General features: G+C 56.2%; 43 protein-coding genes, 2 tRNA genes and 3 rRNA genes (2 of these 48 only partly in view). 21 read left to right on the forward strand and 27 right to left on the reverse strand.

Annotation, left to right across the window (positions count from 1 at the left end):
* The 3 genes in view from LOC22_RS09420 to acpT are tightly spaced (at most 2 nt apart) and all read left to right on the forward strand, a layout consistent with a single transcriptional unit that may run on beyond the window.
* Positions 1–555 carry the 3' portion of a 3-ketoacyl-ACP reductase FabG2 gene (locus LOC22_RS09420; RefSeq protein WP_026094333.1) on the forward strand. Its footprint begins 177 nt before the window's first position, so 555 of the gene's 732 nt are visible here — the last part of the coding sequence; its start codon lies beyond the left edge, outside the window; the stop codon is at positions 553–555.
* The gene (locus tag LOC22_RS09425) at positions 552–1,781 is read left to right on the forward strand and encodes a beta-ketoacyl-ACP synthase (RefSeq protein WP_015571495.1); all 1,230 of its coding nucleotides are present in this window, start codon (positions 552–554) and stop codon (positions 1,779–1,781) included. The genes LOC22_RS09420 and LOC22_RS09425 overlap by 4 nt, the downstream gene beginning before the upstream one ends.
* A 2-nt stretch (positions 1,782–1,783) precedes the next feature.
* Positions 1,784–2,377, forward strand: a complete 594-nt coding sequence (gene acpT, locus LOC22_RS09430; protein ID WP_015571496.1) for a 4'-phosphopantetheinyl transferase AcpT — start codon at positions 1,784–1,786, stop codon at positions 2,375–2,377.
* Between the two features lie 59 nt (positions 2,378–2,436).
* Here acpT and LOC22_RS09435 read toward each other — a convergent pair whose 3' ends face one another.
* Positions 2,437–2,943, reverse strand: a complete 507-nt coding sequence (locus LOC22_RS09435) for a phenolic acid decarboxylase (RefSeq protein WP_032649776.1) — start codon at positions 2,941–2,943, stop codon at positions 2,437–2,439.
* Positions 2,944–3,042: 99 nt separating this feature from the next.
* On the opposite strand from LOC22_RS09435, the gene LOC22_RS09440 reads away from it, so the two are divergent.
* The 3 genes from LOC22_RS09440 (at position 3,043) to LOC22_RS09450 (ending at position 5,520) form a co-directional block, all read left to right on the forward strand.
* Entirely contained in the window at positions 3,043–3,924 is an 882-nt protein-coding gene (locus LOC22_RS09440; protein ID WP_032649778.1) for a LysR family transcriptional regulator, read from the forward strand.
* A 32-nt stretch (positions 3,925–3,956) separates the two neighbouring features.
* On the forward strand, positions 3,957–4,751 hold the full coding sequence (locus LOC22_RS09445; protein ID WP_230239548.1) for an SDR family NAD(P)-dependent oxidoreductase: 795 nt from the start codon (positions 3,957–3,959) through the stop codon (positions 4,749–4,751).
* A gap of 106 nt (positions 4,752–4,857) precedes the next feature.
* Positions 4,858–5,520: an HAD family hydrolase gene (locus LOC22_RS09450; RefSeq protein ID WP_003861228.1), complete on the forward strand. Its 663-nt coding sequence runs from the start codon at positions 4,858–4,860 to the stop codon at positions 5,518–5,520.
* Positions 5,521–5,580: 60 nt separating this feature from the next.
* Here LOC22_RS09450 and LOC22_RS09455 read toward each other — a convergent pair whose 3' ends face one another.
* Together LOC22_RS09455 and LOC22_RS09460 are read right to left on the reverse strand one after the other, a co-directional pair.
* On the reverse strand, positions 5,581–6,606 hold the full coding sequence (locus LOC22_RS09455; protein ID WP_015571505.1) for a TerC/Alx family metal homeostasis membrane protein: 1,026 nt from the start codon (positions 6,604–6,606) through the stop codon (positions 5,581–5,583).
* Between the two features lie 87 nt (positions 6,607–6,693).
* Positions 6,694–7,893 (reverse strand): NAD(P)/FAD-dependent oxidoreductase, encoded by a 1,200-nt coding sequence (locus tag LOC22_RS09460; RefSeq protein WP_003861226.1) that lies wholly within the window; start codon positions 7,891–7,893, stop codon positions 6,694–6,696.
* A gap of 228 nt (positions 7,894–8,121) precedes the next feature.
* Between LOC22_RS09460 and pitA the strand changes: the two genes are divergently transcribed.
* Positions 8,122–9,621, forward strand: a complete 1,500-nt coding sequence (gene pitA, locus LOC22_RS09465) for an inorganic phosphate transporter PitA (protein ID WP_048246725.1) — start codon at positions 8,122–8,124, stop codon at positions 9,619–9,621.
* A 54-nt stretch (positions 9,622–9,675) separates the two neighbouring features.
* On the opposite strand, the gene uspB is transcribed toward pitA, so the two are convergent.
* Positions 9,676–10,011, reverse strand: coding sequence for a universal stress protein UspB (gene uspB, locus LOC22_RS09470; RefSeq protein ID WP_003861224.1), 336 nt, complete (start codon positions 10,009–10,011; stop codon positions 9,676–9,678).
* A 283-nt stretch (positions 10,012–10,294) separates the two neighbouring features.
* On the opposite strand from uspB, the gene uspA reads away from it, so the two are divergent.
* On the forward strand, positions 10,295–10,732 hold the full coding sequence (uspA, locus tag LOC22_RS09475; protein WP_003861223.1) for a universal stress protein UspA: 438 nt from the start codon (positions 10,295–10,297) through the stop codon (positions 10,730–10,732).
* A 91-nt stretch (positions 10,733–10,823) separates the two neighbouring features.
* On the opposite strand, the gene rsmJ is transcribed toward uspA, so the two are convergent.
* Positions 10,824–11,576 carry a 16S rRNA (guanine(1516)-N(2))-methyltransferase RsmJ gene (gene rsmJ / locus LOC22_RS09480; protein ID WP_017693818.1) on the reverse strand — a complete coding sequence of 251 codons (753 nt, stop codon included), beginning with the start codon at positions 11,574–11,576 and terminating at the stop codon, positions 10,824–10,826.
* A 7-nt stretch (positions 11,577–11,583) separates the two neighbouring features.
* The gene (prlC, locus tag LOC22_RS09485) at positions 11,584–13,626 is read right to left on the reverse strand and encodes an oligopeptidase A (RefSeq protein ID WP_023295568.1); all 2,043 of its coding nucleotides are present in this window, start codon (positions 13,624–13,626) and stop codon (positions 11,584–11,586) included.
* A 177-nt stretch (positions 13,627–13,803) separates the two neighbouring features.
* Between prlC and LOC22_RS09490 the strand changes: the two genes are divergently transcribed.
* The 4 genes from LOC22_RS09490 to LOC22_RS09505 all read left to right on the forward strand — a co-directional run bounded on the left by LOC22_RS09490 (position 13,804) and on the right by LOC22_RS09505 (position 18,419).
* Positions 13,804–14,646 carry a 23S rRNA (adenine(2030)-N(6))-methyltransferase RlmJ gene (locus tag LOC22_RS09490; protein ID WP_006808562.1) on the forward strand — a complete coding sequence of 281 codons (843 nt, stop codon included), beginning with the start codon at positions 13,804–13,806 and terminating at the stop codon, positions 14,644–14,646.
* A gap of 70 nt (positions 14,647–14,716) precedes the next feature.
* The gene (gene gorA, locus LOC22_RS09495; RefSeq protein ID WP_045357937.1) at positions 14,717–16,069 is read left to right on the forward strand and encodes a glutathione-disulfide reductase; all 1,353 of its coding nucleotides are present in this window, start codon (positions 14,717–14,719) and stop codon (positions 16,067–16,069) included.
* Between the two features lie 171 nt (positions 16,070–16,240).
* Positions 16,241–16,528 (forward strand): hypothetical protein, encoded by a 288-nt coding sequence (locus tag LOC22_RS09500; RefSeq protein WP_015571509.1) that lies wholly within the window; start codon positions 16,241–16,243, stop codon positions 16,526–16,528.
* A gap of 241 nt (positions 16,529–16,769) precedes the next feature.
* The gene (locus LOC22_RS09505) at positions 16,770–18,419 is read left to right on the forward strand and encodes an alpha,alpha-trehalase (protein WP_015571511.1); all 1,650 of its coding nucleotides are present in this window, start codon (positions 16,770–16,772) and stop codon (positions 18,417–18,419) included.
* 57 nt (positions 18,420–18,476) lie between these two features.
* Here the strand turns inward: LOC22_RS09505 and LOC22_RS09510 are convergent, their stop codons facing one another.
* Positions 18,477–20,063 (reverse strand): STY4199 family HEPN domain-containing protein, encoded by a 1,587-nt coding sequence (locus tag LOC22_RS09510; RefSeq protein ID WP_017693815.1) that lies wholly within the window; start codon positions 20,061–20,063, stop codon positions 18,477–18,479.
* Between the two features lie 146 nt (positions 20,064–20,209).
* On the opposite strand from LOC22_RS09510, the gene LOC22_RS09515 reads away from it, so the two are divergent.
* Both LOC22_RS09515 and LOC22_RS09520 read left to right on the forward strand, forming a co-directional pair.
* Positions 20,210–20,743 carry a GNAT family N-acetyltransferase gene (locus LOC22_RS09515; RefSeq protein WP_017693814.1) on the forward strand — a complete coding sequence of 178 codons (534 nt, stop codon included), beginning with the start codon at positions 20,210–20,212 and terminating at the stop codon, positions 20,741–20,743.
* A gap of 77 nt (positions 20,744–20,820) precedes the next feature.
* Positions 20,821–21,159, forward strand: a complete 339-nt coding sequence (locus LOC22_RS09520) for a lysozyme (protein WP_047052708.1) — start codon at positions 20,821–20,823, stop codon at positions 21,157–21,159.
* Here LOC22_RS09520 and LOC22_RS09525 read toward each other — a convergent pair.
* Together LOC22_RS09525 and LOC22_RS09530 are read right to left on the reverse strand one after the other, a co-directional pair.
* Positions 21,138–21,740, reverse strand: a complete 603-nt coding sequence (locus LOC22_RS09525; RefSeq protein WP_017384182.1) for a response regulator transcription factor — start codon at positions 21,738–21,740, stop codon at positions 21,138–21,140. The two genes, LOC22_RS09520 and LOC22_RS09525, sit on opposite strands and share 22 nt — an antisense overlap.
* 174 nt (positions 21,741–21,914) lie before the next feature.
* Positions 21,915–22,673: an SDR family NAD(P)-dependent oxidoreductase gene (locus LOC22_RS09530; RefSeq protein ID WP_032104619.1), complete on the reverse strand. Its 759-nt coding sequence runs from the start codon at positions 22,671–22,673 to the stop codon at positions 21,915–21,917.
* A 119-nt stretch (positions 22,674–22,792) separates the two neighbouring features.
* Here LOC22_RS09530 and LOC22_RS09535 point away from each other — a divergent pair, with 119 nt between their 5' ends.
* The 3 genes from LOC22_RS09535 to LOC22_RS09545 all read left to right on the forward strand — a co-directional run bounded on the left by LOC22_RS09535 (position 22,793) and on the right by LOC22_RS09545 (position 26,351).
* Positions 22,793–23,692: a LysR family transcriptional regulator gene (locus tag LOC22_RS09535; protein WP_017384184.1), complete on the forward strand. Its 900-nt coding sequence runs from the start codon at positions 22,793–22,795 to the stop codon at positions 23,690–23,692.
* A 50-nt stretch (positions 23,693–23,742) separates the two neighbouring features.
* Positions 23,743–24,768 (forward strand): inner membrane protein YhjD, encoded by a 1,026-nt coding sequence (gene yhjD, locus LOC22_RS09540; protein ID WP_023295574.1) that lies wholly within the window; start codon positions 23,743–23,745, stop codon positions 24,766–24,768.
* 260 nt (positions 24,769–25,028) lie between these two features.
* Entirely contained in the window at positions 25,029–26,351 is a 1,323-nt protein-coding gene (locus tag LOC22_RS09545) for an MFS transporter (protein WP_230239505.1), read from the forward strand.
* A gap of 510 nt (positions 26,352–26,861) precedes the next feature.
* Here LOC22_RS09545 and LOC22_RS09550 read toward each other — a convergent pair.
* Both LOC22_RS09550 and pdeH read right to left on the reverse strand, forming a co-directional pair.
* Positions 26,862–28,904: an AsmA family protein gene (locus LOC22_RS09550; protein WP_023295575.1), complete on the reverse strand. Its 2,043-nt coding sequence runs from the start codon at positions 28,902–28,904 to the stop codon at positions 26,862–26,864.
* Positions 28,905–28,969: 65 nt separating this feature from the next.
* Entirely contained in the window at positions 28,970–29,743 is a 774-nt protein-coding gene (pdeH, locus tag LOC22_RS09555) for a cyclic-guanylate-specific phosphodiesterase (RefSeq protein WP_015571521.1), read from the reverse strand.
* A gap of 230 nt (positions 29,744–29,973) precedes the next feature.
* Here pdeH and LOC22_RS09560 point away from each other — a divergent pair, with 230 nt between their 5' ends.
* Positions 29,974–30,903 carry a sugar kinase gene (locus LOC22_RS09560; RefSeq protein WP_017384186.1) on the forward strand — a complete coding sequence of 310 codons (930 nt, stop codon included), beginning with the start codon at positions 29,974–29,976 and terminating at the stop codon, positions 30,901–30,903.
* A 62-nt stretch (positions 30,904–30,965) separates the two neighbouring features.
* Here LOC22_RS09560 and LOC22_RS09565 read toward each other — a convergent pair whose 3' ends face one another.
* The 9 genes from LOC22_RS09565 to bcsR form a co-directional block, all read right to left on the reverse strand.
* Positions 30,966–32,456, reverse strand: coding sequence for a M16 family metallopeptidase (locus tag LOC22_RS09565; protein ID WP_023295577.1), 1,491 nt, complete (start codon positions 32,454–32,456; stop codon positions 30,966–30,968).
* A 222-nt stretch (positions 32,457–32,678) separates the two neighbouring features.
* Positions 32,679–33,965 carry a C4-dicarboxylate transporter DctC gene (gene dctA / locus LOC22_RS09570; protein ID WP_015571524.1) on the reverse strand — a complete coding sequence of 429 codons (1,287 nt, stop codon included), beginning with the start codon at positions 33,963–33,965 and terminating at the stop codon, positions 32,679–32,681.
* Between the two features lie 159 nt (positions 33,966–34,124).
* The gene (gene hmsP / locus LOC22_RS09575; RefSeq protein ID WP_045142222.1) at positions 34,125–36,131 is read right to left on the reverse strand and encodes a biofilm formation regulator HmsP; all 2,007 of its coding nucleotides are present in this window, start codon (positions 36,129–36,131) and stop codon (positions 34,125–34,127) included.
* A gap of 120 nt (positions 36,132–36,251) precedes the next feature.
* A complete protein-coding gene (gene bcsC / locus LOC22_RS09580; protein ID WP_203453096.1) occupies positions 36,252–39,734 on the reverse strand; it encodes a cellulose synthase complex outer membrane protein BcsC in 3,483 nt (1,160 codons plus the stop codon).
* Positions 39,716–40,822, reverse strand: coding sequence for a cellulose synthase complex periplasmic endoglucanase BcsZ (gene bcsZ / locus LOC22_RS09585; RefSeq protein ID WP_230239506.1), 1,107 nt, complete (start codon positions 40,820–40,822; stop codon positions 39,716–39,718). Before bcsZ ends, bcsC begins: the two co-directional genes overlap by 19 nt.
* A gap of 6 nt (positions 40,823–40,828) precedes the next feature.
* Positions 40,829–43,252 carry a cellulose biosynthesis cyclic di-GMP-binding regulatory protein BcsB gene (gene bcsB, locus LOC22_RS09590; RefSeq protein WP_071591748.1) on the reverse strand — a complete coding sequence of 808 codons (2,424 nt, stop codon included), beginning with the start codon at positions 43,250–43,252 and terminating at the stop codon, positions 40,829–40,831.
* A 10-nt stretch (positions 43,253–43,262) separates the two neighbouring features.
* On the reverse strand, positions 43,263–45,878 hold the full coding sequence (bcsA, locus tag LOC22_RS09595) for a UDP-forming cellulose synthase catalytic subunit (protein WP_023295581.1): 2,616 nt from the start codon (positions 45,876–45,878) through the stop codon (positions 43,263–43,265).
* Positions 45,875–46,627 carry a cellulose biosynthesis protein BcsQ gene (gene bcsQ, locus LOC22_RS09600; protein ID WP_003861177.1) on the reverse strand — a complete coding sequence of 251 codons (753 nt, stop codon included), beginning with the start codon at positions 46,625–46,627 and terminating at the stop codon, positions 45,875–45,877. Before bcsQ ends, bcsA begins: the two co-directional genes overlap by 4 nt.
* A gap of 11 nt (positions 46,628–46,638) precedes the next feature.
* Positions 46,639–46,827 carry a cellulose biosynthesis protein BcsR gene (bcsR, locus tag LOC22_RS09605; protein ID WP_003861175.1) on the reverse strand — a complete coding sequence of 63 codons (189 nt, stop codon included), beginning with the start codon at positions 46,825–46,827 and terminating at the stop codon, positions 46,639–46,641.
* A 173-nt stretch (positions 46,828–47,000) separates the two neighbouring features.
* Here bcsR and bcsE point away from each other — a divergent pair, with 173 nt between their 5' ends.
* Genes bcsE through bcsG form a run of 3 tightly spaced genes read left to right on the forward strand, consistent with a single transcriptional unit; the run spans position 47,001 to position 50,426 of the window.
* Positions 47,001–48,563 (forward strand): cellulose biosynthesis c-di-GMP-binding protein BcsE, encoded by a 1,563-nt coding sequence (bcsE, locus tag LOC22_RS09610; protein ID WP_017693805.1) that lies wholly within the window; start codon positions 47,001–47,003, stop codon positions 48,561–48,563.
* Positions 48,560–48,754: a cellulose biosynthesis protein BcsF gene (gene bcsF / locus LOC22_RS09615; protein ID WP_017384193.1), complete on the forward strand. Its 195-nt coding sequence runs from the start codon at positions 48,560–48,562 to the stop codon at positions 48,752–48,754. The genes bcsE and bcsF overlap by 4 nt, the downstream gene beginning before the upstream one ends.
* Positions 48,747–50,426, forward strand: coding sequence for a cellulose biosynthesis protein BcsG (gene bcsG / locus LOC22_RS09620; protein WP_032672219.1), 1,680 nt, complete (start codon positions 48,747–48,749; stop codon positions 50,424–50,426). Before bcsF ends, bcsG begins: the two co-directional genes overlap by 8 nt.
* Before the next feature lie 35 nt (positions 50,427–50,461).
* Here bcsG and birA read toward each other — a convergent pair whose 3' ends face one another.
* From birA to LOC22_RS09655, 7 genes are all read right to left on the reverse strand, one after another.
* The gene (gene birA, locus LOC22_RS09625; protein ID WP_017384195.1) at positions 50,462–51,424 is read right to left on the reverse strand and encodes a bifunctional biotin--[acetyl-CoA-carboxylase] ligase/biotin operon repressor BirA; all 963 of its coding nucleotides are present in this window, start codon (positions 51,422–51,424) and stop codon (positions 50,462–50,464) included.
* Entirely contained in the window at positions 51,421–52,449 is a 1,029-nt protein-coding gene (murB, locus tag LOC22_RS09630; RefSeq protein WP_230239507.1) for a UDP-N-acetylmuramate dehydrogenase, read from the reverse strand. Before murB ends, birA begins: the two co-directional genes overlap by 4 nt.
* Before the next feature lie 134 nt (positions 52,450–52,583).
* Positions 52,584–52,699, reverse strand: a 5S ribosomal RNA gene (rrf, locus tag LOC22_RS09635).
* Positions 52,700–52,771: 72 nt separating this feature from the next.
* Positions 52,772–55,678 (reverse strand): 23S ribosomal RNA (locus tag LOC22_RS09640).
* Positions 55,679–55,848: 170 nt separating this feature from the next.
* Positions 55,849–55,924: transfer RNA gene (locus LOC22_RS09645), tRNA-Ala, on the reverse strand.
* 105 nt (positions 55,925–56,029) lie between these two features.
* Positions 56,030–56,106: transfer RNA gene (locus LOC22_RS09650), tRNA-Ile, on the reverse strand.
* A 70-nt stretch (positions 56,107–56,176) separates the two neighbouring features.
* Positions 56,177–57,671, reverse strand: a 16S ribosomal RNA gene (locus LOC22_RS09655); it runs 47 nt beyond the window's last position.
* The 16S, 23S and 5S rRNA genes sit together here with 2 tRNA genes alongside, the layout of an rRNA operon.

Here is a 57,671-nt window from a genome sequence, read left to right on the forward strand (position 1 = left end):
GACGTGGGCAACCGCGAGCAGTGCCGCACGGTGCTGGAACAGGAGATCGCTGACCACGGCGCGTGGTATGGCGTGGTCAGTAACGCCGGTATTACCCGCGACGGTGCTTTTCCGGCGCTCAGCGACGATGACTGGGACAGCGTGATCCACACCAATCTCGACAGTTTTTATAACGTCATTCATCCCTGCATTATGCCGATGATCGGCACCCGCAAGGGCGGGCGGATCATCACCCTGTCGTCGGTGTCAGGCATTATGGGCAACCGTGGGCAGGTGAACTACAGCGCGGCGAAAGCCGGGATCATCGGCGCCACCAAAGCGCTCGCCACCGAGCTGGCAAAACGCAAAATCACCGTCAACTGCATCGCGCCGGGGCTGATCGATACCGGCATGATCGAGATGGACGAAGCCGCGCTGCACGCGGCGATGTCGATGATTCCGATGCAGCGTATGGGCCAGGCCGAGGAGGTCGCCGGGCTGGCGAGTTACCTGATGTCGGATAAAGCAGGCTATGTGACGCGTCAGGTGATTTCGATTAACGGAGGCATGCTATGACCCGCCGGGTAGTGATTACGGGCATGGGCGGCGTCACCGCGTTCGGCGAGGACTGGCCGACCATCTCGCGCCGTCTGCGCGAGTATGAAAATGCGGTGCGTACCATGACGGAGTGGCAGGCGTATGACGGCCTGCAAACCCTGCTCGCCGCGCCGATTGAAGATTTCACTCTCCCCGCTCACTATACCCGTAAGCGCATTCGCGCCATGGGCCGGGTGTCGCTGCTCTCTACCCGCGCCACCGAGCTGGCGCTGGAGCAGGCGGGACTGATCGACGACGCGGTGCTGACCAACGGTCAGACCGGCATCGCCTACGGCTCGTCGACCGGCAGCACCGGGCCGGTCAGCGAGTTTGCCTCTATGCTCACCGAAAAGCACACCCACAACATCACCGGCACCACCTACGTGCAGATGATGCCGCACACCACGGCGGTGAATACCGGGCTGTTCTTTGGCCTGCGCGGACGGGTGATCCCCACCTCGAGCGCCTGTACCTCTGGCAGCCAGGCGATTGGCTACGCCTGGGAAGCGATTCGTCACGGCTACCAGACGGTGATGGTGGCAGGCGGCGCGGAAGAGCTGTGCCCGTCGGAAGCGGCGGTTTTCGATACCCTGTTTGCCACAAGCCAGCGTAACGACGCGCCAAAAACCACGCCGTCGCCGTTTGACGTTCAGCGCGATGGCCTGGTGATTGGCGAAGGGGCGGGCACGCTGGTGCTGGAAGAGCTGGATCACGCCAGAGCGCGCGGGGCGACAATCTATGGCGAGATCGTGGGCTTTGCCACCAACTGCGATGCGGCGCACATCACCCAGCCCCAGCGTGAAACCATGCAGGTGTGTATGGCGCAGTCGCTGGCGATGGCGGGCCTTGGCCCTCAGGAGATTGGCTACATTTCTGCCCACGGCACGGCAACCGATCGCGGGGATATCGCCGAAAGTCAGGCGACCGCCGCCATTTTCGGCGACAGCGTGCCCATCTCTTCCTTAAAGAGTTATTTCGGCCATACCCTGGGTGCCTGCGGCGCGCTGGAAGCCTTGCTGAGTCTGCACATGATGCGGGAGGGTTGGTTCACGCCAACGCTCAATTTAAGACAACCGGATGAGCAATGCGGCGCTTTAGATTATATTATGGGGGAAACCCGCCCGATTGATTGCGAATTTATTCAGAGCAATAACTTTGCCTTTGGCGGCATCAATACCTCGATAATCATTAAACGCTGGGCGTAACTATGTACCAGTTTGTACTGGGAAAGATCTCCACCCTTAGCGCGGACCCGCTGGCGTCAACGCTCGCAGACATGGCACCTCAGGGTGCACGACACGCTTCCTGGCTTGCAGGCCGGACGCTGCTCGCCAGAACCTTATCCCCCTCACCGCTTCCCGAGATAATTTACGGCGAGCAGGGAAAACCGGCCTTCGCTAACGGCCATCCTCTGTGGTTTAACCTGAGCCACAGCGGGGACGACATTGCCCTGCTGATGAGCGATGAAGGTGAAGTGGGCTGCGATATCGAAGTGATCCGCCCGCGGGAAAACTGGCAGGCGCTGGCGAATGCCGTTTTCAGCCTCACCGAACATGACGAGCTGGAACGTGAAGCGCCGGAAGAGCAGCTTTCCGCATTCTGGCGCATCTGGACGCGCAAAGAGGCGATCGTCAAACAGCGTGGCGGCAGCGCGTGGCAGATTGTCAGTATTGACAGCACCGCCCAGACCCTCCCGGTCAGTCAGCTACGCTTCGGCTCGCTGAGCCTGGCGGTCTGTACCCCTACGCCTTTCACCTTAACGGCGGAAGCGGTTACTTATTCCGGTATTTCTGCGGCATAAAAAACGGCCATGCCGGTTAAAACCAACATGGCCGATGTCTCGTTCATGTGTTCCCGATCTTATTTTAAATTTTCCGGAAAGTTTTTTGGCAACTCGCTGGCCGCGCACGCAATAACGCTATCGTCATTCGCACCGCAGTCGCGCACGAAGGTGATGGTGGCAAATTCATCAATCACTTCGGTTGGATACGCTGGCCCGGCATCACGGTAGCTATTCATCAGCGGAATGTGATCGTTCTGGAAGCAGACGGTTTTTTCCGGATTATTCATGACCCAGCGCGGGAAGAAGATGGTGCCGTGGAACAGGCGGTCGCCCAGGTTCACGATCAGGCTCACGTCGGTACCGGTTGGCTCCGTCCAGGAAATTTTATAGATGCTCTCCCCAACACGGACAATGTAGGCCTGCTGATCTTTCACCCAACGGTTGCCCACCAGACCGCTGTGAATACGGTAGTCCAGGGTGTTTTCGTTTTTAACGTAAATTTCATAGTTCCAGCCATTATCGTAGGTATATACCAGATGTTTACCGACGAAGCCGCTTAAATCATGTTTGTCGAAGGTGCTCATACGATGTCTCCTTTGTTTTGATGAGACGATCGTACCCCTTCAAAAAATGAATGAATAACGCTATGTTTGAATCAAATTCATCCAAAATTTAGATTAATTATGCACAAGACGACGCTCGAACAGTGGGCCTTGCTGGAGAGAGTCATCGAGGCTGGCAGCTTCGCTAAGGCGGCGGAAGAGACCCACCGCAGCCAGTCCTCGGTCAGCTATAACCTGTCGCTGTTGCAGGAGCGGCTGGGCGTGGCGCTCCTGATGACAGAGGGACGGCGTGCCGTGCTGACACCGGCGGGTGAGCTGTTGCTGAATCAGGTTAAACCGCTGCTGAAAGCCTTCGCCTATGTTGAAACGCGCGCTGCGACCCTGCGCAGCGGGATGCGAACCCGTATCGACCTGATGGTAGACAGTATTTTTCCGCGCAGCCGGCTGTTCGCGATTTTGCGCCAGTTTCAGCAGCTGTACCCGCAAACGCAGGTGCGGCTTACCGAGGTGCTGGAAAACAGCCGCGCGGATGCGCTCAATGATGAAGCCGACGTGATGGTCTTAACCCGCCGCCAGGACATTACCGGCCTGGGCGAATGGCTGATGAATATCGATTTTGTTGCCGTCGCGCATCACGCGCACCCGCTGTTTGCGCTGGATACACCCCTTAACGACGAGATGCTACGCCCGTGGCCGCGCATTCAGATCGCAGACAGCCAGCCCACCGCTCACCCCACCGGGGAGTCGTGGACATTCTCCACCATCGATGCCGCGATCGAAGCGGTGATGTATCAGGTTGGATACGGCTGGTTACCGGAAGAACGCATTCAGACCCCGCTCCAGCAGGGCATCCTTAAAACGCTGCCGCTCAGCCACGGCGTACGTCGCGCCACGCCGCTGCACCTCATCGTCAAACGCTCCCTCAGCCCGCTGGACGAGCAGGTTGAGACGCTGTTGCGCCTTTTTAAACAGGAGCCGTCATCGTCAACTGCTACGCTTTAAGTTTTGAACCATAAGATGACAAGGAGCGAATGATGAAAATTGATTTAACGGGGAAAGTAGCGCTGGTGACCGCGTCCACCGGCGGTATTGGGTTTGCCATCGCCCGCGGGCTGGCGGAGAACGGTGCGGAAGTGATCGTGAACGGGCGCAGCGTCGACTCGGTGAACAAAGGCATTCAGGCGCTACAGCAGGTGGTGCCTGGCGTACAGGTCCGTGCCGCCATCGCCGATCTGAGCTCACAGGAGGGCGTTGACGAACTGCTCAGGGTTGCCACGCACGTCGATATTCTGGTGAATAACGCCGGGATCTATGGCCAGCAGGATTTTTATTCCACCGACGACGAGACCTGGGAACGCTACTGGCAGACCAACGTGATGTCCGGCGTGCGCCTCTCCCGTGCCCTGCTGCCCGGCATGGTACAAAAGGGCTGGGGTCGGGTAGTGTTTATCTCGTCAGAATCGGCCTGCAATATTCCTGCGGATATGATCCACTATGGCGTGACAAAAACCGCCCAGCTCTCGCTGGCGCGCGGTCTGGCGAAGTTCGTGGCAGGCAGCGGCGTGACGGTGAACAGCGTGCTGCCGGGCCCGACAATGTCGGACGGTTTTGCCGCGATGATGAAAGACGAGATCGAAAGAACCGGTAAATCGCTGGAACAGCTGGCGAAAGAGTTCGTGATGGCGAATCGCCCCAGCTCGGTGATCCAGCGCGCCGCCACGGTGGAAGAAGTGGCAAATATGGTGGTATATGTCTGTTCCATGCAGGCCTCCGCGACTTCCGGCGCGGCGCTGCGCGTTGACGGCGGCGTGGTGGATGACATTGTTTGACCCGTCAGGCCACAGGTTCAGGAAAAAATGCGACCTGATATAAGGACTGTGAAGGTAAAGCAGGTAAACTAGTGAACAGAATGTGTATTTCAGCTAAGACGTATTTATGACCAATATGATTGCCGACGAAGCCGTGGCGAAGTCCAGCGTGCTCTCTGTCTTTGACTTTGATGGTACGTTGACGCACCACGACAGTTTTATCCCGTTCCTGCGCTTTGCCTTTGGCAAGCGCTACTTTGCTGGCCGACTGGTGCGCATGGCCCTGCCTACGCTGCACTGTGTGCGCCGCAAGCTGACGCGAGATGAGCTGAAAGAGGTGTTGATCAAAACCTTCCTGACGGGGGTGGATGAGCACTGGTTACGTCAGCAGGCGGAAGCCTTCTGTGAAAAATACTGGAACAAGCTGATGCGCCCGGAAGGTGTGCTGGCCGTCGCCAACGAGGTCAATTCCGGTGCGGAAGTGACGATTTGCTCTGCTTCCCCGGCGCTGGTATTGCAGCCGTGGGCCGATAAGCTCGGCATTAAGCTGATTGGCACGCAGCTGGAAGTGAAAGACGGCAAGCTGACCGGGCGGATCACCGGCCACAACTGCCGTTGTGCCCAGAAGGTGGCGAGGCTGGAGAAGGTGTATGGGGATTTGAACGCGTATCACCTGCGCGCCTGGGGCGACACGCGTGGCGACCACGAGTTGCTGGCGGCGGCGCAGGATCCGCACTGGCGGCATTTTCATCATCCGAGCAAGCGCCGAAATTCACCAATTAAGGGTTAGGTGCGGCCCGGTGCCCTCACCCCGGCCCTCTCCCACAGGGAGAGGGAGAAAAGCGGTACATCAGGCCTCACGTTTTCCCGGGAACATCACGCTCGCAATAATCCCCAGCGCCAGTACCCCCAGCACCACAAACAGGCTTGCCGTGGCGCCGATGTTATAACCGTGATGCCAGAAGTGGTCGGTCGCATTCAGCCCCAGCTTGAACGCCACGAAGAACAGCAGTAACACTACCGCTTTCTCCAGATGCACCAGATACTGCTTCAGCGCTTCCAGCACGAAGTAGAGGGTACGCAGGCCGAGGATCGCGAACATCATTGCGCTGTAGATGATCAGCGGCTCACGGCTGACGGCGATGATTGCGGGTACGGAATCGAAGGCGAACATCACGTCGGACAGCTCCACCACCGCGACGCAGAGCAGCAGCGGCGTCGCGTAGCGCTTCGCCTTCTTCACGCGGCCTACCATCACATCCTTGTTTTCAGGTTTCTCCAGTTCGGCATCCACCTCTTTCTGGGTCAGGATAAACGCATGGCTGCTGATTTTTGGCCACACCGGGTAGAAGCGTTTCACCAGGCGGTACGCCAGATGGTTGGAGTAATCTTCTACTTCATCGCTCTCTTCATTGCGTTTCAGCATCATCACCGCCGTCCAGCCGACGACCAGCGCAAAAATGACCTCAACATACGGTCCCAGGCTCAGCAGGCTGGTGCCAATGGCAACAAAAATACCACGGAACACAATCGCCCCGAGCACGCCCCAGTAGAGCACGCGGTGACGATATCTATCCGGCACGCCAAACCAGGCGAAGATCGCCATCATCACAAACAGGTTGTCGACGGAGAGCACCTCTTCCAGCGCATAGCCGGTCAGGAACAGACTGGCCATCTCCGCGCCGTGGTGCACGTATAAGAATCCGGCGAAGGCCATCGCCATCATGACCCAGAAGATGGACCACATGACCGCGCTTTTCAGCGAGATCGGTTTATCGTGACGGTGCATGAAGAGGTCGATAAACATCGCCCCAACGGCCATCACCACGAAGACAACAACGGTTTCCGTCGGGAAACCGAGATGAGCAGCAGACATAGACAACCCTTTTAAGAAGACAAAACACCATGCACACAATAAAAAGCGTGGACCCGATAAGGACGCAGCACGCTAAAAAAATAAATATTAACCGTTCTTTTCAGCGAGTGCCTGCGCGCATGCCCAGGCACTGGCCCACGCCCACTGGAAGTTATACCCGCCGAGCCAGCCGGTCACGTCCATCACTTCACCAATGAAATAAAGACCCGGCACGTTGCGGGCTTCCATCGTGCGGGATGAGAGTTCGTTTGTATCCACGCCGCCCAGCGTCACTTCCGCCGTGCGGTAGCCTTCGGTGCCGTTTGGCTGTACGCGCCAGTTCGTCAGCGTCTCCACCAGCGTTTCCTGCTCGCGGCTGTTGAGCTGCTTGAGCGCGACATCCGGAATTTGCCCTAACACCTGCAAGCACTCCACGAGACGCTTCGGCAGCTGCATCGCCAGGGTATTTTTCAGGCTTTGATTCGGATGCGCGGCGCGTTGCTCGTTAAGGAAGGCGTCCAGATCGCAGTCCGGCACCAGGTTTACGGAGACAAACTCCCCCGGCTGCCAGTAGCTGGAGATCTGCAATACCGCCGGGCCCGAGAGTCCGCGATGAGTAAAGAGCAGATTTTCGCGGAACACCGTGCCGTCTTCGGCCGTAATGACCGACGGCACAGACACGCCGGAGAGCGTCTGAAGCTGTTCCAGCAGCGGCTTATGCAGCGTGAACGGTACCAGCCCGGCGCGGGTGGGCAGTACCTTCAGGCCAAACTGCTCGGCAATTTTATAGCCGAACGGTGAAGCGCCCAGCCCCGGCATCGAGAGGCCGCCGCTGGCGATCACCAGGTTATCGGCGCTGACGGTTTCACCGTTGAGTTGCAGCGTGTAGCCCTGCTCGTCACGGGCGACGTCCAGCACTTCGGTGCGCAGGCGCATAACTACGCCGCCTTTCTCGCACTCGGCCACCAGCATATCGACAATTTGCTGCGCGGAGTCGTCGCAGAACAGCTGCCCCAGCGTCTTCTCATGCCACGCGATACCGTGTTTACCCACCAGCTCGATAAAATCCCACTGGGTGTAGCGCGCCAGCGCAGATTTGCAAAAATGACGGTTCTGGCTCAAATAGGCCGCAGGCTCGACATAAAGATTAGTAAAGTTGCATCGCCCGCCGCCAGACATCAGGATCTTGCGGCCAGGCTTTTTTCCGTTGTCCAGCAGCAGCACGCGACGACCCGCTTGTCCGGCCATCGCCGCACAAAACATACCCGCCGCACCGGCGCCAATTACTACGGCATCAAACCTTTCCACGTCAAAATCCTCTTCGTTAACTGCCGCGGATTGTAAAGTTTCCTCAGTGGTCGCACCAGCGTAAAAAGATATTACAAAGCCATTTCATTGATATTTAAAGATTATCCTTTCAGGCACATTTCTCAAATCAGGTGGTATGTCAAAAAAAGTCTATATTTCACTTTGCCCGTTGCGCATTTGTCCTGGATAATGCGCCGCGTTCATGTCCTCAAAATGGCGTAACGTCCTATGCTACATTTGTTTGCCGGCCTGGATTTACATACCGGGCTTTTATTATTGCTTGCTCTGGTTTTTGTGCTGTTTTACGAAGCGATCAACGGCTTCCACGACACTGCAAACGCAGTAGCAACGGTTATCTACACTCGCGCAATGCGATCGCAGCTTGCGGTCGTTATGGCGGCGGTATTTAACTTTTTTGGTGTCCTCCTGGGCGGACTGAGCGTTGCGTATGCCATTGTGCATATGCTGCCAACGGATCTGCTGCTTAACGTGAGTTCCGGTCATGGCCTGGCCATGGTGTTCTCAATGCTGCTTGCTGCAATTATCTGGAACCTCGGTACCTGGTATTTCGGCCTGCCGGCATCCAGCTCTCACACCCTCATCGGCGCGATTATCGGTATCGGGTTAACCAATGCCCTGATGACCGGGACCTCCGTCGTTGATGCGCTGAACATCCCGAAAGTGCTGGGGATTTTCGCTTCGCTCATCGTCTCCCCTATCGTCGGTCTGGTGGTGGCAGGTGGCTTGATTTTCATCCTGCGTCGCTACTGGAGCAACACGAAAAAACGTGCGCGTATCCACCTGACGCCAGCAGAGCGTGAGAAGAAAGACGGCAAGAAAAAGCCGCCGTTCTGGACGCGTATCGCGCTGATCATTTCCGCTATCGGCGTCGCCTTCTCTCATGGCGCGAACGATGGTCAGAAAGGTATCGGCCTGGTGATGCTGGTTCTGATTGGCGTCGCACCGGCGGGCTTCGTGGTTAACATGAACGCCTCCGGTTACGAAATCACCCGTACCCGTGATGCGGTAAACAACGTTGAGACTTACTTCCAGCAGCATCCTGATTTGCTGAAGAAAGCGACCGGCGTGGACCAGCTGATTCCTTCTCCGGAGTCAGGCGCAACGACGGCACCGGGCGAGTTCCATTGCCATCCGGCAAACGCGATTAACGCGCTGGAACGTGCGAAAGGCATGCTGGCCGATATCGAAAGCTATGACAAACTGGCTGTTGAACAGCGTGGTCAACTGCGTCGCATCATGCTCTGTATCTCCGACGTGACCGATAAAGTCGCGAAGCTGCCAGAGGTTAATGCTGACGACCAACGTCTGCTGAAGAAACTGAAAGGCGATATGCTCAACACCATTGAGTACGCGCCAATCTGGATCATCATGGCGGTCGCACTGGCGCTGGGTATCGGTACGATGATTGGCTGGCGTCGTGTGGCGACCACCATCGGTGAGAAGATCGGTAAGAAAGGCATGACCTATGCGCAGGGTATGTCCGCGCAGATGACGGCAGCGGTATCTATCGGTCTGGCGAGCTACACCGGTATGCCAGTCTCAACCACCCACGTACTCTCTTCGTCCGTGGCAGGTACCATGATTGTTGACGGCGGCGGTTTGCAGCGTAAAACCGTGACCAACATCCTGATGGCCTGGGTGTTCACCCTCCCGGCGTCCATCCTGCTGTCTGGCGGTCTGTACTGGATTTCGCTGAAGCTGATTTAATTGGCTGAAGGCGACAAAAAAGCGGGTCAGGAAACTGGCCCGCTTTTTTTATGCTCAGTGCCAAATCATCAGCGCAATCATACTCACCACAACCAGGCCACACAGGGCGCTGGTCAAAATGAACTGACGACGCAGGCGCTCGCAGCGACGGATAAACTCTTCATCGTGGTGATCGCGGTAGCGTTGGTAGTAGATATACCCCACCAGACGCATCTGCTTGCTGGGCTGTCCGTGCGAGGTGAAGAACCCTCCACCGTCCACATACTGATAAAGCAACGGATCGCAACCACGAAGTACCACTAACAGCGCACGTAACGATGAGAAGTAGCGCGCCATATTCACTATGCAAACCACGCATAACGCCCAAAACAATGCGACGGTGCTAATCATACATCCTCCCCGGCGTCCGCCCACGAAGCAAGGCTCCTGAGCTACCGCACCCCAATGCCCTGACAGACAGTTCAGTGAAAGAATGACCAAAAGTCGATCCGGTTCGCGTTTTAATATCCGAACGGCTCATTAAATAGTGTAGGAGATCCGTTAATTTTTTTGCCACAAGGTTAATCGTTATCAACACCAAAGCTTGAAAAATATGTTTAACTGGGCCGTAATGAAAGCATCAGACGACGGCTTTCCCATTTAGTCATCGATAACTTAAGGAAGGAGTAACACTATGGCTTACAAACACATTCTCATCGCGGTAGACCTCTCCCCGGAGAGTAAAGTGCTGGTTGATAAAGCAGTATCCATGGCACGTCCCTACAACGCGAAAGTTTCGCTGATTCACGTTGATGTGAATTACTCCGACCTCTACACCGGTCTGATCGACGTGAATCTCGGCGATATGCAGAAACGCATCTCCGAAGAGACTCACCACGCGCTGAGCGAGCTTTCTACCAACGCGGGCTATCCAATCACTGAAACCTTAAGCGGTAGTGGCGATCTGGGCCAGGTGCTGGTTGATGCGATTAAGAAATACGATATGGACCTGGTGGTATGCGGTCATCACCAGGACTTCTGGAGCAAGCTGATGTCTTCCGCGCGCCAGCTGATTAACACCGTACACGTGGATATGCTGATTGTTCCACTGCGTGACGAAGAAGACGAGTAAGTGCAAAAAAGCCCGGTGGCGCTAACGCTTACCGGGCCTACAAGCGGCACTGAATGTAGGCCGGGTAAGGCGAAGCCGCCACCCGGCTTTTTTATTCTGGCGTTCCCGAATAAATATCAAACCGATGCCCTTTCGTGGTCACCGCGTTAGTGGTCGCAACGTCCGCCAGCGGCGGCGCATAGTCCGGCCGCTTCACCACCACCCGCTTCGTCGCCAGCTGACGAGCCGGCTCCAGCAGGCCATCGGCATCTAAATCTGGCCCCACCAGAGACTGAAACACCCGCATCTCTTTCTTAACCAGCGCGCTTTTCTGCTTATGCGGGAACATGGGGTCGAGATAGACTACCTGCGGGCGCGGGGTGATATCGGTCAGCGCCGTCAGGCTGGAGGCATGAATAAGTTGCAAACGTTCCTGCAACCACGGGCCGATTTCCGGGTCCGCGTAGCCCCGCGTCAGCCCGTCGTCGAGCAGCGCGGCGACAACCGGATTACGCTCCAGCATCCGCACCCGACAGCCGACAGACGCCAGCACAAAGGCATCGCGCCCCAGCCCCGCCGTGGCATCCACCACGTCCGGCAGATAGCTGCCTTTAATGCCGACCGCTTTGGCCACCGCTTCACCGCGACCGCCGCCAAACTTACGCCGGTGCGCCATCGCGCCGCCGACAAAATCGACAAAAATCCCGCCAAGCTTTGGCTCATCGAGCTTGCGCAGCTCCAGATGTTCCGGCGTCATCACCAGCGCCATCAGGTTGTCTTCATCATGTTCCAGCCCCCAGCGGGCCGCCAGAACAGATAAGGCGCCGTCCCCGGCGCCTGTTTCATCTACTAAGCAGATCTTCACGTAGCAATCAGCCTTTGATTCCGTAATGCTCCAGCATCGCATCCAGCTGCGGCTCGCGGCCACGGAAGCGTTTGAACAGCTCCATAGGCTCTTCTGAACCGCCGCGCGTCAGGATGTTATCAAGGAACGACTGACCGGTTTCGCGGTTGAAAATCCCCTCTTCTTCGAAGCGCGAGAAGGCATCTGCCGCCAGCACGTCGGCCCACAGGTAGCTGTAGTAGCCTGCGGCGTACCCGCCTGCGAAGATATGGCTGAACGCGTGCGGGAAGCGTCCCCAGGTCGGGCCTGGAATAACCGCGACCTGCTTTTTAATCTCAGCCAGGGTTTCGAGGATTTTCGCCCCCTGCTCCGGGCTGAACTCGGCGTGCAGGCGGAAGTCGAACAGGCCGAACTCCAGCTGACGCAGGATGAACATCGCCGCCTGGTAGTTTTTCGCCGCCAGCATTTTATCCAGCAGTTCTTTCGGCAGCGGTTCGCCCGTTTCGTAATGGCCGGAGATAAATGCCAGCGCGTCCGGCTCCCAGCACCAGTTTTCCATAAACTGGCTTGGCAGCTCGACCGCATCCCATGGCACACCGCTGATACCGGCGACGCCAGCGGTTTCGATGCGGGTCAGCATGTGGTGCAGGCCGTGACCGAACTCGTGGAACAGGGTGATCACTTCATCGTGGGTAAACAGCGCAGGTTTGCCGCTCACCGGGCGGTTGAAGTTACAGGTCAGGTAGGCGACCGGTTTTTGCAGGGAACCATCCGCTTTACGCATCTGGCCCACGCAGTCGTCCATCCACGCCCCGCCACGTTTGTTTTCTCGCGCGTAAAGATCCAGATAGAAGCTGCCGCGCAGCTCGTTTTTCTCGTCATACAGCTCGAAGAAGCGCACGTCCGGATGCCAGACGTCGATGTCGGTACGCTCTTTCGCGGTAATGCCGTAGATGCGTTTCACCACCTCGAACAGGCCGTTAACGGCTTTGTTTTCCGGGAAGTACGGACGCAGCTGTTCGTCGCTGATGCTGTAGAGGTGCTGTTTCTGTTTTTCGCTGTAGTACGCGATATCCCACGGCTGAAGCTCGTCCACGCCGAACTCCGCTTTCGCAAAGGCGCGCAGCTGAGCCAGTTCTTTTTCACCCTGAGGACGGGCGCGTTTCGCCAGATCGGTCAGGAAGTCGAGCACCTGCTGTGGGTTCTCAGCCATTTTGGTGGCGAGGGATTTATCCGCGTAGCTGTCGAAGCCCAGCAGCTGTGCCAGTTCGTGGCGCAGGGCGAGGATCTCCGCCATCACCGGGCTGTTATCCCACTTACCGGCATTCGGCCCCTGATCGGAGGCGCGGGTGCTGTAGGCGCGGTACATCTCTTCGCGCAGGGCCTGGTTGTCGCAGTAGGTCATCACCGGCAGATAGCTTGGGATATCCAGCGTTAACAGGAAGCCTTCCAGCTCTTTCGCTTCGGCCTGGGCTTTTGCCGCCGCCAGCGCGCTTTCCGGCATACCCGCCAGTTCAGATTCATCGGTAATCAGCTTCGTCCAGCCCATGGTGGCGTCGAGGACGTTGTTGCTGTACTGGTTGCCCAGCTCGGACAGGCGCGCGGCGATTTCGCCGTAGCGAACCTGTTTTTCTTTTGGCAGGCCAATCCCGGACAGTTCGAAATCACGCAGGGCGTTATCGACCGATTTTTTCTGCGCCGTGTTCAGTTCGGCATAGTGGTCGCCGTCGCGCAGGTCGCGGTAGGCTTTGTAGAGCCCCTCATGCTGACCGACCCAGGTGCTGTACTCAGAGAGCAGCGGCAGGGTCTGTTCGTAGGCCTCACGCAGCTCCGGGCTGTTTTTCACCGAGTTCAGGTGACTCACCGGGGAGAAGATACGCCCCAGCACGTCGTCCACTTCGGCCAGCGGCTGACACAGATTTTCCCAGGTGTACGGCGCGCCCTGCGCGACCACGTTTTCTACCGCCGCACGGCAGTTGTTCAGCGACTGGGTAACGGCCGGAACCACATGCTCAGGGAGGATTTTAGAAAACGGTGGCAACGAAAAAGGCGTCAGTAATGGATTGGTCATAAACGCTGTCCTGTTGAAAGAGATGAATGAAGCGCGCATCCGGCGCTGTGCATATTGTTCAGTAATGGGGTTAAGTGTAGAGGATTTCAATAGCCGCGCTTACCGGGCCTGCGGGTAATCTGTGCCGTTCTGCTGTAAACTGTGGCAAATCGTCAATTCAGCGGAATATCATTACCCATGCTCAGTTATCGCCACAGCTTCCACGCAGGCAACCACGCCGACGTCCTCAAACATACCGTTCAGAGCCTGATCATCGAATCGCTTAAAGAAAAGGATAAACCGTTCCTTTATCTGGACACCCACGCGGGCGCGGGCCGTTATCAGCTGAGCGGCGAGCATGCCGAGCGTACCGGTGAATATCTGGAAGGGATTGCGCGTATCTGGCAGCAGGACGATCTGCCTGCCGAGCTGGAGCCGTACATTGGCGTGGTGAATCACTTCAACCGCAACGGCCAACTGCGTTACTACCCGGGTTCACCACTGATTGCCCGCCAGCTGCTGCGTGAGCAGGACAGCCTTCAGCTGACAGAGCTGCACCCGAGCGACTTCCCGCTGCTGCGTTCTGAGTTTCAGAAAGATAACCGCGCCCGCGTGGACAAAGCCGATGGCTACCAGCAGCTGAAAGCCAAACTGCCGCCGGTTTCCCGTCGCGGCCTGGTGCTGATCGACCCGCCGTACGAAATCAAAACCGACTATCAGGCGGTGGTGACCGGCATTAACGAAGGTTACAAACGCTTTGCGACCGGCACCTATGCCCTGTGGTATCCGGTAGTGCTGCGCGCGCAAATTAAACGCATGATCAAAGACCTCGAAGCGACCGGCATTCGTAAAATCCTGCAAATTGAGCTGGCGGTGCGCCCTGACAGCGACCAGCGCGGCATGACCGCGTCCGGCATGATCGTCATTAACCCGCCGTGGAAGCTCGAAGCACAGATGAACAACGTGCTGCCGTGGCTGCACAAAACGCTGGTGCCAGCCGGTACGGGTCACGCCACCGTGAGCTGGATCGTGCCGGAGTAATCGCAGCCATCGGTGGAAACTATTGATTTCAGGTATACAATCGCGGCAATTCACGATTAAGGACAACGCTATGACTAAGCATTATGACTACATCGCAATCGGCGGCGGCAGCGGCGGCATCGCCTCCATCAACCGTGCGGCCATGTACGGCCAGAAGTGTGCGCTGATTGAAGCCAAAGAACTCGGCGGCACCTGCGTGAACGTGGGTTGTGTACCGAAGAAAGTGATGTGGCATGCCGCGCAAATCCGTGAAGCTATCCATATGTATGGTCCGGACTACGGCTTTGACACCACCATCAACCACTTCGACTGGGATAAACTGATCGCCAGCCGTACCGCCTACATCGACCGTATTCACACCTCGTACGATAACGTGCTGGGCAAGAATAACGTCGACGTGATCCGCGGCTTCGCCCGTTTCGTGGATGCGAAGACGATCGAAGTGAACGGCGAGACGATCACCGCCGATCACATCCTGATCGCCACCGGCGGCCGTCCGAGCCACCCGAACATTCCGGGCGCGGAATACGGTATCGACTCCGACGGTTTCTTCGAGCTGCCTGCTCTGCCAGAACGCGTTGCCATTGTGGGCGCAGGTTACATCGCGGTTGAGCTGGCCGGCGTGATTAACGGCCTGGGAGCGGAAGCGCACCTGTTCGTGCGTAAACACGCGCCGCTACGCAGCTTTGACCCGCTGATCGTCGACACGCTGGTCGAGGTGATGAACGCCGAAGGCCCAACCCTGCACACCAACGCCGTGCCAAAAGCGGTGGTGAAAAATGCGGACGGTAGCCTGACTCTGGAGCTGGAAGATGGTCGCAGCCAGACCGTTGATTGCCTGATCTGGGCGATTGGTCGTGAACCGGCCACCGACAACTTCAACCTGGCCGCAACCGGGGTGAAAACCAATGAAAAAGGCTACATTGTCGTTGATAAGTTCCAGAACACCAGCGTTCGTGGCATTTATGCCGTCGGTGATAACACCGGCGCCGTAGAGCTGACGCCGGTTGCCGTGGCGGCGGGGCGTCGTCTTTCCGAGCGTCTGTTTAATAACAAGCCGGACGAACATCTGGACTACAGCAACATCCCGACCGTGGTCTTCAGCCACCCGCCAATCGGTACCGTCGGCTTAACCGAGCCGCAGGCGCGTGAGCAGTACGGCGATGACCAGGTGAAAGTGTATAAATCGGCGTTTACCGCGATGTATACCGCGGTCACCTCGCACCGTCAGCCATGCCGCATGAAGCTGGTCTGCGTGGGCCCGGAGGAGAAGATCGTCGGCATCCACGGCATTGGTTTCGGCATGGACGAGATCCTGCAAGGCTTCGCGGTGGCACTGAAGATGGGCGCAACGAAGAAAGACTTCGATAACACCGTGGCGATCCACCCGACTGCGGCGGAAGAGTTTGTGACCATGCGCTGATCGGTCTGATCCGCAACAAAACCGGCCAGCTGGCCGGTTTTTTTATGCCCTGGTCAGGTAAACCCAACGGCTGTACAAACGGTAACAAAATAACCCGCCACCCGGGGTGGAATTAACTAATCTTAGAAAGCGCTACGCGTTCGCCTGTTACTACGGAAAAAGATTAGAGATATGAAAATGCACGTAAAGATCACCGCAAAACTGATGGCCAAAATGCACCTTGTTCTCGCGCTGGTATGGGCGATACTGACTATTCCTACCCTGCTGTGGTGGAAAAACAGCATTCTGTGGGTGTCGTTAATGAGCATTTACGCCATCGTGATTTCCCATCTGGCTGCGTACAGCGCCGCCCATGCGGAAAAAGCGGCCAGCAAAGCGATGGATAAAAGCGAAGGCGCCAGCCAGAAAGCCAATCAAACCGCCAACAGCCTTCAGGGCGATGCGCGTCAGGCACATTAATCCGTGCTTATATGCAGAATACCGAATGCTCTGAATTTTATTCCTGCTCTGTTTCCAAAGATTCTGATTTAATAATTTCATAATCAAAGGGATATCTGATTTTCAGCGTGTTTAAATCCATTTTGAAAGCGTGATCTACCGCACACTTCGCACCGCATTAACCGAAGCGAATGTCTACGCTTTAAAGATAGCCGGGAAAAACCCGTATTGGTTACGACAAAAACCGGAGGTCCTGAACACCATGTTCAACCAGAAACTACAGACTGCCGAGGATATCGAGTTCGAGATTGCAGAAGAGCTGCGCTACGAAACCGATCCCTGTGAGTTAAAACTGGATGAGATGATCGAGGCAGAGCCGGAACCGGAAATGATTGAAGGGCTGCCGGCGTCCGATGCCCTTACGCCCGCAGACCGCTACCTTGAACTGTTTGAACACGTCCAGTCGTCGCGGCTGTTTGCGGACAGCAAAACCTTTCCCGACTGCGCGCCGAAGATGGATCCGCTGGATATTTTGATCCGCTATCGCAAGGTGCGTCGTCACCGTGATTTTGACCTGGCGCGCTTTGTGGAGAATCACTTCTGGCTGCCGGAGGACTACAGCAAAGAGTACGTCTCTGACCCCGGCCTGTCCCTGAAAGAACATATTGATAATCTGTGGCCGGTGCTGACGCGTGAGCCGCAGGATCACATCCCGTGGTCGTCGCTGCTGGCGCTGCCGCAGGCCTATATTGTGCCCGGCGGGCGATTCAGTGAGACCTACTACTGGGACTCTTACTTCTCCATGCTGGGGCTTGCTGAAAGCGGTCGTAACGATCTGCTGAAATGTATGGCCGATAACTTCGCCTGGCTGATAGAGCGCTACGGCCATATCCCGAACGGCAACCGTACCTACTATCTCAGCCGCTCCCAGCCGCCCGTTTTTGCCCTGATGGTGGAGCTGTTTGAAGAGGACGGCGTGCGCGGGGCGAAGCGCTATCTTGAGCATCTTAAGATGGAGTACGCCTTCTGGATGGACGGGGCGGAATCGCTGCTGCTCAATCAGGCCTATCGCAGTGCGGTTCGCATGCCGGATGGCTCATTGCTCAACCGCTACTGGGACGATCGCGACACGCCGCGAGATGAATCGTGGATTGAGGACGTGGAAACCGCCCGTCATTCCGGTCGTCCGCCGAACGAGGTGTATCGCGACCTGCGCGCCGGGGCAGCCTCAGGATGGGATTACTCATCCCGCTGGCTGCGCGATCCTGCGCGGCTGGCCAGCATCCGCACGACACAATTTATCCCCATTGATTTGAACGCATTCCTGTTCAAACTGGAGAGCGCTATCGCCAATATCTCCGCGTCGAAAGGGGATAAAGAGACGGCTGATCTGTTCCGCCAGAAAGCCAGCGACCGGCGCGCGGCGGTGAACCGCTATCTGTGGGACGAAGAGAACGGCTGTTATCGTGATTACGACTGGCGGCGTGAAGCCCTGGCGCTGTTCTCTGCGGCCAGCATTGTGCCGCTGTATGTGGGCATGGCGACGCATGAGCAGGCTGAACGGCTGTCCGATGCCGTTAAAGCCCGTCTGCTCACGCCGGGCGGTATTCTCGCCACCGAATATGAAACCGGGGAGCAGTGGGATAAGCCGAACGGCTGGGCGCCGCTCCAGTGGATGGCGATCCAGGGGTTCAAGCAGTACGGCAACGACTCGCTGGGAGATGAGATCGCCTGGAGCTGGCTGCACACGGTGAACCATTACTACAAAACCCATCATAAGCTGATTGAGAAGTACCACATCGCCAGCAGCACGCCACGCGAAGGTGGCGGGGGTGAGTATCCGTTGCAGGATGGCTTCGGCTGGACGAATGGCGTGGTGCGGCGGTTGATTGGGCTGTATGGGGAGCCCTGAGCCTCACCCCTCACCCTGCCCCTCTCCCCTGAGGGGCAGGGTGAGGGGGAAAAATAATCAGCGGATCACCTCATAAATGGCAGTCTGGATGGACTGCCATTTTTTTGTGCTGGCATCGGGCTGCGTCTTCGCGCGGCGCGTTGCCATATCGGCGTCGTGCTGCTGGCGTTTCACCACCGCGGGGACGGTACAGAATGCTTTCAGGTACTGCTTACGCATAGGCGTCAGCGATTCGCCGTTCGCCATCGCATGGCTAAGCGTATTAATAAAGCGTCGGCAGGGCTTTTGCTCTGTCATTTGCAGGCGGTAGCGCAACATTACTTCCAGTACATCGTCGTAGCCTGCCGACAACGCCTCCTCCGTCCATGACATTTTCCAGTCCATCCCGCCCTGCAAAAACAGGAGCGCCACGCGGGTGTCATTGCGATTGATGGCCGAGCGGAAATTATTCTCATCCCAGGTAACACCCATGCGGGTTAACGTCTCGCGTGAGGAAGGCGTTTCGCGCATCTCCTGCACCTGCGCGGGAGATGCCGTACTGGCCACAGCCGGCTGCGGTTTACTGCTGGTCACCAGCCAGAATCCCCCCACGACAATCGCGATAACCATCACGCCAACCGCTCCCCACAGCACGCCGGAAATCAGCTGTTCGCGCTGCTCTGGCGTACGCGCGGCGCGCTGAGTCGGTTTTTCTATGCTGTCGCGCACTTCAAAAAGATCGCCGCCTGTGGTGCGGTCCATTTTTTGCGCCTTTTCCCAGAACGCGTGCAGCTCGCTTTCGTCCACCGCCATCAGCGCCGCCGGGTTAACGCGTGTCCGCCCTTCCTCAAACGCGCGCTGAACGGAGCGGGTGATCTGCGTGTAATAGCAGTCGAGCAGCTGGATTTGCGCCCCGCTTAACGGCTGCTGCACGGTGATGCTGTTGCGGATTTGTCGAATATCTTCGAGGAAGGTTTGCAGGGTTTTGCGGGGCTCTACCAGCAGCGTCAGCATGTCCGGAGCGTTAAACAGCGGCGCGTAGTAGCGGCTAAATTCTTTTTTATCCACCAGCAGCTGGGCCAGTTCGCTGAACAACATGCCGCTCAGAACATCATTAATCTCACCGTTTTTCAGCCAGCGACGCACGCGTTCAGCGTTAAACAAGGTCTTAAGATGATTATTCAGCCGCACCGGATCGGGCCACGCCTGCTGTATCAGCCCTTTAATCATCAGCTCAATGGCACGCACCTGTTTCTGCGCCTGAAGCTGGCTCTCCTTCTCTGGCACCCTCCCGGTTTCGTAGGTCAGGAGGGGCTGTTGCAGACGCAGATATTCAAGGGAGGTGACGAAGCGCATCGCCGCAATCAGCTGATTTTCGCTGACATCCTGCCCGCTTTCATACTGGGGAACACGCTGCTGAAGCAAGCGTAATTGCAGCGTAAAGGCCGTCATTTCCGCATCATTCAGATTCAGCTTCCTGGCTACGGCGCCCCACCCGCCCAGCCCCAGGCGGGCGCTATCCAGTTGCTCCAGAAACCAGCGTGGATCTTTTCCTTCAGAAACATGTACATTCAACAGAAGTAAAATTTCAACAGACGCCTGACGGATCGCTGCCAGACAGTGTTCAAACTGTTCGCGGGTATGATGCGATGAGCTAATCATCATTGTTTTCCTTGAGAGACAATGAGTACCGCTAAAGCGGCATTAAAAGTCGTTTTTCTTTTTATTTATATGAGGTTAAACATACCTGACTTTCTGTTGAAATAAAGTGACAACCTTATAATCATTTGCAATGCCTCCGGAGGATCGTCATGCCCGCCTTAACCACCGCGCGTCTCACCTGCTCGCCGCTGCAAGAGCAAGACTGGCCCTTTTTTCTGTCGCTACAGCAAAATCCTGAGGTGATGCGTTTTGTCGCCCCTGCGCGTAGCGAGGCGGACATTCGGGAAGCCTTTGAGTCTCGTCTGTTGCCGTGGACGCCGGGCAGCTCGCACTGGCTCTGCCTTGTGGTGCGTGAGACGGCCAGCCAGACGCCGCTGGGCGTAACCGGCTATGTGCACCGGGAAGCAGATTGTGCTGAAGTCGGTTTTCTCTTTGCGCCCTCTGCGCAGGGGAAAGGTTACGGCTTTGAATCTCTGCGGGCTGTGTGTGATTTCGCGCTGACTCAGGGTAATATCCGTCGGCTCACCGCCACCGTGACGGCGGGAAATATCGCCTCAAGGCGACTGCTGGAAAAAACAGGTTTTCAACTGGAAGGTGAGTTGCGTGAGAGTTATTTCCTTTCAGGGCAATGGCATAACGACTGGCTATTCGGTTTACTGAAAAAGGAATTCCCGTTCAGTTAAACCTGATCAACAGCCATTTGGCGGATATTTCCCCGGCGGCGTTTCCTCTATAGTCGCGCCATTAAGAGGAAACGCTTATGACGGGTTATGCAATGCAGATATCTTCTGCTGCAATCGCATTAATTAAAAAACAACAGGGTCTTTCCCTGGAGAAATACCGTGACGAAAAGGGAATATGGGTTATTGGTTATGGTCACGTGATTCGCCAGTGGGAAAAATTTAACGGTCTCATCACGCCGACTGAGGCGGAAAATTTGCTTTTTAATGATATTCAATTATGTGAGGCGCTGCTGCGGGAAATGAACAAACGCCCATTAACCCAACAGCAGCATGACGCACTGATATTAACCCTCTTCAGTTTTGGGGAAGAGTCCCCTCTGCCAGAGAAGATCCTTCAGGCCGTCGCCCGGGTGTAGTACATCGCGGCCTGCGTCCGGTTTTTGACATCAAGACGCCGGAAAAGTGTCTCAAGATGGGCTTTTACCGTTGCCGCACTGATGTTGAGATTACGACCAATCTCTTTATTGGACTCTCCGGCCGCCAGTAACTTCAATACCTCACGCTGGCGCTCGCTTAACACTGCCAGTTCATCCTGAGAGGAGTGCTGCTTCAGCCACTCGCCGGGAAAACAGACCATTCCACGCGATACGGAATCCAGCACTGCGGAAAAGCGTTCGGGATTCGCATTGCGGGGAATTATCGCTACCACGTTGCGCTGAAACATTTGCTCAACCCAACGTCGCTCTTTTTTCGTTAACACCAACACCACGCGCGACGCTGGAAAACGATCCATAATCTCCTCCAGTAAAGCCACACCATTATCACGAATTAAATACCCATCTATCATGACGATAGCGGAGGGTGACGCGGATAATTGCGCCCATAATTCATCAGTCTGACGAGCCCCTGTCATCTCTATTTTCGGAATTAACTTCTGCAAACTGTACATCGCTCCATGAATAAATAATGACTGCCTGTCAAACATGATTACTCGCATCGTTTTACTCCTCTGAGAATAGCGAAGGGGGATTCTACAGAGGCATTTTTTAAGAAAAAACTCAATGAATGGAGAGGTTACAAATCACCCAGCTCTCTTTATATCTTCCAGCATTTAGACATACCTGTTTTAAGGATTTCCTTAAGAAGGTTCCCTCCCCCTTAAGACTGAACATTACAGGAACATACCGCCTGAAACTTCAATACGTTGCGCATTCATCCAGCCCAGTTTGTCACTGAGCAACGCCGCAATGGCGTCACCAATATCATCGGGCAGGCCCACGCGTCCCAGCGCTGTCTGCGAGGCCAGCAGCTGGTTAAGCTCCGCATTATCCCGCACGCGTCCGCCCCCAAAGTCGGTTTCAATCGCGCCGGGCGCGATGATATTGACGGAAATTCCGCGCGCACCAAGCTCTTTTGCCTGATAGCGGGTCAGCACTTCCATCGCCCCTTTCATTGCCGCGTAGGTGCCTGAACCGGGCTGAGTAAAACGGGCCAGTCCGCTGGAGACGTTCAGGATCCGCCCTCCGTCTTTTATGAGCGGCAGCAGCTGTTGCGTGAGGAAAAACGGCCCTTTGAAGTGAATGTTCAGCGCATCATCAAACTGCGCCTCGGTCGTCTCGGTATAGGGTGCGTATAACCCTGTACCTGCGTTGTTCACTAAATAGTCAAAGGTGTCACGTTGCCAGACGTGTTTGAGGGTATCCTTCACCTGCTGAGCAAAGCGCGAAAAGCTTACCGTATCGCCGACGTTAAGCTGCAATGCTGCCGCTTTTCCACCTGTTCCCTCGATTTCGCGCACAACTTCCTGCGCCTCCTGCTGGCTGTTGTTCCAGGTCAGGATGATCCCTGTCCCTTCCGCGGCCAGCTTCAAAACGGCATTTTTCCCCAGGCCGCGGCTACCGCCCGTCACTAAAGCAATACGTTCACTCATAATTCACCTCGTTTCGGCTGTGATGAAGATTGAGAAAGAGCTTATTAGATGGTAGAAAATCAATAAATAGTGCCGTCAGCGCTTCACTGTTTCATTCATAACAACAATGACCAACATCTATGGATAAAATACACGCAATGCAGCTTTTCCTTCGGGTCGCGGAACTGGAAAGTTTTTCCCGCGCGGCGGAGACGTTAAGCCTGCCGAAGGGGAGCGTATCGCGACAGATCCAGGCACTGGAAAACGCACTGGGCACGCAGCTGCTGCACCGCACTACCCGCCGCGTCAGCCTGACGCAGGACGGCATGGTTTATTACGAGCGCGCTAAAGATCTGCTGATGAATCTGGACGAACTGGACGGCATGTTCCTGCACGACCCTTCAACCATCAGCGGTCGGCTACGTGTGGATATGCCCGTTGCCATTGCGCGAAATGTAGTCATTCCGAAACTGCCTGCATTTTTACAACAGTTTCCCGGCATTGAGCTGGAGCTGAGTAGCAGCGATCGTCTGGTCGATGTCATCCGCGAAGGATTTGACTGCGTGGTTCGCGTGGGAAACTTAAAGGACTCCGGGCTTATCGCCCGCCCGCTTGGGAAACTCTCGGTGATTAACTGCGCCAGCCCGGATTATCTGACGCGATTCGGCTACCCTGAGACGCTGGACGATTTGGCTTCGCATGCCCTCATTCACTACTCCGCCACCCTGGGCACGCGTCCGCAGGGTTTTGAGTATTACAACGGCAGCGCGACCCAGTGGGTAAAAACGGGAGGCGTATTGACGGTTAACAGCACGGAAACCTACCAGGCCGCCTGTATCGCCGGGCTTGGCATTATTCAGGTTCCGCGCGTCGGGGTACGTGATGCCCTGCGCACGAAAAAACTCGTTGAGATCCTGCCGCAATACCGGGCTGAACCGATGCCCGTCTCCCTCATTTATCCCCACCGCCGTAACCTCTCCCGCCGGGTGCATGTGTTTATGGAGTGGCTTACCGAACTCACAAAAGGTTACGTCGACTAGTCACAAGCTATAATTCAGTAACATCCAGCTCAACGAAAAGGAAAATGCGCGTGACGCCGGAAAATAACCCGCAACGACCGACTCAACATTTAGATTATGAACCCATCAAAAAGATGGATAACGAACCTGAAGCGCCGAAAGAGCCTGGAACGGCCAGCAAAGCGCTGGGCACCGTGACCGGCATAGCCGAAAAAATTCAGCAGATACCCGCGATTGCTCACCTGATACGCGCCGCTGAGCGCTTTAACGACCGCATGGGAAATCAGTTTGGCGCAGCGATTACCTATTTCTCGTTCCTGTCGATGATCCCCATCCTGATGGTGTCATTTGCCGCCGCCGGTTTTGTGCTGGCGTCTCACCCGACGCTGTTGCAGGACATCTTCAATAAGATCCTGACCAACGTCAGCGACCAGACGCTCGCCGCAACGCTCAAAAGCACCATCAACACCGCCGTGCAGCAGCGTACCACCGTGGGTATCGTCGGGTTGCTGATTGCGCTCTATTCCGGGGTGAACTGGATGGGCAACCTGCGTGAGGCTATTCGCGCCCAGTCGCGTGACGTCTGGGAGCGTAGACCGCAGGATCAGGAGAAGATATGGGTGAAGTATTTGCGCGACTTTATTTCGCTGATTGGGCTGCTGGTGGCGCTGGTCATTACGCTCTCCATCACCTCGGTCGCCGGTTCCGCGCAGCAGATGATTATCTCCGCGCTGTACCTGGATTACATTGAATGGCTGAAACCGGCCTGGCGCGGCATTGGGCTGGCCATTTCTATCTTTGCTAACTACCTTCTGTTCTTCTGGATCTTCTGGCGTTTGCCCCGCCATCGTCCGCGCAAGAAGGCGCTGATGCGCGGGACATTGATTGCCGCCATTGGTTTTGAGGTGATCAAGATTGTGATGACCTATACGCTGCCGTCCCTGGTGAAGTCTCCCTCCGGCGCGGCCTTTGGTTCGGTGCTGGGGCTGATGGCTTTCTTCTATTTCTTCGCTCGCCTGACGCTGTTCTGCGCCGCGTGGATCGCCACGGCAGAGTATAAAGATGACCCGCGCATGCCGGGTAAAACCCACCGCTGATATCATGTCGGGCTGATATTTCAGCCCGATTCGCCATTTCAGCATATAAATCCAGGCCGTAACTTTTATTTAACGCAAAACCAGTTTTAATGACTGATATTTAAAAAGTGTGAAGCATTTCATAGAAGTGTTTTCGCTGGTCTGAAAATTATCCGCTTTTTGTTGCTTTTATGACCACACCACGCCTTTGTTACAGATTGAAATGTCGCTTTTGCTATGCCTAATATGGCCCTTCGTTCGTCCAAAAATAAGAAAATAGTATGCAAGCAACAGCCACCACACTTAACGAAGGGGCGGAACACGTTCCGGTCAACTCGCGCAATAAAGTCGTCGTCGCATCGCTGATTGGCACCGCCATTGAGTTCTTCGACTTTTATATTTACGCCACCGCTGCGGTCATTGTCTTTCCGCATATTTTCTTCCCTCAGGGCGACCCGACGGCAGCCACGCTACAGTCTTTAGCCACCTTTGCTATCGCCTTCGTTGCGCGTCCGATTGGTTCAGCTGTCTTTGGGCATTTTGGCGATCGCGTCGGCCGTAAAGTGACGCTGGTTGCCTCGCTGCTGACGATGGGGATCTCCACCGTCGCCATCGGCCTGCTGCCGACCTATGAAACTATTGGCATTCTGGCGCCTGTGCTGCTGGCGCTGGCGCGCTTTGGGCAGGGTCTGGGGCTGGGCGGGGAATGGGGCGGCGCGGCACTGCTGGCGACCGAAAACGCCCCGGCGCGCAAACGAGCCCTGTATGGCTCTTTCCCGCAGCTGGGCGCACCGATTGGGTTCTTCTTTGCTAACGGCACCTTCCTGCTCCTCTCCTGGCTGCTGACTGATGAACAGTTCATGAACTGGGGCTGGCGTATTCCATTCGTCTTCTCTGCCGTGCTGGTGCTGATTGGCCTGTACGTTCGCGTGTCGCTGCACGAGACGCCGGTCTTCGCTAAAGTCGCCGCGGCGAAAAAGCAGGTTAAAGTTCCGCTGGGGACGCTGCTGACCAAACACCTCCGCGTGACCGTGCTGGGCACGTTCATCATGCTGGCGACCTACACGCTGTTCTACATCATGACCGTTTACTCCATGACCTTCGGTACCGCCGCCGCGCCGGTCGGTCTGGGCCTGCCGCGTAACGAAGTGCTGTGGATGCTGATGATGGCGGTCATCGGATTTGGCGTGATGGTGCCCATCGCGGGCCTGCTGGCGGATAAATTTGGCCGTCGTTCAAGCATGATCGTCATCACCTCGCTGATTATTCTGTTCGCGCTGTTTGTCTTCCCGCCGCTGCTGGGTTCAGGTAGCCCTGCGCTGGTGATGGCGTATCTGCTGATTGGCCTGAGCCTGATGGGGCTGACTTTTGGCCCAATGGGCGCGCTGCTGCCGGAGCTGTTTCCGACTGAAGTGCGTTACACCGGCGCGTCGTTCTCCTATAACGTTTCGTCGATTCTGGGCGCCTCGGTGGCTCCGTATATCGCCACATGGCTTCAGGCGAACTATGGCCTGTTCTATGTGGGTGTCTATCTGGCGGCAATGGCAGCGCTGACGCTGATTGCGCTGCTGCTGACGCATGAGACGAAGCATCAGGCGCTGTAAGTGAGTGCCGGGTGGCGGCTACGCCTTACCCGGCCTACGATTCAGCCCTCACCCACAGGGCTGAGGGCTCCCCACAAAATAATGCCTGCACAGACGGCCCCCTCTCCCTTGAGGGAGAGGGCTGGGGTGAGGGGGAACATACGGCTCAGGTGGTCATTCCGTTCACGTTATGTTCCTTGCTACTCTGTCACGACATAACCGGTGAACGTGCCAGGGTGGCTCAGTCGCCACCACCCTGGCGACCCGGGCTTCCGGCGGTAAATCGCCGCTTCGCGGTGCCTTCGGCTTATTCCTTCCGGCTTATCGGGGACGGGCGGAGGTAACATCCCTGTAAAGCCCGCCCTCTCGGCGCATCCCTGCGCCTCGCCCCGGCCTACAGGAAACGCCTCAGCGATTTACAGCCGGACCGAGGCATCGCTGAAAGCCCTCAGTTATTCTGAGGCAACGTTATAGCTTTTGCTTTCAAATTACTGGAGCCCCCTCTCCCCACAGGGAGAGGGAGAAACGGGACTACTTCTTCATCTGCGATAAAATCGTCCGACACTGATTCGCTTCGCCTTCTGACGGCGAAATCAACGCCAGCAGCGCCGCCGCAGGGGTGACCAGCGTAGCGAGCGCGGCGGCGACCGCACCACGCGCAATCAACGGCCCGGCCTTCACGCCCGCCTGAGGATCTTTGAAGGTCCCGCGAACGTACAGCGGCGAGCGCAGGGTAATGATACGAATGCCTTTACTTTCCGGATCGATGGTCAAATCCAGCTGCTCGGACGCCATGCTGGCGGTACCGGTGACGTTGATAACCGCGTTTTCCGTGTCGAAAGCGAAGATCTGCGGACGCGCCACGCCGTTGACCAGATCCAGATTTGCCGCCGCGCAGTTAACGCGTACTTCGTCGTCACCGAAGATTTGCCCGATGATAAAGTTCCCGACGTTCAGCCCCAGGATCTCCATCAGGTTACGGCTCACCAGCCCGTCGTTCATCAGCAGCTTCAGGTTGCCGTTTCCGCTACCCAGCAGCGCCGCTACCGAGTTACCCGTGCCGCGAATATCCGCGTCGCCGTTCATCTCACCGAGGGTTTTCTGCATCAGCTCCACGTCCGGCATCAGCTCTTTCAGCTTCAGCCGACGCGCCTGGATCTCCGCCCTTCCCTGCATTGGCTTTTTATCCCCCTCCAGGTGGATATTCGATGAGATGGTTCCCCCGGCCATGCCAAACTTCAGCGGTTGCAGGCGCAGGTCGGCGTTTTTCAGGATGATATGGGTCGAGAGGTTGCTCAGCGGCAGCGTGCTGCCATGCTCAATTTTACGTCCTTTGAAGCGTACATCCGCATCCATCACGTCCCATTTGTCGGTTTCGAAGCGGTCATAGGGCAGCACTTTACCCGCAGGCTGAACGTCCTTTTTAACCTCTTTAGACTTCGTGCCTTTGCCCGAATCTACGCCAATCAGCGGACCAAGATCGGCCAGACGCAGCTGGCGGGATTCAACGTCCCCCTCCAGTTTCGGGCGCGGTTTACCGGTGGTGTAGGTCAGCGTGCCGTGGATATCGCTGTCGCCGATGCGCCCGTTAAAATTCCGGTAGTCAAAGACGGACGATTTTTCGGTGTTGATTTTGGCAACCAGGCGCCCGTCCGTTTCAAACGGCGGGGTATCTGGCAGCAGTACGCCGGTCAAATCGTACAGTTCACCCAGCGAATCCCCGGCAAACTTAAGCTGGAGGTCGACGCCGCCCATGTTCATCGGGTCGTTAACCGTGCCCACGAACGCCACGCGGGTGTTGCCCGAGCGGAAATCCGCCTGCACCGGGAACGGCGTGCCCTCACTCCTGAGCGCCAGCATGCCGCCGATTTTGCCTTTACCGGTCAGCGGCTGGCCGTTGTAGCGCCCTTTCGCCGTCAGGCCGAAGACGTAATCGCCCGCTTTGCTGTCATCGCCTTTGGCTTTACTGCCCGTCACTTCGCTAAACGGCAGAGGCTTACCCAGCGGATCGACGAGGATCTCCACGTCAGCCTTACTCACCTTATCGTCAATGGCGATCCTCCCCCTATCGAACAGAATATTGTCGAGGCGGAAAGACCACGAAGAGGGCTGCGCATTCTGATCTTTATCGCCGCTGCTGGCGAGATCGAACGTCCAGTTGTTGTTTTTCTCTGACAGGCGAATTAGCCGCGCGTCGGGCTGCTGAAGTTTGATCCACGGCAGATACACCGTTTTGGTTAACAGGGCTAACGGCGCCAGCGTGGCTTCCACGCGCGGCAGGTGGATCATGGTCACTTCGGGGATGTCCGGCGGGTTGCCGAGAATGATGTCGTCGGCGTGAACGTGCGGCCATGGCACCCAGCTTCGCCAGCCGGTTTCCTCTTTCTGGCGCTCCCACACGACACCCAAATCGCCACGTATTGCGAAGGGGCGGTTTAGCTCGGTTGAGACTTTCTGGTTGATGGTCGGTTTGAGCCGGTTCCAGTCAAACGTGGCGATAATGATGATTAAGACCACGATCAGCAACAAGAAAATCCCTGCTGTCCAGGAAATCACCCTGGTTGTTTTTGTCATTGTTGTCCCCTTTCCTGATGAACTTGCCTCTAAAACTATAGTTCAGACAAAGGGAAGCGGGCAGATCAGAGGGTGGTTATCACCTTTTCCAGGGTATCCATGGGGACAGGACGAGAGAGGAAATAACCCTGTGCCGCCGCTGCCGGGGAATTTTGCACGTCGCGCCACTCCTCCAGCGTCTCTACGCCTTCCACAATGACGCCCTGGCAATAGCGGTTCATCAGTTGCAGGAGCATCGTAAACAGGTTCCGTCCCTCCGGCGTCTGGCGCAGCATGATAAACAGATCGCGGGCCACTTTGATGTAGTCATAACGCACTTCGCTCAGGGCGGAGAAGTTGGCCATACCGGTACCGAAATCATCCAGCCACAGCGGGCCAAACTCACACATCGAGGCAAACGAGGAGTCCTGCGGCAGCTGAACATGTTCCACCAGCTCGAAGCGCATCCACGGCAAGGTGGCAATCAGCGCCTGCAATGTCGCGTTCTGACGTAACGCCATCAGGGTTGGGCCATCCACGTTCACCGACGCCAGAATACCGTGCTGCTCGAAGAACGCCTGCTTCGTCGCCAGCATTCTCAGCTGCTCTTCCAGCACGTCGATACGCTGACGCACGGCAACCTCCGCAAAATAGCGGTCCGGTGCAATACGCTGTGAAGGATTCGATGGATGAGTGACGACCGTTAACACCTCAATCGCCATTAACCGACCGTCGGTACGGTAGATGGGCTGATAGGTGTACGCTCGCTCACATTGCAGCCAGTAGCGATGCTCCTGCAAGTTCTCAATACTTGCCTCAGGCGTAGTGCTCAGCCGCTGGATAACCTGCTCTGACTTCATTTCGGATGTCCTGTTGTATGGGATAGCCTTTCTGGACTCGTCACTGAGTTATCGGCCCGCCAGGTGAGAACTTTATGTTCAATTCACCGGGAAAATGAAATTAAGATGACAGAAATATGCCGGAATACGCGCTGGCTCAAAAAAAATAATGGAACGTCGTTTTAATATAGTTGACCATAAAAAACACACAGCGCACACTACCCTTAATTACTTTGTTCAGGTTCACGACTATGTCTAAAAAAATTGCCGTGATTGGCGAATGCATGATTGAGCTGTCCCAGAAAGGCGCGGAAGTCAGCCGCGGTTTTGGTGGCGATACATTGAACACCTCCGTTTACATTGCCCGTCAGGTCGCCCCCGACGCGCTGAGCGTGAGCTACGTTACCGCGCTGGGAACGGACAGCTTCAGCCAGCAGATGCTGGAAGCCTGGCAGGGTGAAAACGTTGGGACCTCGCTGATCCAGCGAATGGAAAACCGCCTGCCGGGTTTGTACTACATCGAAACCGACAGCACCGGCGAGCGCACCTTCTATTACTGGCGTAATGAAGCGGCCGCCAAATTCTGGCTGGAAAGCGAGGCCGCCGCTGCCATTTGCGAAGAACTGGCCACCTTCGATTATCTCTACCTGAGCGGGATCAGCCTGGCGATCCTGAGCCAGGAGAGCCGTGAAAAACTGCTGTCACTGCTGCGCGAATGCCGTGCCAATGGCGGTAAGGTGATTTTCGATAACAACTACCGTCCGCGTTTGTGGGCCAGCCGTGAAGAGACGCAGCAGGTCTACCAGCAGATGCTCGAATGCACCGATATCGCCTTCCTGACGCTGGATGATGAAGATGCTCTGTGGGGCGAAAAACCGGTTGATGAGGTCATCGCCCGGACGCAGGCTGCCGGGGTCAGCGAAGTGGTGATCAAGCGCGGGGCGGAGTCTTGCCTGGTGGCGGTTGCAGGTGAAGCCGTGACAGAGGTGCCGGCGGTGAAGCTGGCGAAAGAGAAGGTAATCGATACCACGGCGGCGGGAGATTCTTTCAGCGCGGGGTATCTGGCGGTACGTCTGACGGGAGGGACGCCGGAAGCGGCGGCGCAGCGCGGTCATTTGACGGCCAGTACGGTGATTCAGTATCGCGGAGCGATTATTCCGCGCGAGGCGATGCCTGCTTAAGGACTGTGCGGGCTGATGCCCGCACCCTAACCCTCTCCCTCAGGGCTGAGGGAACGCAGAGCTTACTGGCCCTGCGGAATATCGCTCGCATCCTGGTGTAAATCATCGGCTGCCGTTTGCGCTGGCTGCGGCGGCGTCGCCATGATGGCGCTCCAGGTGGCCTTCAACTCTTTCATGTCATATTCCGGCTCACCTTTCGGCTGCAACAGAATCAACGCCATATCCTGCGACAGCTGCTGACGCAGATCCTGATTCAGCATCTCCACGGTCAGACCGTTCAGGAAGTCCTGACGCAGTTTCTGATACTGCTCCGGCGCGATATCCACCACCTGATTCTGCAAGGAGCGAATGCGCTGGCTGATTAAGATATCGGTATCGGCGCGGGCATAGGTGGCGAACAGTTTCTGCAATTCGAGGGATTTCTGCGCCACCAGCGCGTTAAACTCCTCTTCAGACAGGCCCTCTTTCCGCACCTTAGCCAGCTCTTTCGCCACCACGCCGAGATTGGCATTCAGCTTATCACCCGGCGATTCCACGTTAATGGCGCACTGGGCGCGCTGGAACAGCACACGGCAGTCAAATCCCAGGCCAATATCTTTCACGTTGTTCTTGCTGAGCGTCTGCTGAACGTGCCAGAACAGCGCTTCACGCGCGAGATCCGCACGCCAGTAACGCAACAGCGCAGAAGACTCGCGGATCGGCTGCCAGGCCGTATCCCACATCATTGAAAGACGATCCTGACGCACGGTATCCGTCATGATGCTGACCGTCTCAGGACGCAGCGGGGACAAGGTAGGAACAGGGGCGGGCGTTTCACGCTTCCCTTTCAGGTCGCCAAATGCTTTGTTGATCTGTTCTATCACCGCACGGCTGTCCACGTTGCCCACCACAATCAGGGTCATGGCATCCGGGGTGTACCACTGCTGGTAGAAAGATTTCACCTGCGCGGCATCAACCGGCTGTTTTAGCGGCTCTGCCGGGTCGTGGCCAAGCAGCGTTGACCCTTTCAGGCGGTAGCGCCACCAGCCTTCTTTGGTATCCGTCGGCCAGGTCGCCACCATGTCGCTGTTGCTCAACGCATAGTTAACGGTCTCAGGCGTAATCGCCAGTTTGCCGGTGGCATCCGAAAGATAGGTCAGTGCTTCTTTAAGCAGATCGTTACGGTTGTTGGGCAGGCTCAGGTTAAACATGGTGTAGTCATAGGAGACCACAGCCGGGGGCAGCGGGCGTTTCGGATCGATGGCCTGTTGCCATAAAGAACGCACCTGAACCGCCTGCAAACTGCCGCTCTGGGTGAGCGCCAGTCGAGGAATAAAGTGGCTTAAGCCGGTCTGCTGGGTGCTTTCAGTGAGGGAGCCGGTATTCACAGAAAGACGGATTTCAATGCGATCGCTCGGACGTTGCGGAGTGGATAATACCTGCCACTGGAAACCGTTCGCCAGTGTTCCCTGTTGCCAGGCCGGGTCTGGCTGGAGCGCATCTGCCTGCACATAACTGGCTGCTGCCATCATCAGCAAACCGCCGGTTAAGAGTCGAATTTTTGTGCCCTGCATGTGAACCCCTGATCAACATTCCTGGTTAAAGAGAGTGTCTCGCGACGTGAGCACTCAAAGATGACGATGAAAACCTTCCGATTAGACAGCGTGTTCGGCTAAACGTCACGGGCGGAAGTGAAATATACCCAAAAAAAATCTTGTCGAATTATGACAGGTATGAACGGTTATTATGCGCAGGTGCCCGCATCCCCACAAGGGAATACGGGCATTTATGAGGGATTAAGAGGATAAACCGGGGGTTTTGTCCTCAGATGTACGGTTATTCAGCGTATCGTTAAGCTTCTTGTGATCCAGCTCTTTCACCCACTTCGCCACCACAATCGTCGCCACGCCATTGCCGACCAGGTTGGTTAACGCACGGGCTTCAGACATAAAGCGGTCAATACCGAGGATCAGGGCCAGGCCCGCTACCGGCAGATGGCCCACCGCCGAAATGGTGGCCGCCAGCACGATAAATCCGCTGCCCGTTACGCCCGCCGCCCCTTTTGAAGAGAGCAGAAGCACCACCAGCAGCGTAATCTGATGGAAGATATCCATGTGGCTGTTAGTGGCCTGGGCAATAAAGACCGCCGCCATCGTCAGGTATATCGAGGTGCCATCCAGGTTAAAAGAGTAGCCCGTAGGAATAACCAGCCCCACCACTGACTTACGGCAGCCCAGCTTTTCCATTTTATCGAGCATACGCGGCAGCGCGGACTCCGAAGAGGATGTGCCGAGGACAATCAGCAGCTCTTCACGAATGTAACGGATAAATTTGAAGATGCTGAAGCCGGTCGCACGGGCGATGGAGCCGAGCACCACCACCACAAACAGAATACAGGTGATGTAGAAACAGACGATCAGCTGGCCCAGCTGTACCAGCGTGCCGACGCCATATTTCCCGATGGTGAAGGCCATCGCGCCAAAGGCGCCAATTGGGGCCAGACGCATAATCATGTTGATGATGCCGAAGATCACCTGCGAGAAGCTTTCAATGACGTTAAAAATCAGCTGGCCTTTGCTGCCAAGACGGTGCAGGGCAAAGCCAAACAGCACGGCAAACAGCAGCACCTGGAGGATGTTTCCGCTGGCGAACGCGCCAATCACGCTGCTCGGGATCACGTCCAGCAGGAAGGCAACAATCCCCTGATCTTTCGCCTGTTCAGCGTAAACCGCCACCGCTTTCGCATCCAGCGTGGCCGGGTCGACGTTCATGCCCGCGCCAGGCTGTACTACGTTGACAATTATCAGGCCGATAATTAGCGCGATGGTACTGACAATCTCGAAGTACAGCAGGGCAACCGCCCCCGTACGCCCGACCGCCTTCATGCTTTCCATGCCAGCGATACCGGTCACCACGGTACAGAAAATGACCGGCGCGATGATCATTTTGATGAGCTTAACGAACGCGTCGCCAAGCGGTTTCATCTGCGCGCCCAGCTCCGGGTAGTAGTGACCGAGCAGAATACCGATGGCGATGGCTGTCAGGACCTGGAAGTAAAGACTTTTGAAGAGTGAGGTTTTCATAGGGTGTCCCTGGAAAGAAAAACTACAGGCTTTGTAAGGTTATGGTTAACCTGCGGCTTTAAAATAACACCCACATAACAGGACAGAAATAAACGGGGTTCAAATTTGAAACACAAATGTTAAGAACTTTGAGCTGGCTCGCACAAGCCAGCAACAAAATTACACTTTTGCGTTATTGCCAGCGTCGGAGAGATAGCGTTGCTCAAAGATATCCGTCGGTACGGCGCGGTCAAACAGGAAGCCCTGTCCGCTCTCCACGCCCGCCGCAGCCAGCCAATCACGCTGGGCGTCGGTTTCAATACCCTCGGCAATGACGTGCAGATTCAGGCTGTGCGCCATCTGAATAATGGCCTGTACCAGGCTGCAATCCTCCGGCAGCCCTTCCACAAAGGTTTTGTCGATTTTCAGGACGTCCACCGGCAACGTTTTCATGTGCTGGAGCTGACGCAGGCCGGAATACCCCATACCAAAATCGTCCAGCGCAATGCGGATCCCGGCATTACGCAGTGGTTTCAGAATGGCGACAGCATCGTCAGGATTGTCGATACAACGGCTCTCGGTGACTTCCAGGATCAACGTGTGGGGCTGAATGCGGTAGCGGTGGATCAACTCGAGCATCTCCGGCACCATGGTCGGGTGCATCAGCTGTAGCGCAGAGAGATTCACCGACAGCGGCAGCGTGATGCCCCGTTGTTGCCAGGCCGCAAGCTGGCGGCAGGACTCTTCCAGCACCCAGTAGCCGACGGTGACCATCAGGCCGCAGGACTCGATACGTTCGATCATCCCCTCAGGCAGCTCCCACGTGCCGTCCGGCTGTTGCATACGCAGCAACGCTTCGGCGCTGGTCACTTCACCCGTGCGCAAATTGACCTGCGGCTGTAGCCAGAGCGCAAACTGGCGATTGTCCATCGCCGTCAGAATGTCGCTCTCTTCCGTCAGGCGCTGCTGGGCTTTTTCCATCTGCTCCGGATCAAAGAACTGGATCTGGTTTTTGCCTTTCCGGCGCGCGGTGAACGCGGCCGAGAAGGCCCGACGATAAAGCTGCTCGGCGGTCAGCCCCCCGTAGTACATCGCAATACCGATGCTGGCGCTCGGGCGAAGCTGGATACCCTGAATGGGCAGCCGCTCATTAATGACAGTGAGTACTTGCTGACCTAGCGTAATGGCGTGCCACGGCTCTTTAACACCGTGCGCGATCACCACCAGGTCATAACCGCTGACCTGGGTGAGCACCATGCGCGGCGCCAGAACGGATTTCACCTTTTCCACCAGCGTCAGCAACAGCATCTCGCGCTGGCTCTCTTTCAGCACGCCCGCCGTGTCCTGCAAGGTTTCGCAGGCAATCACCATCAGCGCGGTGGTCTGCTGGCGGGCGACGGTCTGCTCCAGCAAGGCCATTAAAAACGCTTTGTTTGGCAGATCGGATACCGGAAAACGGGTGGCGTTGCTACTGAGCTCTTCCTGCTGACGCAGGACACGCTGCTGGTTGATATTGTAACTCCGGACCAGCATGCCAATTTCATCGTCGTGATGCAGGCGCGGCAAGGGAAGCTGATGCCCCATGTGCTCCTGTGGAGAGAGGTCGTTCAGCTCCCGGGCTATGCGGCGCAACGGATGCACAATTAACCGGTTGATACACCACGTCAGCGCCACGCTCAGCATTAGTGTCAAAAGTAAGTAAGTAGTCACTAACGTAGCAACCCAACTCATGACGAATTTATACATGCGGTACGAGTCGGCCTGTAGCACCAGGTAGGCCAGCGGCTGCGGGTTAGCCGGTCTTTCCAGGGAATAGAGAGGCAGGGAAATTTGCACCGGCAGTTCAAACAGGCGCATCACCATCATCGGGACGGGACGCTCCGGGATAAAACTCATCCGCAGCGCCTGGAACTGGTTCGGCAGCACGACATCCGCGCGGCTCACGATACCGGCGGGCTGAATGCGCTTCAGGATGGATTCCGCCTCGGGGATATCCCCTTTCAGGATCGAGGCTGACAGGGGTTCCCGCACCGAGCGGGCAATACTTTCCAGTTGCGAAGCCGTGTTATAGCGATTCTGCTGTACGGAGTGAAACAGCAAAATGACGCAGAAGATGAAGACAAACAGCATTGTGACGGCAGACACCATCGCCATCTGTTTGATCGTTAAGGAACGGCTGACACGCAAAATGACTCTCCACAAAACTCGAAGCGCAGGGCGCACCAGGGTGTAAACCTGGTGCGCCCGAGTATACCCGATAGCTGCACTTTTAAGAGAGACTTACAATTAGATTAAGAAAAAATCCGATCACCAGTCTGCATAAGGCACCAGCGGTTCCGGTGGTAAGTCCATATCACCTTGCCAGCCCGCGGCAGAATACCGAACGTAGAGCAGCGCATGGCTCGGGGTATAGTCTTTTGCTTCCTGAATATCGACGCCCAGTCCGACAAACCAGTTGGACGTCACGCGGCGTTCAACAATCGCCCTTGCGGTATAACCCGTCCCTGACGAGCTACTTCCGGTTTCCATTACACCTTTATCGGTATAACGGCCTGGCTCATTGTCCGGGATCAGCCCCTGTAACGGATAACGCATCACATCTTTTGTTTTTGAATGAGACCAGGAGACGGAGCCGCCCAGCTCCCATGACCAGTTCTCTGTGCGTTTACGCCAGTTCACCGGTAAGGCGAACGACACATACTCCTGGGGACTGTAGTAACCGCCCTGGCCCAGCGAATAGCCACTTAAATCCTTATCGTAATGCCAGAGCATGTTGGACACGCCCACCGTCAGGCGTTCGTTGTTCTGATTGATGAGCTTGTAGTAATAGCCGGTCATCCAGCGGACGCGCCAGTTATCTTCGACATTCTTCCCGGTGAGGCTGTCGGCACTCAGGCTTGACCAGATCCCGTTAGCTTCGCCTTTGTCGTAGCTCATGCTCACGCCGCCACCGGTGGCACGCACGCCGCCCCAGGTGGTGTCGGTATTGGGATCTTTTTGCCCGGCGAAGGCCAGCACCGAGCTGGAAATCGGACGGCGATGGGCGTTCAGGGTGTAGCCAATCGGCCCTAAATCGTTGCTGTAGCTCAGGCTACCCACCACATCGACCACGTCGAAGCCCATCGGCGTTGTACCGATATCCCACGCCCAGGTTTTGTTCTGCCAGCCGACGGCCACGCTGGCGCCGTTGGCCGACTGGTTCGTGCTGCCGTGACATGGCGTTTCGGCACAGGTACCCCATGTCGGATCGTAGGTTCCGTTATCGGTGGCAAAGGAACCGGCGTTCATATTGACCAGATCGCTACGGAAGAACATACGTCCGTCCGACAGCGGCGCATCAACCTGGAGCATGGTGGTGTGCGCTTTCAGATCGGAATAGCCTCCCGTGCCGCTGGAGCCCCAGTAGTCGTGTTGCAGCGTGACGTTCAGATCCTGCTGACGATAAAGATCGCCTGCATCGCTGCGCACGCCGCGCTTCAGCCAGTCATCTTTCTCATCGTTACGCGTGAGCCGAGTAAAGCTGTCGTTATCGGTCGGACGGGTCGTTGTGATGCCCGATGAGACCATCGCATCTTTCCAGGTGTCCAGCGCCTGCTGAGGCTGACCATTTTGTGCCTGGAAACGGGCGGCATCGCGCATCACCAGCGCACTTTCCATCGAAGGCGGCTGCGATTTGGCCTGCGGAAGAATGGCGTTGAAGGTCTTTTCTGCCGCGGCATGATCACCCAGGCCAGCCTGCGCCATGGCAAGCCGGCGCTGCATATTGATGGAGAGCGGTTCGCCGTTCTGTGCCGCGGGCAGTTTCGCCAGCGCCGCGCGCGCCGCGTCCTTGTTGTCCTGGGCAAGATAGACCTCGGTCAGGCCGAGGATCGCGTCTTCGTTCTGCGGTTCGCGTTGCAGGACGGTGTTGTAGGCGGTTTTCGCGGCCTCATGATCGCCACGCTGTTCAGCCCAGTCCGCCAGCGTCAGGTCAATACGGGTGGACGGAGGCTGCTGGCGAAGCAACGTTTCCGCCTCCTGCTCTTTTCCACTGTCGCGCAGGCGGTTGGCGGTTTCCAGCACCTGGTTACTTTGCAGGCGGTCCGCCAGCGCCTGAATGTTGCCGTTCCACTTGTCGCGCGGCAGCGTGTTCAGATGCGCCAGCGCCGCCCGGTTCTGATCGTTACCGGACAGGTACAGCCCGCTGGCGTAAACCTGATCCGGATCGCCCGGTTTCTGGCTTGCCAGCTGACGCATCAGGTTATCCGCCTTGCTGCGCTGACCCGCGCTATACAGATCGCGTGACAGTCGGTAGGTGATCCACACGTCGCCCGGGGAAAGCGCAAGGCGTCGGCGCTGAATTTCTGCGGCCTGCGCATATTTCCCCTCGCTTTCCAGCTGTTCGGCCTGGGCTGACAGCTGCTCGTTCGTCAGGCTACGTTCAATATCATCAATGCTGCGGCGCTGGCTGGCAGAGAGCGACTGAATAAACTGCGTCGCCTTCTCCGGAGACTGCGCGCGATAAATATTGGCGAGACCGCGTACCGCGTTGCTGTTGCCGCTGTCCATCCGCAACGTCTGGCGGTAATAGCGCTCGGCCGCGTCGTTATCTTTGCGCGCCGCCGCCGCATCACCGAGGCCCAGAACCGCGTAGCTGTCGGTATTGTCGATATTGCGCGCCTGCTGGTAATAGCGTTCGGCCTGGGCCGTATTGTTGGCTTTCAGGGCGTTATCCCCCTGCTGGATCAGCAGCCAGTATCGGTTGACCTTCAGCAGGCTGTCCCATTTGCCCCGGTTATCGCTCTGCGGATCGAGGGCGATCGCCTTTTCAAACTGCGCAACCGCACGCGCGCGATCGCCTTTCTGAGAATAGGCCTGCCCCAGCGCGCCTACGGCTTCACTGTCGGCGTGGTTGGCGCTGACTGCTTTTTGCAACTCCGTTACCGCTTTACTGCCCTGCCCGGCATCCACTGCGGCTAACCCTTCGGCTTTGGCGCGGAACGCCGGATCGGCGAGCTGTTTTTGCTGCGCTTCAAGCTGGGCGCGCGCCGCCGTCACGTTATCGCCATCGCTGAACACGCTCAGGTATTGTTGCAGCGCGGTAACGCTGGCGCTGCTGGCCGGTTGATCTTTGATCTGCTGGTACCACATGTCCGACGCCTGACTGCGGCCATTGTTCGATTTGGCCATCTCCTGTAACACCGCAAACCCTTCATCACGCCGTCCGCTCTGGAACAAAAGCTGTGCCAGCGAGGACTGTAGCGGGACGTTGCCCGGACTGCTGGCGTTTATTTTCTTAAGCTGATTAATGGCCAGGTTGCGGCGGGCTGGCTCTTTCGCCACCACGTTCCAGTACTCCGTCGCGATGTCGCCACTGGGCGGCTTACCGTCAAACAGTTTGTCATACGCGGCAATGGCTTCCTGGGTGTGCCCGGTGGTGGCAAGCAGGCGAGCCTGCTGGAGGGCCTGGCGACCATCCGGCGTGGAGAGCAGCATGGTAGTACGGGAGGACTGATAGGCACTGGAATCGGGCGCCATTCCTTTCAGGCGATCCAGCTCTTTTTGCGCGCCCGCCGTATCGCCCTGTCGTAACAGGTAGCGGAAGCGCGCGGCAATCACGTCCGGGTTGTTGGGGTCGATCAGCTCAAGGCGATAGAGCGACTGGCGCACTAAATCCTCACGCTGGGTGGATTCCCCCAGACGGACCTGTTCCAGCAGCTGTCTCTGCTGCGGGGAGTTGGCGGCCAGGGCCAGGGGCATTAGCGCCAGGCCAAGCGATAAGGTGAGTAGATTCAGTGTGAACGTGCGCATTCCTGGCCCCAGTCCGGTAGTAATTCACCTTGCACGGTGAAACGAAAACGATGCTGATCCCACCCTTGTCCAAAGAGGGTCAGAACGTAGCTGTAATAAGCATTGTTATCGGGAAAACGATCGGCGACGTGCTGGCGTTGCACCGCTTGCGCGTCCCGGTTTTGTAAAAACGGAAGGAGGGAGGCAGAAAACCCTACCGGCCCATCTCCGGTGCGTTTCCCGGTCGCGACGTCCACTTTCTCCGGCGGCAAGCCTTGTTTGATTGTGGTGGTCGCCATGGGCTTGAAACGCGCCAGTAGCCGGGCTTTCTGCGGATCGTTATCGTTCATCATCCCTACCCACAGATAGACGCGAATCGCATCGTAGCTGCCGATCAGGGATGCATCCTGCGACAGCTGCCAGCCGCCCTTTTTCTGGTATTTCACCCAGTTCGGGGAAAATCCTTTAGGCGCGGTCTCCAGCAGCAGACGCAGGTTGGTTTCACGGAGCGTCGTCCACGGCGCGCCAAAATGGGTGAAATAGCTCGCAAGCTGCGGCGGCAGGTAGCTGGGGTTGAAGCGCCAGACGCTCTCTTCGGCAAAACCGACTTTACCCGGCAGCAGCATAGAACCCAGCCCCGGCACCTTCACCACTTCCTCACTGGCAATGCGCGTCAACAGCGCCTTACCCGTGCGCGTGTAATCGGGATTTTTCCACAGCCGCCCGGCTTCCAGCAGCGACCAGGCAATCCAGATATCGGCATCAGACGCGGAGTTAGGGTCGATAACCGCCCAGGTTTCGTCGTCCTTTTTCCCCCACAGCCAGGCCGGGAGATGTTGGGTTAAATCTCCCTCGGCAAGGTTATCGCGCGTCCATGCCAGCAGCAGATCGAACGCCTTGCGATCGTTTGCCGCGAGGGCAAAGAACAGTCCGTAGCTTTGCCCTTCGGAGGTGGTGATTTTGCGCGCGTCACTGGGATCAATGACGCGCCCATTTTCGCTCATATAATCCTGCTTGAACGTCTCCCAGGCAGGCCAGCGACAGGCGGCGTGAAGATTCGCCGCCACCAGCATCAACGCTGCGACTACACACCCGCGAAAGATTTTCATCACCGCTTACTCATGGTCCGGGTTAAGACGACGACGGCTGATGATTCGCAGCAGACGCCACAGTACCCACGCCAGCAGTACAACGCTGAGCGCAGCCAGCACGGCCAGCAACACCGGGTGGTTAGACAGGGCGTACCACAGGCGTTCGAACCACGGCAGATGACCGACGTAGTAGACATCCCCCACGCGCAGGCTGTTTACCCCCGACTCACGGATCACCGAGACGGAACCGAACATTGCCGCCCGTTTACCGCTGTCGTTCATGGCCGTGTTGAGTAGCTCATACCCGCGCGGGCTGTCCGCCAGCAGGGCGATAACGCTGCGCTGGTCGTTATACGGCGACTGGAAGCCGACAATCGCGGCCATCGGACCCGTTGAGCTTACGGTCGTCCTGATATTGGCCTGACGATCGCCGCTGTCCGGCATGATGCTCGGGAACTCGGTCTGACGCAGCGGCGTGTTAACCCACGACTGAGCCGCCTGCACCAGCAGATCGACGCGCTTCTCGTCTTTCAGCTTGTCCGGAATGTTGCCGATGACCATGATATCGGCATCTTTGTTCTGGATCTGGCTCCCGTCATCCGTCACCGTCACGTTGATAGCCGGCAAGCCGGTTTGCGCCCCGACGGTGCCCATGGTGTCCAGCAGCGTGGTAACCTGGCCTTCGTTGGCCGCTTTTGGCATCACGACAATCGATTCAGAGAGGTCTGCCATGCGGCTGAACGGGAAGCTGGCGTTAGCAAAGGCACGCAGATCCGGCATCGCAATAAAGTGGTAATACTTCGAGAAGTCGATCGTGGAATCATCGCCAATCACCACGTGGTTTTGCACCGGCTGGAAGGTAATACAGTTTTCCACCGATCCACCCGGCATGGGGTTCATATACTGGAAGTTAAACCGCAGCTGGTTCACCGCACCGAGCTTCAGCGCCGGGATCGACACATCGGTTTTGCCATCCAGCAGCCCCTGTAATACAGGCAGACGAAGCATCAACCGGTTTGTCTCCTGGCTGCTGGTCAGGCTGAACGATTGCAGGAACTGGTTGTTGAGGCTGATATCCATGCGCGAGCTGTCTTTGGTCGCCGGCGCGGTGTAACGGTAGTTCAGATTGATATCAATGCCGTTGGTGCGCAGCAGATAGAGATCCGGCGGCAGGTTCAGCGACAGGCTGACAGGAGAAGGTTCAAGCCCGGTTGACTGCAATTGCTCTTCATAGGTTTTCAGTTCGCCAAAGGTGATGGCCCGGTCGGTACGTACCCAGTTCGGCGCATCATAAGGCTTACGTGCCAGCAGCGGTTTCACCTCGTCCACCACAACGCTGTTACCGCGGAACAGGATATTCCCCTGCGCAATGCCTTTCGCCGCCTGCACCAGATCTTTGTCATCACGGCCGAAGATCACCAACAGCTTCACGTACGGATTGTCCGGATGGCTGATCATCTCGATGGTGGGCGCTTTCACCTCCGGATGGTCACGCAGGAAAGCCGGACGTTTGGCGTTGGTGGCAAACACGATCGCGTTTTTGTCCGGCATTTTGTCGTACATGACCGGGAAACTTTGACCACGCCAGCCGGAGCGGGAACCAAACCAGGATGCCACGATAGAGGCCGCCAGCTGTTCGGTCACATCGGGAGAGCCGGCAAAGACCATCGGCAGGTTCAGCGGACGGTTATCACGCGGGTCGAAGAACGGCACCGGGAAGGCGGAGAGATCGTTTTTCAACGCCAGCGGCTGATAGGTCATCTGAAGCGAAGAGTTACGCCCGACATCCAGCCACAGGGTGCTGCTGGCCGGGTTTTCACAGACATCGCGGTAGTGGCCGACAAACTCCAGACGTACGCGGTTAAAGTCGGTGATAAACAGCGGATTAATCGGCACCTGAGCCAGGGTTTTCTTACCCAGTTGCTCTTTGGTGACGGGCAGGACGTCCATCAGCTCGTCATTCAGATAGACCTTAAGCTGGGACTGCACCGGCAGCAGCGACGGCGATGGGGTGTATTCCAGGTTGAGCATCGCTTTCGACACGACTTCATCGCTGCGCATACCGAATTCGATACCGCCATTTGGGTTGATGCCGCGCAGAACCATGCTGCCCGGAGGAGGCGCGATCTGGGCAAACGTCAGCTTAACGTCACGCGACGGCGTATTTTCGGCAACCACCGGCGCACTGGCTCCCGGCACCCCAGGCATGACCTGCCCAACCACCGGGTTGTCGGCGGGCAGCGTATTCCCCGTCGTCGGCTGATTCGGGACGACGTTTTCCGTCTGCCCCGGCGCGGCCGTTACAACCGGATCGGTCGCTTGCGCGACGACAGGCACCGTTGGCGCGGGCGTGGCCGCTGCGTTATCAGGCGCTGCGTTAGCCACTGTTGCAGGGAGCGCACTCATCCCCATTGCCACTGCACATAACCAGGAAAGTTTTGTTTTCATCGCGTTATCATCATTGTTGAGCCATAACCGGGTCCGCCTGCTTCGCTTCATCTCGCTCAGGTCGACGCGGAATGAACGACACGACCCAGGAAACCAGTGAAGTAAGTGACCGGAAAATTAATTTCACCGACGACGGGGCAAATTCTGCAAGGTGACGATAGCCACGGAACCCCAGCTTAAGAATATCCAGCAGGCTTTCCAGAGGCTTATCCTCAGGGAAGCTGTCCTGCCAGAGAGCCCACGTATCCGCGCGGGCAAACGTACACTGCACAAAATCAATGTGTTGCTTTTTGGTCAGCGGCATCAGTTGCAGACCCACTTCATTTCCTCTCACACGCACCACCTGCGTCGGGAAGACATACTCCTGCTGGCCGCGCTTAAGCAGTAGGTTGACCTTCTGCCCCTCCAGCACCTTCGCCTGACCGTTGATCTTGATACCCAGACCGCCATCCGAAAAGTCATGTACGGTACAGGAGAAGAGATGTCCATCGTCGCGGGCAATGGCCGCTGGCATGCTTATTTCGACGCGATGCGCGCGGCGAACCTGTTTGCTCTCCACCGATACCGCCACCGCGCCACCGAGGATAATCAGGTTATAAAACACCCACGCCATACTCACGAAGACCGTCAGAATTTCGTTTTCCGGGCCGTAGAAGTAGCGCCAGATCCCAACAATCACGCCCACAATATTCAGCAGCACCAGGAAGATATAGGGCCGGGAGATCACCCAGTCGACATATTCCTCTTCCACCAGCCCGCCCTTCGCGGTGACGTTGAATTTCCCTTTATGCGGGTTAATCAGCGCCACCATGGTTGGCGGCGCGATGTACCAGGCCAGCACCGTTTCGTAAATTTCACTCCAGAAGGAGTGGCGATATTTCCCCTGAATCTTCGAGTTCGTCAGGCTGGCGTGGATCATGTGCGGCAGAACGAACAGGGCAATCATCAGCGCAGGCGCATAGATGATGTAAGCGTGAAGGAGCAGGAACGCCAGCGGCGCAGTGAGGAAGATAAGCCGTGGAATACCGGACAGGAAGTGGAACATGGCGTTGACGTAGCACAGCCGTTGCGCCAGCTTCAGCCCTTTACCCATCAGCGGGTTATCGAGCCTGAAAATTTGCACCATGCCGCGGGCCCAGCGAATACGCTGGCCGATGTGCGCCGACAGGGATTCCGTAGCCAGCCCCGCCGCCTGAGGAATACGCATGTAGGCGGAGGTATAGCCAAGACGGTGCAGACGCAGCGAGGTGTGCGCATCTTCCGTGACCGTCTCGACGGCGATCCCGCCAATTTCATCCAGCGGTTTCCGGCGGATCACCGCACAGGAGCCGCAGAAAAACGTGGCGTCCCACATGTCGTTCCCGTCCTGCACGAGTCCATAGAACAGCGTGCCCTCGTTCGGGGTTTTACGAAAACGGCCGAGGTTACGTTCAAACGGGTCCGGCGAGAAGAAGTGGTGCGGCGTCTGCATCATCGCCAGCTCTTTCTCCTTCAGGAACCAGCCCATGGTCATTTGCAGGAACGAGCGCGTTGGCACGTGGTCGCAGTCGAAAATAGAGACGAACTCCCCTTTGGCATATTTCAGCGCATTGTTGATGTTACCGGCTTTCGCGTGTTCATGCGTGGTACGGGCGATGTACTCTACCCCCACTTCGTCCGCGAACTGGCGGAACTCGGCACGGCCACCGTCATCGAGGATCCAGATTTTGATTTTATCCTTCGGCCAGTCGATACCCAGCGCGGCGTAAATGGTGTTTTTTACCACCGACAGATCTTCGTTGTAGGTCGGCACGAAGAGGTCCACCGTAGGCCACTGGGTCGTGTCTTTTGGCAGCGGCACCGGCTGTCTATTTAGCGGCCAGATAACCTGGAAGTAACCCAGCACCAGCACGATCCAGGCGTAAGTCTCAGCAAACAGCAGGACTAAGCCGCACACCAGGCTGACCGGATCGTCCCAGTTCAGCGTTGAGGTATATCGCCACCAGATGTAGCGGCAGGAAACGGTCAGCGATAGCACAATCAGCATCAGGGCAGAAAAACGCCCTGGTATGCGCCGCACCAGCAGCGCCACGCCCCACAGCAGGATCAGGAAGGTGAACTGCGCCAGCGGGTTGAAGGGCTGGGTAATACAGACCAGCGCAAGAATCAGCGAGAACACCACAACCACGCCGAGAATAAAACGCCGCAAGCCCGGGTGTAGGTGCCCGAGCTCTTTGTGGTTATCTAAATGACCCGTTTTGTCGCCCACCCGGTCAGGTAGCCGGTCAAGCCACTGGTGGTAGTGTTCACGCAGGTTCTGCACACGATCGAAGCTGCGCCAGCGGGACGTTTTTTTCTCCGCGCCCGTTGAGGTCGTTAGTAGCCAGATGGACTGAATAGCGTAGCGCGCGGGATCCAGCGGACGCGGCTTGTCAGGGTTGATATGCGGATAGAGTTCACCGTGGCGCGCACGAATGCGTTGCCAGCGGGGATGTTCGAGGGGGATGAACATCCACGCCAGAATCATCCACAAACAGCCCAGCGCAGCGCTCAGCGACGAGGCGCCGTGATGACGGTAATGGCGGTAGCGTTCACTTAAGCGCGAACTGACCGGCGGAATGAGCAGCCAGTTAGTCAGGCGGCTCATACTGAACTCCCGGCAGGCTCCGGCCGTTTAGCAAAGTGCAGCAGACACCAGTTGGCCAGCGTCAGGATCTCTTCCGCCGCCAGTGAATCGCTACGGTACTCCCCGAGAGGTTGTTTGGACGCGAGGCACTCCGCCATCGCTTCGTCACGATGGATCACCATCGGCAACAGGCGGCGCTGACTCTGGAGCCAGACCTGGTAGAGATCGTCCTGGATCTGGCTGCCAATGCGCAGATCGTTGATCAGAATATGGGCATTGGCAGGCATCGGCTGCTGATGCAGACGGATATGACAATTCGCATCTACGTTCGCGATGGAGAGCACATGGTCGCACTGCGCCAGCAGCTGGCGGGTCAGCGACGCGGCACCGTGCGGCAGGTCCAGCAGGATCCACTGATAGTGCCCGCTCTCTTTCAGGCTCTGCAATGCGGTGATGAAGCGAGAGAACAGGCGCTGGTACGCGGCTTCATTCCCGCGCTCGGTTTCGGTCAATTGACCAAAGGGAAGCAAATCGAGCTGGGAGGTATAACGCAAACCCGCATCCCGCCAGTCTTTATCGTCCAGAAGCGCGCGTCCCCAGCCGTTTGCATGCGTAAAGTCGACATTGAATGACATGCGCAGCAAATTATCGGAACAGGCATCAATGACCAGTACCGATTCACCTAATACCTGCAATGACCACGCCAGCGCCGCGGTAACGGAAGTTGTACCCACCCCACCACGGACGCCCTGTAATCCTAGTACAGCCATCAATGGCTTCCTTATTGTTGTTGGGCAAACTCAGCTAATAACGGCCAACGTTTAATAGCCGCCGCCAACTGTTCACGCTGGGAAATATCGGTGTAATCTATTTCAGGCAAAGAAAAAGCCTGCGTGAGTGCCAAAAAATCGTTCTGGAATGTGTAACCCAGACTTGAGTCGACTGGGGTTGCGGGTTCGTTATTTTGCATTCTTTTTTCATCCCTTTGAGTAAAATCATAAGATTCAGATGCAGCGAGGCGTCCTGCCATTAAATTTCATTTACATGCTAAATCTGATGTTCTTTAATTTCAATGTTAGGTTTATTTCTACGCTTTCGCTAGTAAACTGAGAGACATAGAAATTCGACGAAAAGAGGGACACCGTGGACTCCATATTTTCTATTGGCATCCAGTCATTATGGGACGAATTGCGCCACATGCCAGTCGGAGGAGTCTGGTGGGTTAATACGGATCGTAATGAAGATGCCATCAGTCTGGTAAACCAGACGATAGCGGCGCAGGGGAAGGATTCCCGCGTGGCCGTCATTACGATGGGCGAAGAGCCGAAGTCAATCATCAGGCTCGACAGTGACCGTGGGCCCCAGACAGTACGATTATTTTCCATGCCTGCGGAGGCTGACAGTCTATACTTTTTACCCCGCGATATTCAGTGTTCTATTGTTCCCGAACACTATTTACTGATTCTAAAATGCTCTAATAACGGCCTGCAAAATATCCCGTCTGAAAAACTGCTGAAATGGCTGGAAAGAATCAACAGATGGGCAAAAAATCAAAATTGCACCTTATTGGTTGTTAACCCAGGCAGTAATAATGACAAGCTTTTTTCACTTTTAATGAGTGAATACCGTTCCCTCTATGGCCTGGCCAGTATTCGTGTCCAGACCGACAGCCATCTTTACGACGTGGCTTTCTGGTGCAATGAAAAAGGGGTGAGCTCCCGACAACAACTTACCCTCAAACATGTCGGGGATGAGTGGCATCTTGCTCAACAAGAAGAAACAGTAGTTCAGCCACGCAGTGATGAAAAACGCGTTCTGAGCCATATTGCGGTACTGGAAGGTGCGCCTGCACTGTCTGAGCACTGGTCACTGTTCGATACCAATGAAGCCTTATTTGATGAGGCGCGCACCACGCAGGCGGCGACCATTATCTTCTCGTTGATCCAGAATAACCAAATCGAAACGCTGGCAAGGCACATTCACACATTACGTCGCCAGCGCGGCAGCGCGTTAAAAATTGTGGTGCGTGAAAATAATACCAGCCTGCGCGCCACCGATGAGCGCTTATTACTGGGCTGCGGCGCGAATATGGTCATTCCGTGGAATGCTCCCCTGTCGCGCTGTCTGACGCTGATCGAAAGCATCCAGGGCCAGCAGTTTAATCGACATGTTCCGGAAGATATCAGCACCCTGCTTTCAATGACGCAGCCGATGAAACTGCGCGGCTACCAGAAATGGGACACCTTCTGCGATGCGGTGGGCAACATGATGAGCAATACGCTGTTACCGGCAGACGGAAAAGGGGTGATGGTTGCCCTGCGCCCCGTGCCGGGTATTCGCGTTGAGCAGGCGCTCACTCTGTGCCGCCCTAACCGTATCGGGGACATCATGACCATTGGCGATAACCGCCTGGTGCTGTTCCTCTCCTTCTGCCGGGTGAACGATCTGGATACTGCGCTTAACCATATCTTCCCGCTTCCTACCGCGGATATCTTCTCGAACCGTATGGTCTGGTTTGAAGATAACCTGATCGCGGCTGAGCTTGTCCAGATGCGTGCCCTGCCACCTGAAAAGTGGGCCAAACCGTTGCCTGTCACAAGCGGCGCCAAACCGGTTCTGAACGCGAAACATGACGGGCATGTCTGGCGACGGGTACCCGAGCCGCTACGCTTACTGGATGAGAACAAGGAGAGCGCGCCATTATGAATATCAGCGATATCATCCAACTGGTTGTTCTGTGCGCGCTGATTTTTTTGCCGCTTGGCTACTATGCACGCCATTCCCTGCGCCGTATTCGCGATACGATCAGATTACTGTTCGTCAAACCTCGCTATATTAAACCCGCCGGAACACTGACTCGCGCTCCGAACGTCAAGGCAAACCGAAAACATGACTAATTCTACCTATACCTCTTCGGCGCCCTCGCCACTCTGGCAATACTGGCGCGGCCTGTCCGGCTGGAATTTCTACTTTCTGGTGAAGTTTGGTCTGCTGTGGGCAGGCTATCTTAATTTCCACCCTCTGCTTAACCTGGTGTTTATGGCATTCCTGCTGATGCCAATCCCGAACCTCAGGCTGCACCGTATACGTCACTGGGTCGCTATCCCCATCGGTTTCGCCCTGTTCTGGCATGATACCTGGCTGCCCGGCCCTGAAAGCATCATGAGCCAGGGCTCCCAGGTCGCAGGTTTCAGTGCGGACTATATGCTCGATCTGGTTGAGCGCTTTATTAACTGGCAGATGATTGGCGCGGTATTTGTCCTGCTGGTCGCCTGGCTGTTCCTGTCTCAGTGGATCCGGGTGACGGTGTTTGTCGTCGCGATTATGATCTGGCTTAACGTCCTGACGCTGACGGGCCCGAGCTTCTCGCTGTGGCCAGCCGGTCAGCCGACGACAACCGTGACCACCACGGGCGGTTCCGCCGCCGCGACCGTTGCGACAGCAGGGGATACGCCTGTGGTTGGGGATATTCCTGCGCAGACTGCACCGCCGACATCCACTAACCTGAACGCGTGGCTCTCCAGTTTTTACGCTGCGGAAGATAAGCGTCAGACGAAATTCCCGGACGCGCTGCCTGCCGATGCTCAGCCGTTTGAGCTGCTGGTCATTAACATCTGTTCTCTGTCCTGGGCTGACGTTGACGCGGCTGGTTTGATGTCGCACCCGCTGTGGTCGCATTTCGATATTCAGTTTAAGGACTTCAACTCGGCCACGTCGTACAGCGGCCCGGCGGCTATCCGCCTGCTGCGCGCCAGCTGCGGACAGCCTTCGCATAAGAACCTCTACCAGCCGGCAGCTAACCAGTGTTATCTGTTTGATAACCTCGCAAAACTGGGCTTTACCCAGCACCTGATGATGGGCCATAACGGTCAGTTCGGTAACTTCCTGAAAGAAGTGCGTGAACAGGGTGGCATGCAGGCCCCGCTGATGGACCAGAAAGGGCTGCCGGTAACGTTGCTGGGCTTTGATGGCTCGCCGGTGTATGACGATACCGCCGTGCTTCAGCGCTGGTTAGATACCGTCGGCAAAGAGGAAGGGACACGTAGTGCGACGTTCTATAACACGCTGCCGCTGCACGACGGGAACCATTATCCCGGCGTGAGTAAAACGGCCGATTATAAGGCCCGTGCTCAGAAGTTCTTTGACGAGCTGAACGCGTTCTTCAACGAGCTGGAAAAATCAGGTCGCAAAGTGATGGTGGTGGTAGTACCAGAACACGGAGGGGCGCTGAAAGGCGACAGGATGCAGGTGTCTGGTCTGCGCGATATCCCAAGCCCGTCCATCACTAACGTTCCGGCCGGGATTAAGTTCTTTGGCATGAAGGCGCCGCATCAGGGAGCGCCCATTGAAATCACCCAGCCAAGCAGCTATCTGGCTATCTCGGAACTGGTTGCTCGCGCTGTAGACGGTAAGCTGTTTGTGGAAGATAGCGTGAACTGGGATCAACTCACCAGCGGGCTGCCGCAGACGGCGGAGGTATCGGAAAACGCCAATGCGGTGGTGATCCAGTATCAGAATAAGCCTTATGTCCGACTGAATGCCGGGGATTGGGTGCCGTATCCGCAGTGATGACCTGCTACACCCTCTCCCCTGTGGGGAGAGGGTTACTCCGCACTTCGTAACGAAATTTCACCGCCCACCCAGGGCTTAATCACGCCATCCTGTTCAAGAAGCAACGCGCCCTGCGCGTCAATGCCGCGTGATGTGCCGTAAATCTCTTTATCCCCAATCAGCAGCTTCACCGGTCGGTTAATAAAGTTATCCAGTTTTTCCCAGCGGGACAGGAATGGCGCTAACCCCTCTTGTTCAAAGAGCGTCAGCGAACTACGCAACTCATTGATCATGCGGACGGCAAGCGTATTGCGATCGATGGTGATCCCCGCTTCCTGCAAGTTGGTCCAGGCCTGGTTCACGACATCGTTCTGCACGTTTCGCATCACCATGTTCAGTCCCGCCCCAATGACGATCTGTGCGGCATCGCCTGTTTTTCCCGTCAGTTCAACCAGGATCCCCGCCAGCTTTCGATCGTTGAGATACAGATCGTTGGGCCATTTTACCCGCACCTGATCGGCACCCAGATCGTGCAGCACCTCTGCCATCACAATGCCGATGACCAGGCTCAGCCCGATGGCCGCAGCTGGCCCCTGTTCAAGCCGCCAGTACATGGAAAGGTAGAGGTTGGCGCCAAATGGTGAGAACCACTTACGCCCCCGGCGGCCACGTCCTGCCTGTTGGTACTCGGCAACGCAGGCATCACCGGATTTCAGCTCGCTCAGGCGATCCAGCAGATACTGGTTCGTCGAATCAATGACCGGCAATACCGCGACGTTACCGTGCCCAATCTGGCTGCGGATGACCTCTTCATTCAGTAACTGGATCGGTTCCGGCAGGCTGTAGCCTTTTCCCGGCACCGTAAACACATCCACGCCCCAGTCGCGGAGCGTTTGAATATGCTTATTGATCGCAGCACGGCTCATGCCCAGCTGTTCGCCCAGCTGCTCGCCAGAATGAAACTCGCCATCGGCAAGGATACCGATGAGAGTTAACGGAATAGTATTGTCCTTCACGCAATGGTCTCCACGGCATTCACTTCGCCCGTTCGGCCAATAAAGCGAACTTCAGGCTCCAGCCAGACGTTGAATTTTTCGCCCACGCGCTGGCGAACATGATGCGCCAGGTTGACGATATCCTCACTTGTCGCGTTGGACTGGTTGATCAGTACCAGCGCCTGCTGACGATGAACAGCAGCGCCACCAAGAGTCGTACCTTTTAATTCACACTGATCGATAAGCCAGCCTGCGGCCAGCTTCACGCTACCATCCGCCTGAGGATAATGCGGGGCCGTTGGCCAGCCGGCGAGAAACGCTTTTGCATTTTCGCTGCTGATCACCGGGTTTTTGAAGAAACTACCCGCATTTCCGTTTACTTTCGGGTCCGGGAGCTTGGTCATTCGCATGTGGCAAACGGAATCAAATACCTCACGCGGTGTGACGGTAGCCGGGTCGAGACGGGTCAGATCGCCGTAAGTCAGAGCGGGTTTCCAGGCTTTCGCCAGGCGCAGGCCAACGGCCACAATGACGAAACGATCCTGATAGTCGTGCTTGAAAATGCTGTCGCGATAGCCAAAGCGGCACTGCTCTGCGGTTAAGCGTTGAGCATTTCCGGTCGCGAGTTCGATGCAGTCGACATATTCGCAGACGTGTTTCAGTTCGATGCCGTAGGCACCGATGTTTTGAATAGGAGATGATCCTGCACAGCCCGGGATCAGAGCCAGGTTTTCCAGCCCTGGCATCCCTTTTTCAAGGGTATATTGCACCAGATGGTGCCAGTTCTCGCCAGCACCCACGTGTAAATGCCAACTGTCAGCGCTCTCTTTACGCTCAATCCCCATGATGCGATTGACGATTACCGTCCCCGCAAAATCATCGAGAAACAGGACATTACTTCCTTCGCCCAGAATAAGTACGGGTTCACCGTTTTCTGTTGCGTTTTGCCATGCATTCAGCAACTGCTGAGCACTGTCGGCACGTACAATTTGATTAGCATTCCGTTGAATACCAAAGGTATTCCAGGGCTTAAGGGAGTGATTCATAGACGCTATCCTGATGCAAAAACCGGGATAGTTTACCGTATATATGGGGGGATGGGTGATTTGTTTATGGAAAGGAAGCAGGTGCAGAAACGCAAAAAGGCCATCCTTCCGGATGGCCTCTTCACTTGTTTGATGCCTGGCAGTTCCCTACTCTCACATGGGGAGACCCCACACTACCATCGGCGCTACGGCGTTTCACTTCTGAGTTCGGCATGGGGTCAGGTGGGACCACCGCGCTAAAGCCGCCAGGCAAATTCTGTTAATCTGTATCAAAGCTGAAATTTGATTGTCTGTCTCTTCGCCAAAACACCTTCGGCGTTGTAAGGTTAAGCCTCACGGTTCATTAGTATCGGTTAGCTCAACGCATCGCTGCGCTTACACACCCGACCTATCAACGTCGTCGTCTTCAACGTTCCTTCAGGAGACTTAAAGTCTCAGGGAGAACTCATCTCGGGGCAAGTTTCGTGCTTAGATGCTTTCAGCACTTATCTCTTCCGCATTTAGCTACCGGGCAGTGCCATTGGCATGACAACCCGAACACCAGTGATGCGTCCACTCCGGTCCTCTCGTACTAGGAGCAGCCCCCCTCAATTCTCCAGCGCCCACGGCAGATAGGGACCGAACTGTCTCACGACGTTCTAAACCCAGCTCGCGTACCACTTTAAATGGCGAACAGCCATACCCTTGGGACCTACTTCAGCCCCAGGATGTGATGAGCCGACATCGAGGTGCCAAACACCGCCGTCGATATGAACTCTTGGGCGGTATCAGCCTGTTATCCCCGGAGTACCTTTTATCCGTTGAGCGATGGCCCTTCCATTCAGAACCACCGGATCACTATGACCTGCTTTCGCACCTGCTCGCGCCGTCACGCTCGCAGTCAAGCTGGCTTATGCCATTGCACTAACCTCCTGATGTCCGACCAGGATTAGCCAACCTTCGTGCTCCTCCGTTACTCTTTGGGAGGAGACCGCCCCAGTCAAACTACCCACCAGACACTGTCCGCAACCCGGGTAACGGGTCTACGTTAGAACACCAGCCATTAAAGGGTGGTATTTCAAGGTTGGCTCCACGCAGACTGGCGTCCACGCTTCAAAGCCTCCCACCTATCCTACACATCAAGGACCAGTGTTCAGTGTCAAGCTATAGTAAAGGTTCACGGGGTCTTTCCGTCTTGCCGCGGGTACACTGCATCTTCACAGCGAGTTCAATTTCACTGAGTCTCGGGTGGAGACAGCCTGGCCATCATTACGCCATTCGTGCAGGTCGGAACTTACCCGACAAGGAATTTCGCTACCTTAGGACCGTTATAGTTACGGCCGCCGTTTACCGGGGCTTCGATCAAGAGCTTCGCGTTGCCGCTAACCCCATCAATTAACCTTCCGGCACCGGGCAGGCGTCACACCGTATACGTCCACTTTCGTGTTTGCACAGTGCTGTGTTTTTAATAAACAGTTGCAGCCAGCTGGTATCTTCGACTGATTTCAGCTCCACCCGCAGGGGCTTCACCTACACATCAGCGTGCCTTCTCCCGAAGTTACGGCACCATTTTGCCTAGTTCCTTCACCCGAGTTCTCTCAAGCGCCTTGGTATTCTCTACCTGACCACCTGTGTCGGTTTGGGGTACGATTTCGTGTTACCTGATGCTTAGAGGCTTTTCCTGGAAGCAGGGCATTTATCACTTCAGCACCGTAGTGCCTCGTCATCACACCTCAGCGTTAACAAGGTACCGGATTTACCTGGAACCTCCGCCTACATGCTTAAACCGGGACAACCGTCGCCCGGCTGACATAGCCTTCTCCGTCCCCCCTTCGCAGTAACACCAAGTACAGGAATATTAACCTGTTTCCCATCGACTACGCCTTTCGGCCTCGCCTTAGGGGTCGACTCACCCTGCCCCGATTAACGTTGGACAGGAACCCTTGGTCTTCCGGCGTGCGGGCTTTTCACCCGCATTATCGTTACTTATGTCAGCATTCGCACTTCTGATACCTCCAGCAACCCTCACAGGCCACCTTCAACGGCTTACAGAACGCTCCCCTACCCAACAACGCATAAGCGTCGCTGCCGCAGCTTCGGTGCATGGTTTAGCCCCGTTACATCTTCCGCGCAGGCCGACTCGACCAGTGAGCTATTACGCTTTCTTTAAATGATGGCTGCTTCTAAGCCAACATCCTGGCTGTCTGTGCCTTCCCACATCGTTTCCCACTTAACCATGACTTTGGGACCTTAGCTGGCGGTCTGGGTTGTTTCCCTCTTCACGACGGACGTTAGCACCCGCCGTGTGTCTCCCGTGATAACATTCTTCGGTATTCGTAGTTTGCATCGGGTTGGTAAGCCGGGATGGCCCCCTAGCCGAAACAGTGCTCTACCCCCGAAGATGAGTTCACGAGGCGCTACCTAAATAGCTTTCGGGGAGAACCAGCTATCTCCCGGTTTGATTGGCCTTTCACCCCCAGCCACAGGTCATCCGCTAATTTTTCAACATTAGTCGGTTCGGTCCTCCAGTTAGTGTTACCCAACCTTCAACCTGCCCATGGCTAGATCACCGGGTTTCGGGTCTATACCCTGCAACTTAACGCCCAGTTAAGACTCGGTTTCCCTTCGGCTCCCCTATACGGTTAACCTTGCTACAGAATATAAGTCGCTGACCCATTATACAAAAGGTACGCAGTCACCCCATAAAAGAGGCTCCCACTGCTTGTACGTACACGGTTTCAGGTTCTTTTTCACTCCCCTCGCCGGGGTTCTTTTCGCCTTTCCCTCACGGTACTGGTTCACTATCGGTCAGTCAGGAGTATTTAGCCTTGGAGGATGGTCCCCCCATATTCAGACAGGATACCACGTGTCCCGCCCTACTCTTCGAGTTCACAGCATGTGTGCTTTCGTGTACGGGACTATCACCCTGTACCGTCGGACTTTCCAGACCGTTCCACTAACACACAAGCTGATTCAGACTCCGGGCTGCTCCCCGTTCGCTCGCCGCTACTGGGGGAATCTCGGTTGATTTCTTTTCCTCGGGGTACTTAGATGTTTCAGTTCCCCCGGTTCGCCTCGTTAACCTATGTATTCAGTTAACGATAGTGCAACGGATTGCACTGGGTTTCCCCATTCGGACATCGCCGGGTCAAAGGTTCATATCACCTCGCCGGCGCTTTTCGCAGATTAGCACGTCCTTCATCGCCTCTGACTGCCAGGGCATCCACCGTGTACGCTTAGTCGCTTAACCTCACAACCCGAAGATGTTTCACTTCTGATTGCGAAAATTTGAGAGACTCGAACACACATGAGCTGTGTGTCGTTTCAATTTTCAGCTTGATCCAGATTTTTAAAGAGCAAAACTTCGCAGTGCACCTTTTCAGGTTCACTCTGAAGTTTTCTTGTGTTCGCAGTAAAAGATGGTGGAGCTATGCGGGATCGAACCGCAGACCTCCTGCGTGCAAGGCAGGCGCTCTCCCAGCTGAGCTATAGCCCCATCGTAGTCACCTCTGTACCGGTAATTTTTGTTGAGGCAAGGTGTGGTGACACGAAGCATACTTATGTATGTGAGTGTCGCCGCAACGCAGCATCAGCAAAAATTTGGTAGGCCTGAGTGGACTTGAACCACCGACCTCACCCTTATCAGGGGTGCGCTCTAACCACCTGAGCTACAAGCCTGTAGAGGTTTTTTACTGCTGTTTTTCATCAGACAATCTGTGTGAGCACTGCAAAGGCAGGTTCTTTAAGGTAAGGAGGTGATCCAACCGCAGGTTCCCCTACGGTTACCTTGTTACGACTTCACCCCAGTCATGAATCACAAAGTGGTAAGCGCCCTCCCGAAGGTTAAGCTACCTACTTCTTTTGCAACCCACTCCCATGGTGTGACGGGCGGTGTGTACAAGGCCCGGGAACGTATTCACCGTGGCATTCTGATCCACGATTACTAGCGATTCCGACTTCATGGAGTCGAGTTGCAGACTCCAATCCGGACTACGACGCACTTTATGAGGTCCGCTTGCTCTCGCGAGGTCGCTTCTCTTTGTATGCGCCATTGTAGCACGTGTGTAGCCCTACTCGTAAGGGCCATGATGACTTGACGTCATCCCCACCTTCCTCCAGTTTATCACTGGCAGTCTCCTTTGAGTTCCCGGCCTAACCGCTGGCAACAAAGGATAAGGGTTGCGCTCGTTGCGGGACTTAACCCAACATTTCACAACACGAGCTGACGACAGCCATGCAGCACCTGTCTCAGAGTTCCCGAAGGCACCAAAGCATCTCTGCTAAGTTCTCTGGATGTCAAGAGTAGGTAAGGTTCTTCGCGTTGCATCGAATTAAACCACATGCTCCACCGCTTGTGCGGGCCCCCGTCAATTCATTTGAGTTTTAACCTTGCGGCCGTACTCCCCAGGCGGTCGACTTAACGCGTTAGCTCCGGAAGCCACGCCTCAAGGGCACAACCTCCAAGTCGACATCGTTTACGGCGTGGACTACCAGGGTATCTAATCCTGTTTGCTCCCCACGCTTTCGCACCTGAGCGTCAGTCTTTGTCCAGGGGGCCGCCTTCGCCACCGGTATTCCTCCAGATCTCTACGCATTTCACCGCTACACCTGGAATTCTACCCCCCTCTACAAGACTCTAGCCTGCCAGTTTCGAATGCAGTTCCCAGGTTGAGCCCGGGGATTTCACATCCGACTTGACAGACCGCCTGCGTGCGCTTTACGCCCAGTAATTCCGATTAACGCTTGCACCCTCCGTATTACCGCGGCTGCTGGCACGGAGTTAGCCGGTGCTTCTTCTGCGGGTAACGTCAATCGACAAGGTTATTAACCTTATCGCCTTCCTCCCCGCTGAAAGTACTTTACAACCCGAAGGCCTTCTTCATACACGCGGCATGGCTGCATCAGGCTTGCGCCCATTGTGCAATATTCCCCACTGCTGCCTCCCGTAGGAGTCTGGACCGTGTCTCAGTTCCAGTGTGGCTGGTCATCCTCTCAGACCAGCTAGGGATCGTCGCCTAGGTGAGCCGTTACCCCACCTACTAGCTAATCCCATCTGGGCACATCCGATGGCAAGAGGCCCGAAGGTCCCCCTCTTTGGTCTTGCGACGTTATGCGGTATTAGCTACCGTTTCCAGTAGTTATCCCCCTCCATCAGGCAGTTTCCCAGACATTACTCACCCGTCCGCCACTCGTCAGCGAAGCAGCAAGCTGCTTCCTGTTACCGTTCGACTTGCATGTGTTAG

This window comes from Enterobacter sp. AN-K1, assembly GCF_020971765.1.
Taxonomy (GTDB): Bacteria; Pseudomonadota; Gammaproteobacteria; order Enterobacterales; family Enterobacteriaceae; genus Enterobacter; species Enterobacter hormaechei_C.

Bases quoted from the DNA above. Each gene is read 5' to 3' on its own strand.
- LOC22_RS09525 (WP_017384182.1), bottom strand. From the start codon at position 21,740: ATGCGAGTAATCATGTTTGACAGGCAGTCATTATTTATTCATGGAGCG.
- LOC22_RS09545 (WP_230239505.1), top strand. From the start codon at position 25,029: ATGCAAGCAACAGCCACCACACTTAACGAAGGGGCGGAACACGTTCCG.
- LOC22_RS09435 (WP_032649776.1), bottom strand. From the start codon at position 2,943: ATGAGCACCTTCGACAAACATGATTTAAGCGGCTTCGTCGGTAAACAT.
- LOC22_RS09450 (WP_003861228.1), top strand. From the start codon at position 4,858: ATGACCAATATGATTGCCGACGAAGCCGTGGCGAAGTCCAGCGTGCTC.
- bcsZ (WP_230239506.1), bottom strand. From the start codon at position 40,822: ATGAAAATCTTTCGCGGGTGTGTAGTCGCAGCGTTGATGCTGGTGGCG.
- LOC22_RS09490 (WP_006808562.1), top strand. From the start codon at position 13,804: ATGCTCAGTTATCGCCACAGCTTCCACGCAGGCAACCACGCCGACGTC.
- LOC22_RS09505 (WP_015571511.1), top strand. From the start codon at position 16,770: ATGTTCAACCAGAAACTACAGACTGCCGAGGATATCGAGTTCGAGATT.
- bcsB (WP_071591748.1), bottom strand. From the start codon at position 43,252: ATGAAAACAAAACTTTCCTGGTTATGTGCAGTGGCAATGGGGATGAGT.
- bcsA (WP_023295581.1), bottom strand. From the start codon at position 45,878: ATGAGCCGCCTGACTAACTGGCTGCTCATTCCGCCGGTCAGTTCGCGC.
- uspB (WP_003861224.1), bottom strand. From the start codon at position 10,011: ATGATTAGCACCGTCGCATTGTTTTGGGCGTTATGCGTGGTTTGCATA.
- gorA (WP_045357937.1), top strand. From the start codon at position 14,717: ATGACTAAGCATTATGACTACATCGCAATCGGCGGCGGCAGCGGCGGC.
- LOC22_RS09520 (WP_047052708.1), top strand. From the start codon at position 20,821: ATGACGGGTTATGCAATGCAGATATCTTCTGCTGCAATCGCATTAATT.
- LOC22_RS09500 (WP_015571509.1), top strand. From the start codon at position 16,241: ATGAAAATGCACGTAAAGATCACCGCAAAACTGATGGCCAAAATGCAC.
- LOC22_RS09455 (WP_015571505.1), bottom strand. From the start codon at position 6,606: ATGTCTGCTGCTCATCTCGGTTTCCCGACGGAAACCGTTGTTGTCTTC.
- prlC (WP_023295568.1), bottom strand. From the start codon at position 13,626: ATGACCAATCCATTACTGACGCCTTTTTCGTTGCCACCGTTTTCTAAA.
- uspA (WP_003861223.1), top strand. From the start codon at position 10,295: ATGGCTTACAAACACATTCTCATCGCGGTAGACCTCTCCCCGGAGAGT.
- LOC22_RS09550 (WP_023295575.1), bottom strand. From the start codon at position 28,904: ATGACAAAAACAACCAGGGTGATTTCCTGGACAGCAGGGATTTTCTTG.
- LOC22_RS09510 (WP_017693815.1), bottom strand. From the start codon at position 20,063: ATGATGATTAGCTCATCGCATCATACCCGCGAACAGTTTGAACACTGT.
- LOC22_RS09535 (WP_017384184.1), top strand. From the start codon at position 22,793: ATGGATAAAATACACGCAATGCAGCTTTTCCTTCGGGTCGCGGAACTG.
- bcsF (WP_017384193.1), top strand. From the start codon at position 48,560: ATGAATATCAGCGATATCATCCAACTGGTTGTTCTGTGCGCGCTGATT.
- bcsQ (WP_003861177.1), bottom strand. From the start codon at position 46,627: ATGGCTGTACTAGGATTACAGGGCGTCCGTGGTGGGGTGGGTACAACT.
- pitA (WP_048246725.1), top strand. From the start codon at position 8,122: ATGCTACATTTGTTTGCCGGCCTGGATTTACATACCGGGCTTTTATTA.
- LOC22_RS09530 (WP_032104619.1), bottom strand. From the start codon at position 22,673: ATGAGTGAACGTATTGCTTTAGTGACGGGCGGTAGCCGCGGCCTGGGG.
- LOC22_RS09560 (WP_017384186.1), top strand. From the start codon at position 29,974: ATGTCTAAAAAAATTGCCGTGATTGGCGAATGCATGATTGAGCTGTCC.
- bcsG (WP_032672219.1), top strand. From the start codon at position 48,747: ATGACTAATTCTACCTATACCTCTTCGGCGCCCTCGCCACTCTGGCAA.
- LOC22_RS09425 (WP_015571495.1), top strand. From the start codon at position 552: ATGACCCGCCGGGTAGTGATTACGGGCATGGGCGGCGTCACCGCGTTC.
- dctA (WP_015571524.1), bottom strand. From the start codon at position 33,965: ATGAAAACCTCACTCTTCAAAAGTCTTTACTTCCAGGTCCTGACAGCC.
- LOC22_RS09515 (WP_017693814.1), top strand. From the start codon at position 20,210: ATGCCCGCCTTAACCACCGCGCGTCTCACCTGCTCGCCGCTGCAAGAG.
- LOC22_RS09565 (WP_023295577.1), bottom strand. From the start codon at position 32,456: ATGCAGGGCACAAAAATTCGACTCTTAACCGGCGGTTTGCTGATGATG.
- bcsR (WP_003861175.1), bottom strand. From the start codon at position 46,827: ATGCAAAATAACGAACCCGCAACCCCAGTCGACTCAAGTCTGGGTTAC.
- acpT (WP_015571496.1), top strand. From the start codon at position 1,784: ATGTACCAGTTTGTACTGGGAAAGATCTCCACCCTTAGCGCGGACCCG.
- LOC22_RS09445 (WP_230239548.1), top strand. From the start codon at position 3,957: ATGAAAATTGATTTAACGGGGAAAGTAGCGCTGGTGACCGCGTCCACC.
- LOC22_RS09440 (WP_032649778.1), top strand. From the start codon at position 3,043: ATGCACAAGACGACGCTCGAACAGTGGGCCTTGCTGGAGAGAGTCATC.
- bcsC (WP_203453096.1), bottom strand. From the start codon at position 39,734: ATGCGCACGTTCACACTGAATCTACTCACCTTATCGCTTGGCCTGGCG.
- pdeH (WP_015571521.1), bottom strand. From the start codon at position 29,743: ATGAAGTCAGAGCAGGTTATCCAGCGGCTGAGCACTACGCCTGAGGCA.
- murB (WP_230239507.1), bottom strand. From the start codon at position 52,449: ATGAATCACTCCCTTAAGCCCTGGAATACCTTTGGTATTCAACGGAAT.